This window comes from Sphaerisporangium sp. NPDC049003, assembly GCF_043197795.1.
Taxonomy (GTDB): Bacteria; Actinomycetota; Actinomycetes; order Streptosporangiales; family Streptosporangiaceae; genus Sphaerisporangium.
The window spans coordinates 237,692-293,579 of sequence record NZ_JBICTU010000002.1; the positions used below are offsets into that span (position 1 = coordinate 237,692).

A 55,888-nucleotide genomic window follows, 5' to 3' on the forward strand; every position below is an offset into this window, starting at 1 on the left:
GTTGTCGATCACGGCTTCCGTGCTGTGGACACCCTCCACGGGGGACCTCCTTGGGTCGTCGCCCGCGTCCGTGCTGTGCTCGCACTCGCTCAGGCACGCGCCGGCCGACCGGTATCGTCGCGGTCGGCTCGCTCGTGCCTGGCTCCGTTATGCCGGCTCCCCGTCATGTGCAGCGCCGGTCTTCGATCGAAGCACCCGGGCTGTACGGCGTGATCGCCGTCGACATCCGGAAGCCACTACCGAGGACCGGCCCGCAGGCGTCACGGGAACGCGCGTTTGTGCTGTGCGGACGCGGGGCACTTTCTCGGCTCTTCAGTTGTCGTGCTAGAGGCAAGTTTGCTCAGAAGCGGCCTCGCGCCGCGTCGCGACGCGCCGACCGGATTTCTCCATATCAGGGATGCCTTTGCCCTGATATGAGAGAGGGAGCGGCACGATGCCGCTCCCCTCCACACTATCGGCGCAGACCGAGCCGCTCGATCAGGGTGCGGTAGCGCGCGATGTCCTTGCTGGCGAGGTACTTCAGCAGGCGGCGGCGACGGCCGACCAGCAGCAGCAGCCCACGGCGGCTGTGGTGGTCGTGCTTGTGGGTCTTGAGGTGCTCGGTGAGCTCGCTGATGCGCTTGCTCAGCAGCGCGATCTGCACCTCGGGGGACCCGGTGTCACCGTCTCCGGTTCCGTACTCGCTGATGATCGTCTTCTTGGCGGCGGTGTCGAGCGACACGGCTCTCCTTCAACTGTCTACGGGCACACGTCAGATGATTGCTTACGAACGACCGTGTATGCCTACAGTCGCCGTAACCGGTCGACGGGCAGCGCGCAGCGCGCCGAAACCGAGCCGACACGTCAGGCTACCATCGCCCTGGCATCACCGTGGACAGCCCCGTGAACGGCCCCATGGACGGCGCCGTGCGCCTCGCCCCCGCGCGGCCACCAGGCGATCGGCCGGTTCAGGCCCTCGCGACCGGCCGCCGCCGATCAGCCGCCGATCAGGCGGCGGGCCTCGTCGACGTCGCGGTGCATCTGCTCGATCAGCGCGTCGACGGAGTCGAACTTCAGCGTGTCGCGGAGCCGCACGGCGAAGTCGACGACGACGTGGGCACCGTAGAGATCGAGATCGTCGCGGTCGAGGGCGTAGGCCTCGACCGTGCGCTCGACCCCCTCGAACGTCGGGTTGGTGCCGATGGAGATCGCCGCCGGCCACCGCTTCCCCTCGTACGGCGAGGGGGACTGCGTGCACTCAAGCCAGCCCGCGTAGACGCCGTCGGCCGGGATCGCGGTGAACGCGGGGGACTCGATGTTGGCCGTGGGGAAGCCGAGCAGCGCCCGGCCACGCTGGTGCCCGCGGACGACAACGCCCTCGACGCGGTGGGGACGCCCGAGCGCCTCGGCCGCCGCCGCTACGTCACCCGCCGCCAGGCTCTCTCTGACCAGGCTGGAGGAGATCGCCTCGCCACTGCTGACCAGGGGGACCGCCTCCGCCACGAAGTCGTACTTCTCACCGAGCTGGCGGAGCGTCTCGACGTCGCCCGCCGCCTTGTGGCCGAAGCGGAAGTTCTCCCCGACCACCACGCCCGCGGCGTGCAGCCGGTCGACGAGGACCGCCTGGACGAACTCGTCGGGGGTCATGCGGGAGAAGTCCAGCGTGAACGGCAGGACGCACACCGCGTCAACGCCGAGCGCGCCCAGCAGCTCGGTGCGGTGCCGCGCCGTGGTGAGCCGGGGCGGGTGGCTCCCGGGCCTCACCACCTCGTCGGGGTGGGGGTCGAAGGTGATCACTACAGAGGGAAGTCCCAGGCCGGCCGCCATGGCGACGGCACGTTCGACCATGCGCTGATGGCCTTGGTGCACACCGTCGAACACCCCGATCGTGATGACAGACCTGCCCCAGTCTCCGGGCACGTCGTCGAGTCCGTGCCAGCCCTGCACCTCGACCTCGCTCCTGTGCTGATGGTCACGCTCACCCAAGCCTGCCATGCGGATCGGATTTCACCGCACGGGGACGAGGGTAGCCCAGCGGCACGGGGCGCCGGGCGACGCCCCTGCCACTCCCCCGCCCGGCCGGTGCCCGCATACCGGTGGACTCATGCGAGCTCCCCGAAGCGCGCTTCGCCCGGACGGCGGCGGCGCTTCCCCACCCTATCGCCGCCCCCGCCGAGCCCCGATCTCCGATCTCCGGACGGGCGACCCCCGTACGGCCGCGCGCGCCGCCCGGCCGTACGGGCGGTCACATCGACGCCTTGAGCCCCGAGCCGCAGAGCGGGGCCACGACGGTGCCCTCCCCGAAAGGGGAGCCGCCCGTGCGCAGCCGGCGCACCGCGGCGTACGCGACGGCGCCCGTCGGCTCGACCCAGAGCCCCCGTGCGGCCAGGGCGGCGTGCGCCGCGCCGATCTCGTCGTCCGACACGGTGACGACCGCCCCGCCGGTCTCCCGGACGATCTCCAGCATGCGGGCGCCCCGCGCGGGCGCGGCGATGTTGATGCCCTCGGCCACGGTCTTCCCCGGAGCGACCGGCCCGACGTCGTCGCTCCCGGCGGCGAACGCGGCGGCCACGGGCGCGCACTGCTCCGCCTGCACGGCCACGATGCGCGGGAGACGGTCGACGAGCCCGGCGGCGCGCAGCCCGGCGAACCCGAGGTGGGCGCCGAGGACGAGCGTGCCGTTGCCCGCGGGCAGGACCAGCGTGGCGGGAGCGGTCCCGCCGAGCTGCTCGAAGATCTCCAGGGCGTAGGTCTTGGTGCCTTCGTAGAAGTAGGGGTTGTAGACGTGGCTGGCGTAGAAGGCACCGGTCGCCTCCACCCGCTCGGCCGCCGCCCTGGCCGTGTCCTCGCGCGACCCCTCGACCACCGTGACCGTGGCTCCGTGCCCCCGGATCTGCAGGAGCTTCTTCTCGCTGGTGCCCGACGGCACGAAGATCTCGGCGGCCACGCCCGCGCGGGCCGCGTACGCCGCGACGGCCGTGCCCGCGTTGCCGCTGCTGTCGGCGACCAGCCGGGTGGCGCCGAGTACCCGGGCGAGGGCCACGAGCACGACCGCGCCCCTGTCCTTGAACGAGCCCGTGGGCGAGACGTACTCCAGCTTGAGCCGCACCCCCTCCTCGCCGTGCAGGGATGCCTCGATCAGCGGGGTCATGCCCTCGCCCAGGCTGAGACGGCGGCCCGGCACGGGGATGGCGTCCTCGTAGCGCCACAGGGAATGGTCGCCGGGCCGGGGGCTCCAGCTCAGCGCGGTGGGAGCGAGATCGAGCGTCCCTCCGCAGTCGCACCTCCACCGCTCGGCCGTGGGGGCGTGGGAACGCCCGCAGGAGCACTCGTAGCGCGGGAGGTCAGGCATCATCGCGGGCCTTTCAGGTGACGCGCCGGCACGTCGAGGGAGACCGCACGGCCACGATCAAGAGACGCCCGGTGCTCCGTTTGACGGGAACACCCCATCTTCGCCTGCTCCCGCACCCCGCTCGCAGGCCCGGCCCCCGACGCACCCACTCTCAGACCCGACCCCTGACGCACCCCACTCTCAGACCCGACCCCTGACGCACCCCACTCTCAGACCCGGCCCCTGACGCACGCCGCTGTCAAGCCCAGCCCCTGACGCACCCCCCGACCCCTGAACGCGCGCCGCTCTCAGGCCCGGCCGCGGATGAGATACGCGAGGACCTCCCCGGCGATACCCCCGGGCAGGTCCCCGGAGAGTGGCCTCGCGGCCAGCGCGCCCGCGATGTCCGCCTCCGGTACGCCCTCCGCGGCGAGGCAGGACGCGGCCTGACTTTCCGGCAACGCGTTGAACCAGCGCAGGCCGGCACGGATCCGGGCGGAGGGCTCGACCGCGCCGACCAGCCGGACCCGGGAGATGCCCCCGTCGGGGAACGCGTCGATCCGCACGGCGGTCACCGCCTCGCCGGGCTCGCGCAGGGTGAACACGTGCCGGGTGTCGGGCCGTATCCTCGTGCGCGGCAGCACCGGGAACCACGGCGGCGAGCCCGGCTCGGAGGGCGGAGCGCCGTCCCCGAGCCCACCGTCCCCGAGCCCGCCGTCCCCGAGCCCCCGGTCGCCGAGCCCGCCGTCGCCGAGCCCGAGCGTGCCGTCCCTGAGCCCACCGTCCCCGGGGGCGCGGCCGTACAGCGCGACCTCGGCGGAGGCGTTGTACTTGAAGTGGCTGGTGTCGATCTCCACCTGCCGCAGCCGCCCCGTCGCGGCGAGCCTGATCACCGCGAAGTCGTGACCGTCGTCCCTGCGGCGGCCGGTCTCCCAGCCCTCCCCCATGGTGCGCGCCCGGTCCGGGCGGTTGAGCAGCTCGGCAGAGGTGTAGAAGGCGTCGCTGCTGCCCACCACTAGGCCGCCCTGGTCCTGGCCCGCCAGGTCGAAGGTCAGGCCGTCCCAGTGCCTCGGATCGGGCACGACCTCGCCGTGAACGCGCAGCCGTGCCACTCCCCCGTCCGGATGGATCGACAGCCTGACATGGGTGAACCGGCGGGGATCGGACACGGCGAACACGTTGTGCCCGTCCCCCTTCAGGGGGCTGCGGGGCACGATCTCGATCCATCCCGCGTCCGGGGACGTGAGCTCGTCCACCCCGGGGTATCCCTCCATCCCGCAGGCCTCCACGTGGCAGTACGGGGGGTAGTTGCCGGTGAAGAAGCTGGTGTCCACGTCGACACCGGTGATCACGCCGGGCGCGCCGAGCCTGATGATCGCCCAGTCGTGGCCGGGCTCCCCGCGCCGCCGCCGGGTCTCCCACCCGTCGACGATCTCCCCCCGGTGGTCGTAGCGACCAGGCACGAAGTCCGCGGCGGCCGGGACCAGCAGGTTCTCCTTGAAGCCGAACGACTCGTCGCTGGCGGCGACCACGCCGGCGCCGAGCCATCGGGACGCCAGGTCGACGCCGGCCATGCCCGCCGGGTCGGCTGGGGTCGCGGGATCTTCGGGGTTCATCGGGCCTCCATGCCGAGGTGCCGGGAAAGGGGCCATCCGGTGATGGCCTTGGGGTCCGGCGGTGCGTACGTACAGACCTTGCTGGTGCGCAGGCCGAGTCCGACCAAGGCCTCGGCCAGGCGCACGCCGGCGGCGACGCCGTCGACCACGGGCACGCCGAGCCGCGCGGTGATCGCCTCGTCCAGCCCGGCCATGCCGCCGCAGCCGAGGCAGATCACCTCGGCGTGGTCGTCGCGCACGGCGCGCTCGGCCTCGGCCACGATCGCCTCCATGGCGGCGGTGGGGTCGCGGTCGACGTCCAGGGTGGACAGCCCGCAGGAGCGGACCGAGGCGCACCGGTCGGCGAGGCCCGCGAGCCTCAGCCGGTCCTCGATCGCGCCGACCGAGCGCTGGAGCGTGGTCACCACCGAGTAGCTGCGGCCGATCAGTTGCGCCACGTGGGCCGAGCATTCGGCGATGTCCAGGACGGGGACCTCGACGATCTCCTGCACGCCTTCGCGCCCGTGCTCGCCGAACCCGGCCATCACCACGGCGTCGTACGGCTCGCCGATGGTCATGATCCGGTCCATGACCGCGACCGCCGAAAGGTAGCTCTCCATCGCGCAGTCGATCGCCTCCGCGCCGTACAGCGGCCGCACGGCATGGATCTCGGTGCCCGGCGAGGCCGCCCGCCGCGCCGTCTCGGCGATGGAGGCGGTCATGGACTCCGAGGTGTTGGGGTTGACGACCAGGATCTTCATGAGGCGCCCTCCAGGCGGTGCGCCGTACGGGCCAGCAGCCGTCCGGCGGGATGGAGCGGGTCGATGTCGCGCCCGCGCAGCCAGGTGCGGCGCACCGTCCCGTACAGACGCCGGCCGGTGTACGGGCCGACCGGCTGGCGGTGGCGCAGATCCTCCACACGCACGGTGAATCCCTCGTCGGGGGCGAAGACGCACAGGTCGGCGTCGTATCCGGGGGCGATCATGCCCTTGGCGGCGAGGCCCGCGAGGCGTGCGGGGCGCTCGCTCATCCACCGGACGACCTCGGCCAGGGAGATCCCGCGACGACGGGCTTCGGTCCACACGACCGGCAGCGCGAGCTGTAGCGAGGAGATGCCGCCCCAGGCGGCGCCGAAGTCGCCGGTGTCGCGGTGCTTGAGCTCGGCCGCGCAGGGCGAGTGGTCGGAGACCACCATGTCGAGGGTGCCCCGGACCAGCCCCGACCACAGGGGCTCGCGGTTGGCGGCCTCACGGATCGGCGGGCAGCACGCGAACTCCGTGGCGCCGTCGGAGATCTCCTCGGCGCACAGCGAGAGGTAGTGGGGGCAGGTCTCGGCGGTGATCCGCACGCCGTCGCGGCGGGCGGCCGCGATCAGCGGCAGCGCCTCGGCGCCGGACAGGTGCACGATGTGGGCGCGGGCCCCGGTCAGCCTGGCCGCGCCGATCACCGCCGCGACGGCGGCCCGCTCCACGCGGGCGGGACGCGAGGCGAGGAAGTCCCGGTAGCGCCGCCCGGCCGGCGGCGGGCAGCTCGCCAGCTCGGCCTCGCTCTCGGCGTGTACGAGCAGCACGGCGTCGAGCTCGCGCAGTGCCCGCATCGCCGTGACCAGTCCGTCCTCCGACAGCGGGGGGAAGTCCGGGGCGCCGGAGTCGGCCAGGAAGCACTTGAAGCCGAGGACCCCGGCCCGGTGCAGCGCGGCCAGCTCTCCGGTGCCGCCGGGGATCGCCCCGCCCCAGAAGCCGACGTCGACGTGGCACCGCCCCAAGGCGGCGGCGCGCTTGGCCGCGAGCGCCGCGACGTCGACGGTGGCCGGGACGCTGTCCACCGGCATGTCGACGAGCGTCGTGATCCCGCCCGCCGCCGCGGCGCGGGTGGCGCTGGCGAACCCCTCCCACTCGGTGTGGCCCGGCTCGTTGATGTGGACGTGCGAGTCGACCAGGCCGGGCAGCAGCACCGCGTCCGGCCCCAGCTCGACCACCTCGGCGGCGCCGGGGAAGGCCGTGCCGTGGGGCGCGACGGCGGCGACGCGGCCGCCGCGCACCGAGACCGTGGCCGGGGCCTCGCGGCGGCCGGTGACGGCCCGGCGGGCGTGGATCACCAGGTCCGGCGGCGCTTCCACGCTCAGCCCCGGGGACGGGGGACGGTGGCCTGCGCGAGGGTCCGCTCCAGCAGGGTCAGGGCCTCGCCGACGTCCTCGGCCACGGGCGCGAGCCCCAGGTCGTCCGCGCCGACGACCAGTTCGGCCGCGAACGCCTCCCGCAGCCGCCGCCAGCGGGCGCCGAGCAGCACCAGCCGGGCCGCGCCCGGCTCTGTCTGCAGGGCGGACCAGACCACGGCGGCCTCGCCGAGCGTGCCCACCCCGCCGGGGAGGGCCACCACCGCGTCGGCGGCGAGCAGGTGGCGCAGCCGTCCGGCGTAGTCGTCCGCCCAGCGGAGCTCGGTGCACCACGGGCTCGGGGTGAGCCCGGTCCAGCCCCTCATGGGCAGCCCGACCACCGCCGCCCCGGCCTCGCGCGCGCCCCGGGCGGCGGCCCCCATCAGCCCGCCGTACCCGCCGGTCATCACCCGCCAGCCCCGGCCGCCGAGCGCCGCGCCGAGGGCGAAGGCCTGGTGCCAGGCGGGGTCGGGGGCCTCCAGCCGCGCCGATCCGACGATCGCCACGGTGGGAGCCCCCGGCGCCTCATCCGGCGACGAGCTGGTACCCACGGATCCCCTTCTTGGTGGACAGGCTGATCAGGGCTCCGCGCAGCACGCCCTCGGAGTACTCGCTTCCCGGGTTGATCGAGCGGGAGCGGCCGATGCCGGCCTCGCCCCGGGACTCGTGGATGTGCCCGTGCAGGCCGAGCAGCGGCTGGTAGGTGGTCATCGCGTCGCGTACGGCCTGCGAGCCGACCCCGGTGATCACCGGGCTTCCCGACTTCAGCACCGGGCGGAACTCGGCGTCCAGGGCCATGGCCTGGTCGATCGGGGTGTCCTTGGGCGGCACGTGCAGGTTGAAGATGGCCTTGGAGGTGTCGGGGACCTTGGCCGCCTCGCGGTTGATGCGCTCGGCGAGCTGGTCCTCGGGCAGCTCCCGTGGGGAGTCCCACGGGGTGGGGTTGGAGTAGCCGACCGAGATCATCGTGAAGCCGCCGGGCAGTTCGACCAGCCGCCCCTCGGGGTTGATCAGCATGTCGGAGGAGCCGAGCACGTCGTCGACGAACAGCGGGTCGTCGTTGCCCGGCGCGAGCAGGCACATGATGCCGGTGCCCGCCAGCCGCTCCTCCGCCAGCGACATCCACGCCGACAGCGTCTGGTGCATGTGCTTGCGGAAGGTCTCCTCGACCAGCTCCGGGCGCTCGCGGAACTCGGCGATCTCGTCGGGGGTGGTGTCGTAGGCGTAGAACCCGGCGTCCGCGATGAGCTTGCGCAGCGCGGGCAGCTCCTCGGCCCCGACCTCCCGGTCACGGCCGAACAGGTGGGAGCGGTACCGCCCGCCCGTGCCCTCGACGATGGGCACCAGCATCTTGCCGGTGATGTCCCCACCCATGATCAGCACGTCGGCCCCGTAGAACCTGCCGGCGTTGATGAACTTGCGGAAGCAACGGTCCGAACCGTGGATGTCGGTGGCAAAGAAGATCTTGACGTCACGACTGCGCATCGATCGGCCCTCCAATCTCGTCGGGGAGGTCGTACCAGGGCACGCGGCGGCCCACCGCGTTGCGCGCCCGCCACTTCAGCGACTTCGGGGCGGCGGCGAGCACCTCGCCGAGCCCGCGCGCCCGGTCGCCGACCGCCTCCGCCTCGGCCGGGGCGAGCAGCTCGGCGGCGAGGGCGGGAAGCCGGGCGAGGTTGTCGGTGAAGGTCGTGTACCAGCCCCAGTCCGTGCTCGTGATCCTCACGAGCCGGTCGGAGCTGATGTGGTCGATCCCGGTCCCCCGCGCGTCCGGCGCCGCGACCTCGTGGGTGAGCAGGATCGTCAGCGCGTCCGTCAGGTCCTTGCGGTTGACCTCCACCACCTGCAGCTTGGTGAGCAGCAGGTCGGCGGGCGAGAGCGTCTCCGGGTGCAGGGAGAGCCGGTCGGCGAGGTCCATGCTGTGGCACATCTGGAACCCGCCCACGAACACGTCGAGCTTGCGGTCGTTGGGCTCGTCGGCGAACAGCATCCGCCGGTCGCCGCGCATGTTGTTGAACCGCACGTTGGGGACGTAGCCGAGCTCGGTCATGGCCGACCTGAACGCCCTGCCCTCCTTGGGGAGGATCACCAGGTCGATGTCGCCGTACTCCCGGCCCAGCGTGGCGGGCACGTCGCGGTGCCGGTGCCGCGCGACGGCGAGGCCGCCGATGAGCCGTACGGTGAGGCCGCGCCCGGCGAACGCGGAGGTGAGCCGGGTGGCCTCGGCCTCGATGTCGGCGAGGGGGACGGGAGCGCTCATGCCGGTTCTCCGATCACGACACGGTGGATCGTGTCGTAGTGCTCGGTCTTCGCCGCCTCGCTCGGGAAGTTGTAGCTCTTCTTGCCCAGCGCCTCGGCGAGGTGGAAGCCGATCAGGCTCAGCGGGAGCGCCGCCAGCAGCGGCGAGAACTCCTCGGGTACTCCGGGGGCCAGCGGCAGGTGCAGCGCGGGCCGCTCTGGGGCGAGGTCGCTGACGACGATCGGGAAGGCCCCGATGAAGTCGAGCTCGCTCAGGATCTCCGCCGCCCGGTCGGCTCCGGCTCCCGAGGGGGCGACCATGACCACCGGGGTTCCGGCCGAGCTCACGAAGTACTCCTCGTGAGCCCATTCCTCGATGTTGGTGCTCACCCCGACGACCTGCGGGCCCTCGAACAGCTTGGCCGCGCCGAACTTCGCCGACGACTCGTTGGGCCCCGCCCCGAGGAAGGTGATCCAGCCGTGCCCGGCGAGCGACCGCGCCGCCTCGTCCGCCGGGCCGGCGTTGGCCCGCAGGGTCCGCTCGGCCAGCGCGGGTACGGCCGTGAGCGCGGCGCGCGCGGCGGAGGTGTCCCGGCCGCGGGCCCGCGCCCAGCGCAGGGCCAGGTCGTCCAGGGTGGCGACCATGCCGAGGTAGGTGCTGGTGCCGGGCGAGAAGCCGAGGGTCGGCACCCCGATGGGCAGCACCAGCTCGGCCGCCTCGGCCAGCGCTCCGCTCTGGTTGTTGGTCAGCGCGATGGCCAGGTGCCCGAACCTGCGAGCCTGCACCACCGCCTCGGTGGTGCGCCCCACCCTGCCGGAGAACGACACGCACACGACGGCGCTCCGCTCCGGCAGGTAGCGCACCTGGTAGCGGGCGAAGTCCAGGGCGTGCACGGCCCGAGCGGAGATCCCGGTGTGCCGCTGGAACGCCAGCGCCGTGGCCAGCCCGGCGAAGTAGGAGTCGCCGCAGCCGACCATGAACAGATGCTCGATGCCGCGTTCGGCCAGGATCCGCGCGATGCGCTCCACGTGGCCGTCGGGGTCGTCCAGGTGCTGGGCGATCACGTCCGGGATCATGGCGATCTCCCGGCGCATCACGTCGATGTCGTACGCGGGCTCCTCGGCGGACGCGGCGGACGCCCCCGGCGCGGGCGGGGCGACGTCCCCGGTGGGCAGGGCCGCGAACCGCCGCCGGGCGGTCTCCGGGTCGAGACCGGCGAGGGCCAGCGAGCCGAACTCCCCGATCGCCCACGCCGCGCTGGCCGCGCCGCGCCGTACGGCCTCCGGCAACGGCAGGCCGGCGGCCAGCGCGGCGGCCAGCGCACCGCAGAAGGTGTCCCCGGCACCGGTGGTGTCGACGGCGTTCGCCGGGTAGGCCCCGACCCGCTCGGGCGCCGCCATGCCCTCCGCGTCGATCAGGGCGCCCTCGGCCCCGAGTTTCACCACCACCGCCGGGACGCCGCGCCGCCGGAGCAGCGCCGCCGCCCGGGGCGGGTCGTCGTAACCGGCCAGCGCGGCCAGTTCCTCCCTGCTGGGGACGAACACGTCGGCCCGCGTGGCCAGCCGCAGGACGGCCTCGGGATCGCCGGCCCAGTCCTCGTGGGTGTCCAGCGTGATCAGCGCGCCTGGGGCACGGCTCCTGATGTGGTCGACCAGTTCGGCCGCCGCGGGCAGGGGCATGGCCGCGATGTGGACCACGGGCGCCGGGTCGTCCCCGAGCCACCCGTCCGGGAGGTCCTCCGGCCGCACCGCGACCTCGCGTGATCGTTCCCTCGGGGTCCGGTACAGCCAGTGCCGCCGCCCGTCGTCCTCGTAGACCACCCAGTTGCGGACCGTGGGACCTTCGACGGTCCGCACCCCGGTGGTGTCCACCTCCAGCCGGTCGAGCGTGTCGAGGATCCCGGCGGGGAGGTCGTCGCCACGCCTGGTGACGATCCCGGCCGCCGGGTTCCACAGCCGCGCCGCCAGCACCGCGTACACGGCGTTGCCACCGGGGCTGGCCATACGCACCGTGCCGTCGGACCGTACGACGTCGTCGATGGTCAGGTTGCCGATGACGAGCACGCGCCGCGGGTTCGCGGTACTGGTCGGACGCATCTGTACTGCTCCTTCGTGATCTCTGGTGGGCGGGGGCGGGGCCGGTCACTCCGGCGGGATCTCCCGGTAGACCAGGCTGAGGTCGACGCCCCTGCTGCGGTTGATCAGGCGGGCCGCGACGTACCAGACCACTCCGGTCGCGACGACGCCGAACATGAACCAGAGCGAGAGCTGCCGGGTCACCGCGAACATGGAGTTGATCGTGTCGTCGGCGATGAACGTGATCATCAGCGCGCCGAGGGAGAGCACGCCGCCCGCGCCGGCCAGCGCGACCGCCGGGATGCCGAACACCCGCTTGCCGCCCGCCGACTCCCAGACGTTGCGCAGCCGGTACGGGAAGACAACCCCGGCCAGAGACACGATGATGAATGCCAGGATCTGCGCGAGCAGGGCGCCGAGCAGGCTGGCGTCCGACCAGTTGACCAGGGCGATCAGGGCGAGCTCGCCGGTGATGACGCAGAGCACGATGGCCTTCACCGGGGTGTGGAACCGCTCGCTGACGTCGCCGAGCTTCTGCGGCACCGTGCGGTCGAGGGACCAGGCGAGCATGTACCGGGTCGCCTGCATCGTCGACAGCGGGGTGCCCATCACCGCCCAGATCACGAAGCCGACGCCGATGAGGAGCAGCAGGAAGACGTTGTGCGTCAGCAGCGCGGCCAGGAAGTTGAAGCCGGGCGGCAGCCCCGCGGGCAGGCCGAGGGTGTCGGGAGCGGCCCCGGCCAGGTAGCCCAGGCTGCCGAGCCACTCGGGGCTCACATTGCTGGTGAGCACGACCGTGAGCAGGGCGAGCACCAGGCCGTTGATCAGCACGCCGCCGACCATGGCGCGGTACTGGGTCTTGGACGCCCGCTTGATCTCGCCGCCGATCTGCGCGGAGCCCTGGGCGTAACCGACCACGAAGAACACCCAGGGCAGCATCAGCAGAGTGTCGACGAAGCTGAACGGCGCGCCGTTGCCGGTGTAGCCGGCCTTCTCGGCCGCCGGGATGATCTGGTCGAAGCTCAGCCCGTGGTTCCTGCCGGCGAACTCGTTCCAGCCGGCGGAGATGTGCCCGCCGTTGAAGAGCAGCAGCGCGAAGGACACCAGGAGGCTGACGCCCGCGATGGCGAACAGGAACTTCTGCCACCGCCAGTACCGCTGGCCGCCCAGCACGATGAGCACGCCGAAGCCGACCGTGATGATCGTGCCGAGGCCGAGGACCCACCACTGGGTGGTGATGCCGAGCAGGTCGTGCTTGGCCAGGAGCGCGTTGCCCATGTCGAGCCAGACCGCCTGGCCGGTGACCGACGTCAGCGTCGCGAGCGCGGCGGGCACCGCGAAGGTGAGCGCGAAGTAGGCGTTGAACCCGATCCAGAAGAAGATCATCCACAGGCCCTGACTCCAGGAGAGCAGGAATCCGAGGATGGGATGCAGCGTGCGGCTGACGAACACGTAGTCGCCGCCCGATCGCGGCATCGCGGCGGAGAACTCGGCGTACACCCTGAGCAGCGTGAACGCCATCAGCAGGGTGCCGATGACCACCGCGAGCAGCATGTTGCCCCCGGAGAACGCCGTCTGCGCCTGAAGGAAGAGGAAGACGCCGCCGACCGCGACGTTCATCCCGAAAGTGTTCATCACGAAGGCGTCGAAGAACGACACCTCGCGGATCAGTCCGGTGGCGTTCCGGACGAAGACGCCGGCCTGCCTGTCGGAGGAGGACGCCGGTATTTGACTCGATGTGGCCACGGCAATGGCCCCTCTCTGTGGAGCGGTGGAGCTATGGAGCTAGGGAGCCGCGGAGCCGGCCGGCCGTGGGACCGCCGATCCGCGCGGCTATGCCGTCGGGGATGTCGTGGGGGGTGTTCGACCAGGCTGGAAGCCCACACCGTGCTGGGGATGGCTCTCGATCTCGAACCTGAACCGGTCGGCCTGGTAGAGGACCTGCGAGAACTCCACAGGGACGCCGTGCTGGTCGTGGGTCACGGCCTCCACCCGGAGCAGCGCCTCGCCCACCGGGACCTGGAGGTGACCGGCGTGCTCGGGAAGCGCCCTGACCACCTCGATGACGTTCCGCGCGGAGGTCATCACCGTCCCGTACCGCTCATGCAGCAGTTCGTAGAGCGACCCGGTCAGGTCCGCGTCGCCGAGGCCGGGGAACAGCGAGACCGGCAACGACGCCGTGAGCAGCACCACCGGTTCGCCCGACAGGAACGCCACCCGTCGCAGGCGGAAGACCTCCGCGCCGGTCGGGAGCCTGAGCGCCGTGGCGACCGGCTCGGGCGCGGGGACCGTCTCCGCCGCCAGCACCCGCATCGCGGCGGGCAGCCCCGTCGCGTTGAGCGTGGCCGTGAAGCTGGACAGCAGCTGGATCTCGGCGCCGACCTTGGCCTCGCGGACGTAGGTGCCACGCCCTCGCGTCCTGGTCAGGTAGCCGTCCTTGGCGAGCGCCAGGATCGCCTGCCGCACGGGGGCCAGGCTGACCCCGAGACGTGCCGCGTACTCCTTCTCCTGCACGAGTTTCTGACCGGGGGCGAGGCGTCCGGACACGATCTGGTCGAGCAGCAGCCGGTAGATCTGCTCGTGGTAGGGGACGGGAGATCCGCGATCGATCTCCACCGGCGGTTCGGGGGATGGAGAGTCCGGTGACTCAGACGACCTCATACCGAGGAACGTAAAGATTATAAGTTTCTAATCTATTACTGGAATGTTGCGTTTCGGCAGCGAGCCCCGCAAGCCCCCCGCTCTGACGTGCGACAACACCATCGCATCCCGGTAACGGCGGACAACAAAGGGCAAGTAAAAAGCCGGCCCCCCGCGCGCGAGGGGCCGGCTGAGCGCCGAGGGACGTCCCGTCTAGGGGACGAAGACGGCGAGGGGCTTGGCGGTCCTGCCGTGCTCCTCGACCAGGGCGAGGAGCGTGCCGTCGGGGGCGAATACGCCGATGGGACCGGACCCGAGGCCCGCCGAGGGCAGGCGCCCGCCGTGGGCGACCAGGGCGGCCTGCTCCTCCGACACGTCCATGCGCGGGAAGGCCGCCGCCACGGCGTCGGCGATCGGCAGGATCACACAGTCCTCCGCGAGCTGCTCGATCGTGCGGGCCGCCGACAGGTCGTACGGCCCGACGCGGGTGCGGCGCAGCCGGGTCAGATGGCCGCCGACGCCCAGCGCCGTCCCGAGGTCGCGGGCCAGCGAGCGGATGTACGTGCCGCTGGAGCAGCTCACCGACGCGTCCACCTCGACCACGTCCCCGTGGCGGCGGATGCCGGTGATCTCGAACGCGTGGACGGTGACAGGACGCGCCTGGAGCTGGACCTCCTCGCCCGCCCTGGCCCGCTTGTACGCGCGCTCACCGTTCACCTTGATGGCGCTGACCTGGGGTGGGACCTGCTGGATCGGACCGGTGAGGGCGGCCACGCCCGCCCGTACGGCCTCGTCGGTCACGTGGGCGGCGGAGGTCTCCGTGAGGGTCTCGCCCTCGGCGTCGTCGGTGTTGGTGGTCATCCCGAGGCGGATCGTGGCGTCATAGCCCTTCTCCGTGAGCGCCAGGTGCCCGAGCAGCCGGGTGGCCTTCTCGACGCCGATCACCAGCACCCCGGTGGCCATGGGGTCCAGGGTGCCCGCGTGGCCGACCCTGCGCGTGCCGGCCAGGCGCCGCATCTTGCCGACGACGTCGTGGGAGGTCCAGTCGGCGGGCTTGTCCACGATGACCAACCCGCTCGGCGGCGCCGGCCGCTTCGCGCGAACGGTGCCGTCGGTCCTGCTGCCCGCCGTGGTCATCGGGAACATCCTCGGAAAGTCATCGGCGCGGTCGCCGGTCGGACAGGTCAGGTGGAGGGGCCGATGAGCGAGCGGAACCTCGCCATGGTCTCCTCGGGCGAGTCGTGCGAGGTGAAGCCCGCCGCGCGCACGTGGCCGCCGCCGCCCAGGGCCGTGCAGGCGCGGCCGACGTCCACCTGGCCCTTGGAGCGCGTGGAGACCTGCCAGGCCCCGTCGTCGTCCTCCTTGAGGACCACGGCGACATCGGGCTCGTCGGTGCGGCGGATCACGTCGATGATGCCCTCGCACTCGTCGTACGGCAGGCAGTAGGCGGCCCGGTCGGCCGAGGTCACGAAGGTCCACACCAGGCCGAGCCCACCGGCGGCCCGCTCGTCCAGCGTGACCCGGTCGAGGGCCGCCGCCAGGACCTTGAGATAGGCGAACGGGGAACGATCCCACAGCTCGCGGGCGATCTCGTCGGTGCGCAGGCCCGTCGCGACCAGCCGCGCCGCCATCTCGTGCACCGCGGGCGTGGTGGAGGAGTGCCTGAACGACCCGGTGTCGGTGACCAGGCCGGTGTAGAGGCAGGTCGCGATGTCGCGGTCGACGCCGAGGCCGAGCCGTGCCATCAGCTCCTCCACCAGCATGGAGGTGGAGGCGGCCGAGGAGTCGACGAGCTGGACGGTGCCGAACCCGGTGTTGGAGGGGTGGTGGTCCACCACGATCAGCTCACGGGCCTTGCCGGCGTTCGGGGCGAGCAGGCCGAGGCGGTCGACCGTGGGGGCGTCGAAGCTGATCATCAGCTCCGGCTCGGCCGGGTACGCCGCCGGCTCGGCCAGCAGCTCCTGGCCGGGCAGGAAGCGCAGCAGGCGGGGCACCGCGAACCTGCGGTCACCGAAGGACGCCGCCACCCGCTTGCCGGCCCGGCGGAGCGCCATGCCGAACCCGAGCATCGAGCCGAGCGCGTCGCCGTCGGGGGCCACGTGGCAGACCAGCGCGACCTCGCCCGCGTCCCGCACCAGCTCGACGGCACGCCGCCAGTCGGCCTCCCGCACCGCGTGCGCGGGAGGCCGCTCAGGAGGTCGTACGTCCGGCATCACGGTGCGGAACGCCCCGCGCGGTCGGACGGCTCGGCGCCGAGCTCCGCTCGCAGGTCGTCATCGCCCTCGTCGTCTTCGTCGCCGGGCCTGCGGTACGGGTCGGCCTCGCCGGCGTGGACGGCGCCCTCGGCCTTCTTGGCGATCTCCTCGTCGCGGGCCTTGGCCTCGGCGAGCAGCTCGTCGAGGTGCCGGGCACTGTCGGGAAGGGGGTCGTGGCTGAAGGTCAGTGTCGGCGTGTGCCGTACGCCGGTCTGGCGTCCCACCTCCGAACGGATGACCCCCTTGGCGCTCTCAAGGGCGGCGGCGGTGTCGGCCCGCTCGGCCTCGGAGCCGAAGACGGTGTAGAAGACCGTCGCCTCACGGAGGTCACCGGTGATCTTCGTGTCGGTCACCGTCACGAAACCGAGGCGTGGATCCTTGATCCGGCGCTCCAGCATCTCGGCGACAATCTGCTGAATGCGGTCCGCAAGTTTACGGGCGCGTGCTGCGTCCACGATCGCGCTCCCCCTCTTTGTTCGCTTTACTCGCTTAACGGCCCACGGGATGGGTGGCTTCCCGAGGGCCCTAGTCCTCGTCCTCGGTGATCAGCCGCCGCCGGGCGGACAGCAGCTCGATCTCGGGGTGAAAGGCGATCAACCGCTCGCAGGCCTCAAGCACCTCACCGCAGTTCGCGGCCGTGGCGGACACCACGGCGACGCCGATCTCGCTACGGCGGTGGAGGTCGAGATGGCCGGTCTCGGCCACCGCGACCGCCGGGAACCGGCGGCGCACCTCGGCGATGAGAGGACGCACCACAGAGCGCTTCTGCTTCAGCGAACGAACGTCGCCCAGCAGGATGTCCAGAGTCAGAGCACCTATGTACATGGCTGTCGCCGCGATCCGCCGACCGAGGAAGACGGGGGTGTCCGTGGGAAGGACCCACGGACACCCGCCGTCATGCTTCCTTCACTGTCAGGCGCGCGGCTTCTCCCGCATCTCGAACGTCTCGATGACGTCGTCGATCTTGATGTCGTTGTACCCGACACCGATACCGCACTCGAAGCCCTCGCGGACCTCGGTCGCGTCGTCCTTGAAGCGGCGCAGCGACGAAACGGTGAGGTTGTCGGCCACGACGACACCGTCGCGGATGATCCGGGCCTTGCTGTTGCGGGTGATCGTGCCCGAGCGGACCAGACAGCCCGCCACGTTGCCGATCTTCGGAACCTTGAAGACGTCCCGGACCTCGGCGGTGCCGGTCTGGGCCTCCTCGAACTCCGGCTTCAGCATGCCCTTGAGGGCCGCCTCGATCTCCTCGATCGCCTGGTAGATGACCGAGTAGTAGCGGATGTCGACGCCCTCGCGCTCGGCCAGGTCGCGCGCCCGGACCTCGGGACGCACGTTGAAGCCGATGATGACGGCGTTGTCGTCCGCGATGGCCAGGTTGACGTCATACTCGGTGATCGCGCCGACGGCACGGTGGAGCACCCGGAGGCGCACCTCCTCGCCGACGTCGATCTTGAGCAGAGCGTCTTCCAGGGCCTCGACGGAACCGGAGACGTCACCCTTGATGATGAGCTTGAGCTCGTCGACCTTGCCCTTCTCCATGTCGCTGAAGAGCTCTTCGAGCGTGCGCCTGCGGCTGGACCTCGCCATGTCGGCGATGCGCTGCCGGGCCGCCCGCTGCTGGGCGATCTGGCGGGCCATGCGGTCGTCGGTGACGACGATGAAGTTGTCACCGGCGTTCGGGACGGCCGTGAGGCCGAGCACCAGCACCGGACGCGACGGGTCGGCCTCGGTGACCTGCTCGCCGCTGTCGTCCAGCATCGCCCGGACGCGGCCGAAGGCCTCGCCACAGACGATCGAGTCGCCGACCCGCAGGGTGCCGCGCTGCACGAGCACGGTCGCCACGGGGCCGCGGCCCTTGTCGAGGTGGGCCTCGATGGCGATGCCCTGGGCGTCCATCGTCGGGTTGGCACGGAGGTCGAGCTCCGCGTCGGCCGTCAGCAGGATCGCCTCAAGCAGGTCGTCGATGCCGAGCCCCTGCTTGGCGGAGATGTCGACGAACATCGTCGAGCCGCCGTACTCCTCGGCCACCAGACCGTACTCGGTGAGCTGGGCCCGCACCTTCGTCGGGTCCGCGCCCTCCTTGTCGATCTTGTTGACCGCGACCACGACGGGGACGCTCGCCGCGTGGGCGTGGTTGAGCGCCTCGATGGTCTGCGGCTTCACGCCGTCGTCGGCGGCGACCACCAGCACGGCGATGTCGGTCGCCTGGGCACCACGGGCTCGCATGGCGGTGAACGCCTCGTGACCCGGGGTGTCGATGAAGGTGATCTTGCGTTCCTGGCCCTCGTGCTCGGTCGCGACCTGGTAGGCGCCGATGTGCTGGGTGATGCCACCGGCCTCACGGGCCACCACGTTGGTGTTGCGGATGGCGTCCAGCAGCTTGGTCTTACCGTGGTCGACGTGACCCATGACCGTCACGACCGGCGGGCGCGCCGCGAGGTCGCTCTCGTCGCCCTCGTCCTCGCCGAACTCGATGTCGAAGGCCTCGAGAAGCTCGCGGTCCTCCTCCTCCGGGCTGACGACCTGGATGGCGTAGTTGAGCTCGGCGCCGAGAAGCTGCAGGGTCTCCTCGTTCACCGACTGGGTGGCGGTCACCATCTCGCCGAGGTGCAGCATGATCTGCACCAGCGACGCGGGGTTCGCACCGATCTTGTCGGCGAAGTCGGACAGCGAGGCTCCGCGCGGGAGGCGCAGGGTCTGGCCCGTGCCGCGAGGAACCTGCACGCCGCCGATCGAGGGGGCCTGCATGTTGTCGAACTCTTGACGCCTCTGGCGCTTGGACTTGCGGCCACGGGTCGGACGGCCGCCGGGACGCCCGAAGGCACCCGCCGTGCCGCCGCGGCCACGGCCACCGCCGCCACCGGGACGACCGGCGAAACCACCGCCGCCACCGCCACCCGCACCTGCGCCGGCACCGCCGCCGGGACGGCCACCGGTGCCCGTGCGGGGACCGCTGAAGCCGCCGCCGCCACCGGGACGACCGGCGCCACCGCCGCCGCCACCGGGACGACCGCCACCGCCGCCACCGCCGGGACGGCCACCGCCGCCACCGGGACGACCGCCGCCGCCACCGCCGCCACCCTGACCGGGACCGGACGGGCGCGAGGGCATCATCATCGGGTTGGGACGCGGACCACCGGGACGGGGGCCTCCCGCACCGGGGCCGGGACGCGGGCCCGCCGAACCGGGACCCGGACGCGGACCGGCCGCTCCGGGAGGACCGGAACGGGCGCCCGGAGGACGCGGCATCGCGCCGTCGCGGGGACCGCCGCCCTCACGGCGGGGCTCGCGCGGACCGGCGCCTTCACGGCGCGGCTCGCGGGGACCGCCTTCACGAGGCGCGCCGTCACGGGTGGGAGGAGCCCCACCGTCACGTGGCGGACGCGCCGGGCGCTGGCCCATGCCGCTCGCGTTGGAGGAGAAGGGGTTGTTACCCGGACGCGGGCCGCGCGGACCCGGCTTCGGGCCTCCGGGACGAGGAGCGCCGCCGGACGCCGGAGCGCCGGAACGCGGACCCGCCGGAGCACCACCCGGCGCGCCGCCGCCGGGGGCGGAGGGCGCCGCGGGGCGCTGGGCCGGACCGGGCCGGGGACCCGGCCTCGCGCCGGGACCTGGCCGCGAGCCCGGCGCCGACTGGCGCGAGGCGTCGGAACGGGGCGCCTCGGACCGGGGCGCGTCCTGACGAGGGGCGTCGGTGCGAGGAGCCTCGAACCGGGGCGCCTCCGAACGCGGGACCTCGGGACGCGCGGCCGGGCGAGCCGCCTCGGGACGGGCCACCTCAGGGGCGGCCTCGGCGCGAGCGGCCTCGGGACGCGGCGCCGCCGGGCGGGGAGCCTCCTGCGGAGGCTGGCTGACATGGGGCATCGGAACGGGCGGACGGGGCGCGACGTTCGCGGGACCCGGTCGCGGACCCGGCCTCGGGCCGGGGCCCGGCCGCGGAGCCTGCTGACCAGGTGCCGGCGCACCGTTGCCGGCCGGGCTCTGCGCCGGCCGGGGAGACGCCTTCGACGGCGCCCTGGACGACCTGTCGCCGCCCCTGGAATCGGACGGCCCCTTGAGGGCCTCCGTGAGCTTGCGGACCACCGGCGCTTCTATCGTTGAAGACGCCGATCGAACGAACTCGCCCATTTCTTGGAGCTTGGCCATCACGACCTTGCTCTCGACTCCGAACTCCTTGGCGAGCTCGTAGACTCGGACCTTCGCCACTGCACTCCCTAACTCGGCCCGGGAGGCTGTGCCGCCGGACCGTCGCTACCTAGACGTACTCATCGCCGCATGCTCATCAGGCGCTCATCGCTATCTGACCCGCCCATCGACTCGGCGTCCTACATGACAGTTGGTAACCATTCACCCGGTCCTACTCGACGTCAAGCCCCGCGAGAGAAGCTCGCAGGCACGCCATGTCGAGCGGTCCCGCGACGCGAAACGAGCGCGGAAACACCCGGCGACGTTCGGCGAGCTCCAGGCAGCTCAGTGCCGGATGCACATAAGCACCCCGGCCCTGCAGCCGTCCTCGCTGGTCGGGAACGATCTCGCCCTCGACCACCACCAGGCGGAGCAGCTCGGACTTTACCGTGCGAACCCGGCAGCCCACACACGTTCTCAGCGGGGCCGCCCGGCCACCGTATTCAAGCTTACCTTGTGGAGGCATCGGCAGGACCGACCGCATCCCCCGTCGCCGTCGCCTGGGTATCGGGACGGATGTCGATGCGCCACCCGGTGAGGCGAGCGGCGAGGCGGGCGTTCTGCCCCTCTTTGCCGATCGCGAGCGAAAGCTGGTAGTCAGGCACGGTCACCCGCGCCACGCGACCCTCCAGATCGATGACCTCCACATGGGAAACCCGCGCGGGAGACAGGGCATTCCCGACGAAATCGGCTGGGTCGTCGGACCAGTCGATAATGTCGATCTTCTCGCCGTGCAGCTCGGTCATCACGTTGCGCACCCGCGACCCCATCGGGCCGATGCAGGCTCCCTTGGCGTTGACGCCGCCCCTGCGGGACCGCACCGCGATCTTGGTGCGGTGACCGGCCTCGCGGGCGATCGCGGCGATCTCCACCGTGCCGTCGGCGATCTCGGGGACCTCCAGGGCGAAGAGCTTCTTCACCAGGTTCGGGTGGGTGCGGGACAGCGTGACCGACGGCCCCTTGTGCCCCTTCTTCACCTGGACGACGTAGCAGCGCAGCCGCTCGCCGTGGATGTACTCCTCACCGGGGACCTGCTCGTTGTGCGGCAGGATCGCCTCGATCTTGCCGAGGTCGACCAGCACCACCCGAGGGTCCTTGCCCTGCTGGATGACGCCGGCGACCAGCTCACCCTCGCGGCTGGCGAACTCGCCGAAGTTGATCTCGTCTTCCGCGTCCCTCAGCTGCTGAAGGATCACCTGCTTCGCCGTGGTCGCGGCGATGCGGCTGAAGTTGCCAGGGGTGTCGTCGTACTCCCTGATCACCTGGCCCTCGTCGTCGAGCTCCGCGGCGTAGATCATCACGTGCCCGGAGGCTCGGTCGAGCTCCGCGCGCGCCTTGGAGGAGGCCCCCTCGGTGCGGAAGTACGCGATCAGCAACGCATCCTCGATGGCCTTGACGACCAGGTCGAAGGAGATGTCCTTCTCCCGCTCCAGGCTGCGCAGGACGCTCATGTCAATGTCCACAAGGCTCCCCCCTAGCCCTCGTCGCCGTCGTCGGCGTCTTCTTCATGGTCAAGCACGTCTTCGTCTTCGTCGTCGAGCCGGCGGAACTCCACCTGCACCCGGCCCTTGCTCAGCTCTTCCCACGCCAGCAGGCGTGGCTCGGGCGCGTCCGAGAGCTCGACACCGGCGTCGCCGACGGCCAGGACGCGGCCCTCCAGCGAGCTGCCGTCGCGCAGGTCGGCCTTCACCAGGCGCCCCTTGGCGCGCCGCCAGTGCCGGGGCTCGGTCAGCGGGCGGTCGACCCCGGGGGAGGTCACCTCCAGGACGTACGGGCTGCCGCCCATGACGTCGCTGTCGTCGAGCGCCTGCGACACCACCTGGCTGATGTCGGCGACCTTGTCGAGGCTCACCCCGTCGTCGCCGTCCACGATGACGCGCAGGAGCCTCCGCTTGCCGGCGGGAGTGACCGTGACATCCTCAAGGTCGAGACCCTCCGCCGCGGCGACGGGCTCCAGAAGCTTTATCAGGCGGTCACGTCGAGCGTCGGCGCCCATGCTGACCTCCCAGTTGAATTATCGGCCATCTCGCGAGAGGGCCGAAGGCGTACCTCGCCCAACGGTTCACCAGCCTATCGACACCGGGGCACGGAAAGAGCGTCACTCGGTTACCCACCCGGCGACGCGCCGTACGATGCTATGTGCCAAGCCAGGAAAAGCCGTCATCCACGGGAGGCCACACCGTGCGTCAGCAGGCCCTGACCCGGCGCGCGGTGCTGCGTGGCACCGCCGCCGGTGCGGTCGCCGTGGCCGTCGCCGGTTGCTCGGCGCGGGAGACCCCGCCGCCGGCGCCCAAGCCGCCCGACCCCGAGACCGTGCTGCTCACCGGCGTCATCGCCGACAAGGAGCGCATGGTCGCGCTCTACCGGCAGGCCGTGCTCTCGGGCGGCAAGATGGCCGCCGTGCTCGGGCCCTTCCAGCAGCGCCACGAGGTCCACCTGGCGGAGCTGCGGCGCCGCCTGCCCCCGAGCCCCGCGCCCGCCTCGCCGACCCCCTCGGCGGCGGCCGGCTCCCCGCCCGCCGCCGCCAGGGTCTCGGTCGGCCGGTTGCGCGAGCTGGAGCGCAAGGCGGCGGCCGCCCGGCCCCGCCAGATCGCGAACGTCTCCCCGGCCCTGGCGCAACTCCTCGCCTGCATCGGCGCCTGCGAGGCCGCGCACGCGGTGGCACTGGCGAGGGCGACATGACCGACGCGCTCCAGGGGCTCAACAAGGTGCTCGACGCCGAGCACGCCGCCGTGTACGCCTACGGCGTCGTGGGCGCCCGCACCAGCGGCGGCCAGCGGTCGTCGGCGTCCGCCGGCTTCAACGCCCACCGGGCCAGGCGCGACCAGATCCGCCAGCTGATCACGGCCAGGGGCGGCACGCCGTCGGAGTCCGGCGCGGCGTACGAGCTGCCCTTCCCTGTCGCCGCGGCCGCCGACGCGGCCCGGCTCGCAGCGCTGGTGGAAGACCGCGTCACCGCCGCCTACCTTGAGCTGACCGCCGTGGAGGACACCGCGCTGCGGCGACTCGCCGCCATGGCCATGCAGGAGTGCGCGGTCAGGGGGTACGGCTGGCGCCCGGCGATCGCCGCCCTGCCCGGCTGGCCCGCCCCCGCCGCCGGCCCCTCCCCGAAGGGCAGGCCGGGCACCTCGCCGCCGGTTTCCCTTGACCAGTAGGCGATTTCGTCGACACACCGGCGTTTGCGGGTGGTGTCCCGGGTAGTTGCTCGTCCATCGGAAGAGCACGGAGGGACACATGGGCTGGAGTTACCGTAAGTCGATCAAGATGGGGCCGTTCAGGCTCAACCTTTCGCGGAGCGGTGTCGGACACAGCTACGGCGGACGTGGCTTCCGTGTCACGAAGGGCGCCGACGGGCGGCGCACCATCACCGTCAACCTGCCGGGCGGCTTCCACTGGCGCAAGACGATGGGCAGGGCGCGCGACTAGACGAGTTCGCGTACGACGCCGAGAGCGCGTGCCGTACGGCCTGAGCCTGGAACGGCACGTGAAAGGGGGGCTCGCCACCCCGGGCCGAGAGGCGGCGAGCCCCCCTCACCATGCGTGGGGGACGCGGAGGGTCAGGGGCGGCCGGGCAGCGGGTCGGCGCTCACCGCGGCGAGCACGCTCTCGGTGGCCTCGGCGAGCGGGACCTCCTCCTTGACACCGGTCCTGCGGTCGCGCAGCTCCACGACGCCCTGGGCGAGCCCCCGGCCGACGATCAGGATCGTCGGGACGCCCAGCAGCTCGGCGTCCTTGAACTTCACGCCCGGCGACACCCCGGCGCGGTCGTCGACGAGGACGCGCAGGCCCTTGGCCTCCAGCTCCTCCGCGAGCTTCAGCGCCACTTCGACCTGGTTGTCCTTGCCGGTGCCGACCACGTGCACGTCGGCGGGCGCCACCTCCCGGGGCCAGACCAGGCCCAGCTCGTCGTACTTCTGCTCCGCGATCACGGCCACGGCGCGCGAGACGCCCACGCCGTACGAGCCCATGGTGATGCGGATGGGCTTGCCGTCGGGGCCGAGCGCGTCGAGGCCGGCCGCGTCGGCGTACTTGCGGCCGAGCTGGAAGATGTGGCCGATCTCGATGCCACGGTCGATGGACAGGGGGTGGGCGCACCGGGGGCAGACGTCGCCCGCGCGCACCTCGGCGGCCTCGATGGTGCCGTCGGGCTCGAAGTCGCGGCCCACGACGACGTTCGCCGCGTGCTTGCCCTGCTCGTTGGCTCCGGTGACCCAGGCGGAGCCCGCCACGACGCGGGGGTCCACGAGGTAGCGGATGCCCAGCTCCTTGAGGACCTGGGGGCCGATGTAGCCGCGGACCAGGCCGGGGTGCTTGGCGAAGTCGCCCGCCTCGAAGATCTCGGGAACGCCCGGGGCGAGCGCGGCCTCCAGGCGCTTGAAGTCGACCTCACGGTCGCCGGGCACGCCGACGATCACCGTCTCCGACTCGCTGGAGCCGGGCGTGCGCACCTTGACCACGACGTTCTTGAGGGTGTCGGCGGCGGTCACCCCGAGCCCGTACCGCTCGTTGACCAGGGAGACCAGGGAGTCGATGGTCGGGGTGCCGGGGGTGTCGAGCACCTTGAGCGCGGGGTGCTCCCCGGTCACGGCCGGGAGGGCGGGCGTGACGACGGCCTCGGCGTTGGCGGCGTAACCGCAGTTGCGGCAGGCCACGAAGGTGTCCTCACCGGTGGCGCAGGGGGCGAGGAACTCCTCGGAGGCCGAGCCCCCCATGGCGCCCGACATGGCGAAGACGATCTTGTAATCGATGCCGAGCCGGTCGAACAGCTTGATGTAGGCCTCGCGGTGCAACTCGTACGAGCGCTTGAGGCCGTCGTCGTCGAGGTCGAAGGAGTAGGAGTCCTTCATGATGAACTCGCGGCCACGCAGGATTCCGGCCCGGGGACGCGCCTCGTCGCGGTACTTCGTCTGGACTTGGTAGAGGATTACCGGATAGTCCTTATAGGAGGAGTACTCCCCCTTGACCATGTCGGTGAACATCTCCTCGTGGGTGGGCCCGAGCAGGTAGTCGGCGCCCTTGCGGTCCTTCAGCCGGAACAGCGTGTCGCCGTACTCGGTCCAGCGGCCGGTGGCCTCGTAGTAGTCGCGGGGCAGCAGCGCGGGGAACAGGACCTCCTGGCCGCCTATGGCGTTCATCTCCTCGCGCACGACGCGGGCGACGTTCTCCATGACGATCTTGCCGAGGGGCAGCCATGAGTAGATGCCCGGGGCGACGCGGCGGACATAGCCGGCGCGGACGAGCAGCTTGTGGCTCGGCACTTCCGCGTCCGCCGGATCCTCACGCAGGGTGCGCAGGAACAGGGTGGACATACGCAGCGGCACGGCTACTCCTCGGTCGCGGGGATTGACAGGTATACAGGCTATCGAGTCTCGCGCGGGCGTCGCCCGATTTACGTCCGCGACCCCTGCCCGGCGCCCCCTTGGCCAAGCAATCGCTTGTTAAGCTACCAGCATGGATCCCACCCAGGAGCAGCACGAGCTGCGCGTCACGGTGCGCGACTTCCTGCGCGACGCGTGCCCGCCCGCCCCGGCCTTCACCGGCTCCCCAGAAACGGGCGCCGGGGACGCGCGGGAGCTGTGGAGGAGGTTCGCGGGCGAGCTGGGGGTGGCCGGGCTCACCGTCCCGGAGGAGTACGGCGGGGCGGGATGCGGCATGGCGGAGGTGGCCGTCGTCTGCGAGGAGCTCGGCCGGTCCCTGTCGCCGCTCCCCTACCTGTCGACCGCCGTGCTCGCGGCGGAGGCGGTCAAGGCGAGCGGGGACCGGGAGGCGATGCGCCGCCTGCTGCCGCGGATCGCCGGCGGGTCGGCGACCGCGACGGTCGTGCTGCCGGGCGAGGCCCGCCTGCGGCTCAACGGGCAGCGCCTGCACGGCTCGGTCCCGTACGCGCTCGACGGGGAGGTCGTCCTGGCCTACGTGGGCGGCTCGCTCGTCGAGGCGCGGCCGACGGCGCGCAGGCCGCATGCGACCCTCGACCGCACGCGCCCGCTCGCCGAGCTGGTCTTCGACGGCGCCCCGGCACGGCGGCTCGGGGACGCACGCCCCGCCGCGCGGGTGCGCGACCTCGGCGTGGCCGCGCTCGCCGCCGAGCAGGCGGGCGGAGCGGCGCGCTGCCTGGCCGCCGCCGTGGCCCACGCCAAGAAGCGTCACCAGTTCGGCCGTCCGATCGGCTCCTTCCAGGCGGTCAAGCACAAGCTGGCCGACATGCTGCTCGCGGTGGAGTCGGCGCGGTCCGCCGCGTACGCCGCCGCACGCGCGACCGAGGAGGAGCTGCCCGTGCGCGCGGCCATCGCCGGGTCGTACTGCACCGAGGCCTATCTGGCGGCGGCGGGCGAGAACATCCAGATCCACGGCGGCCTCGGCGTCACCTGGGAGCACGACGCCCATCTGTCCTTCAAGCGCGCCACCTGCGACGCCCAGCTCTTCGGCCCGCCCCAGGCCCACCGCGCGCGCCTCGCCGCGTCGCTCTTCCCTTCGTCGCCGGCAGCCGCGCGCCGGATCGCGACCCGGGTTCCCGCGCCCGCCACGACGCCCCTCGAAGAGGGCACTGCTTGTTGCGGCTCGTCGCGGCTGGTAATCTCGCCAAGCGAGCGCTTGGTTGAATTGGGTTGGGTCGAGTGGTGGAACGGAGGCGCGGATGACGTCCCTACGGATCAGCCTGGGATACGAACTGGAGGTCCGCGGGCGCACCCGCGAGGTGGAACGGCGGACGTTCGAGAACGTGATCGACCAGGTCGTGCTCGGGGACCGCCTGGGATACGACACCGCGTGGTTCGTGGAGCACCACTTCACCCGGGGCTTCTCCCACTCCTCCGCCCCCGATCTGGTGCTCGCGGCCATCTCCCAGCGCACCGAGCGGATCCATCTCGGCCTCGGGGTGGTGCTGCTGCCCTTCCAGTCCCCCATCCGCACGGCGGAGCGGGTCGCCACCTTGGACGTCCTCAGCAACGGGCGCGTCGAGTTCGGCACGGGCCGAGGCGCGTCGCCGCTCGAATACCAGGCCTTCCAGCGGCCGTTCGAGCAGTCCCGCAAGATCTGGGAGGACTGCCTGGAGGCGGTGCTCGCGATCTGGAACGCCGACGGCGAGCCGATCACCCGCTCCAACGAGTTCTTCGAGATCCCCGACGTCGCGGTCTACCCCCGGCCCACCCAGGTGCCGCATCCCCCGGTCTGGGTCGCGTCGACCTCCCTGGAGGGCTACCTCGCGGCGGCCAAGCACGGGTACCACCTGCTCGGCATGACCATGCTCAAGGGCATCGACGACGTGGCATCGGACATCGCGCGGTACAAGGAATGCCTCGCCGACCACGGCTTCGACCCCGCCACCCGCAGGATCGCGCTGATGATCCCGTGGCACGTCGCGCCGACGCGCGAGGAGGCCATCGCGACCGCCGCCGACCCGGTCCTGTGGTACATCCGGCGGCAGGTCAACCTGGTGACGCCGCCCGACTACTACGACGCCCGGCACGCCACCCACAAGGTCCTCGGGCAGCTCGCCGCCGGGCTGCCGCCCGACGAGGCGATGGCGACGCTGCGCGAGCACCTGATGGTCGTCGTGGACGACGTGGAGGGCTCCCGCAAGGCCGTCGCGAGGATCGCCGAGGCGGGGGCCACCGACCTGATCCTCCAGGCGCAGGTGGGCGGCCTCGCCCACGACCGCGTACGCGACTCGATCGAGCTGTTCATGGGGGAGGTCATGCGTTGACGACGACCCGCTGGCTGACCAGGGACGACCTGGGGACGGCCGCCCGTACGGCCACCGGCCTGCTCCAGGTGGCGCCCGACGCGTCGAGCGCGTGGCCGCTGGACCCCGGTGACACGGCCGCCGGCGGCCTCACGGCGCGGGCGCTGCGGGCGGCGGGGGTCGGCGACCGCGACCGGATCGTCGTGGCGCTGGCCGAGCCCGCCGGAGCGCTGTGGGCCGCCGCCGGCGCCGAGGTCGCGGCGGCTTCCGCCTCGGCCGGGCCGCGCGGCCGGATGCGGTTGCACCACGCGCTGAGGTCGCTCGGGGCCACCACGCTGGTGACCACCCCCACCGGGGCGATGGACTTCCTCGCCCGGCTGCACCTGGAGTTCCTGCTCGACCCTCTGGACCTCGGGCTGCGGCACCTGGTGCTCACCGGCGAGATCGCCTCCCGGGGCACCCTCGGCCACCTGGCCGGCGAGTTCGAGGCGTCCGTGACCGAGGTCTACGCCAACCCCTACAGCGGCGGCGCGCTGGCCTGGCGCGACTCGGACACCGCTCCGCTCACCCCCCTGGCCGGCGGGCTGCTCGGCCTCGCCTCGCTGGACAAGGACTCGCCCTTCGAGGGGTCGGGCGGCCTGGCCGAGCTGGTCCTCACGCCGACCGGCCATCCCGCGCTCGGAGGCGCGGTCGTGCGCACCGGGCAGGTCGCCCGGGTCGGCGACGCGGCCGAGATCCCCGCGCCGTCCCACACGGTCGGCGACCACGTGCTGGTCAGGGGCGTGTGGCTGTCGCTTCCCCGCATCGAGAAGGCCCTGTCCAGGATCGACGGCGTGAGGTCCTGGGAGCTCGCGATCTCCCGCCGGGGCACCCTCGACGCGGCGACGCTGAAGGTGATTTTCGGCCGCGCGAGCCTGGTGGGGAACCCGATGTGGCGGTCCCGCGTCGAGCAGTCGCTTTCGGCGCTCACTCCGATCAAACTGGGCGTGGAAGTCTCCGGCGACGTGGCCGGGACGGCCCGTCCGGGCACGGTCGCCGACGCCCGTGGCCACCATCTCGGCAGGGACCGCACCGCCATAGCCCACTGACGGGCGGTCAGTCAGGCTCACGAACCGGGAGGCGCGACCATGGTTCCAGACGGCGAGAACACCGTGCCAGGCTGGGGGACGATCCCGCGCATGCTGCGCGATAGGGCGGCCCGCCACCCGGACCTCACGGTGATCGTCGACGGTGACGTACGGCTGTCGCTCGCCGAGCTGCGCGCACGCGCCGCGGTCGTCGCCAAGGGACTCATCGCGCTCGGCGTCGAACTCGGCGACCGGGTCGCCATCTGGGGGCACAACGACGCGCACTGGGCGGTCGGCGCGTACGGCATCTGGGACGCCGGGGCGGTCATCGTGCCGCTTTCCTCGCGCTACAAGGGCATCGAGGCGGCCGAGGTGCTCCGCAGGACGGGCGCCGGCGTGCTCATCATGGGCGACAACCTCGACGGCGCTCCCGCGTTCGCCGACCTGCTGGCCTCGGCGGCCGGGCCGCCCAAGCAGGCAGGGCGCGGGGAGCCCGGCGAGGACGCGGAGCCCGGCGCCGGGCGGCCCTTCGCCGGGCTGCCCGAGCTGCTCCACGCGATCACCCCCGAGGGGGCGGGCCGTCCCGGCATGCTGCGGCCCTCCCGCGTGCTCGCCGCAGGAGCATGGATCTCCGACGACACCGCCGAGGAGCGGGCGCTCGCCGTACGGCCGGACGACCTGTGCGAGATCATGTCCACCTCGGGCACCACGGGCACGCCGAAGGGGGTGATGCTCGACCACGGCCAGATCGTGCGCGGCTACTGGGACTGGGCCGAGATCGTCACGCTCCGCGAGGGCGACCGCTACCCGGTGATCGCGCCGTTCGCGCACGGCTTCGGCCTGAACGCGGGCCTGCTCGCCGGGGTGATGCGGGGCGCCACCCTCATTCCGGTCAAGGTGTTCACCCCGGCCGTGCTCCGGGACCTCGTCCAGGACGGGCGGATCACCGTCCTGGCCGGGGCGCCCACGCTGTTCCACCGCCTCCAGGACGAGGTGGACATCACCGGGCACTCCGTCCGCGTGGCGATCTGCGGCGCCGCCGCCGTGCCGGCCGAGCTGATCCGCCGGCTGCTCCGGGAGGCGGGCCTCGAACGCGTGATCAACGCCTACGGGCTGATGGAGGGCACGGTCGTGTCGATGACCCGGACGGGCGACCCGGTCGAGGTGATCGCCTCCTCCACCGGCCGGCCGGTGCCGGGCATCGAGGTCAAGATCGTGGACGACGACGGCAAGCAGGTGGCGGCGGGCGAGCGCGGGGAGATCCTCCAGCGCGGTTACGGCGTGATGCGCGGCTACTGGGGCGAACCGGCCAAGACGGCCGAGGCGATCGAGGACGGCTGGCTGCGCACGGGCGACATAGGCACGATGGACGCGGGCGGGAACGTCTCGGTGGTCGACCGCAAGAAGGAGCTGTTCATCGTCAACGGCTTCAACGTCTCGCCGGCCGAGGTCGAGAGCCTGCTGCTGCACCGCGGCGACCTGGCCCAGGCCGCCGTCGTCGGCGTGCCGGACGGGCGCACGGGCGAGGCGGGCCTCGCGTACGTGGTCCCGCGTCCGGGCAGCGCGATCGACCCCGCCGAGATCATAGGCTGGGCACGAGGGAACATGTCGAACTACAAGGTGCCCCGCCAGGTGATCGTCGTGGACGATCTTCCCGTCAACGCGAACGGCAAGGTCGACAAGCGGCGGCTCCGCGCCCGGGCGCCCGAGGAGGGCCGGGGGTAGCGGAACCGGATTATCTCGATGGCCTCCGGCGCGCGAGTCTGGCCCGGAGGACCGCGTTCCGCGACAATCGGCTCCATGAGGATGTGGGGCCGTCGAGCCCCGCTAAGGAGGCCACATGTCGCTTCGCGTGGCGATCGTGGGATCGGGTCCCGCCGGGATCTACACGGCCGAGGCCCTGACCAAGCAGGCCGGAGAGCCCGTCGAGATCGACGTGCTCGACCGCCTGCCCACTCCGTACGGCCTGGTCAGATACGGCGTCGCGCCTGATCACACCTCCATCAAGTCGATCGCCGGCTACCTGAGGCGGGTGCTGGAGCTGCCCTCGGTGCGCTTCCTCGGCGGCGTCGAGCTCGGATCCGACGTCTCCGCCGCCGACCTGGCCGCCAGTTACGACGCGGTCGTCTACTGCACGGGCGCGATGGTCGACCGGCATCTCGGCATCCCCGGCGAGGACCTTCCCGGCAGTGTGGCGGCGACCGACTTCGTCAACTGGTACTGCGGCCACCCTGACATGCCGCCCGACGCCTTCTCCCTCGACAGCACCGAGGTGGCCGTGATCGGCGTCGGCAACGTCGCCGTCGACGTGGTCAGGATCCTGGCCAAGACCGCCGACGAGCTGCGCTCCACCGACGTCCCGCAGGAGGTGCTCGACCGCCTGGCGAAGAGCCAGGTGACGCGCGTCCACATGATCGGCAGGCGCGGCCCCGAGCACGCCAAGTTCACCCTCAAGGAGCTCAGGGAGCTGGGCGAGCTACCGAACTGCGACGTCCTGGTCCGGCCCGAGGAGGGCGGCGCCAACGACGTGAGCGAGCTGTCGCGGCAGGTCCGCGGCAACGTCGAGGTCCTGCGGTCCTGGTGCGCCCATACGGCCACGGGACGCCCGCGCCGGCTCGACGTGCGCTTCTGGCTGCGGCCGGTCGAGATCCTCGGGTCCTCCCGGGTCGAGGCGCTCCGGCTGGAGCGCACGACGCTGGCCGGCGGCCGGGTCGCCGGCACGGGGGAGTTCGAGACCATCCCGGCCGGCATGGTGCTGCGGTCGGTGGGCTACCAGAGCGTCCCCCTGCCGGACGTGCCCTTCGACGCCGCGACGATGACCGTGCCGAACGTCGCCGGGCGGGTGTCCGAGGGGCAGTACGTCGCGGGATGGCTCAAGCGCGGGCCGACCGGCGTCATCGGCACCAACAAGTCCGACGCGGCCGAGACCGTGCGCACGCTGCTCGCCGACCTGGCCGCGCGCCCCGGGCGCGCCGCCCCTGTGTCCCGGCTGGACGACCTGCTGGCCGCGCGCGGGGTGAGCCCCGTGACGTACGCCCAGTGGCTCGCCATCGAGGCGGCGGAGGCCTCGCTCGCCACGTCCCTCGGCCGGGGAGAGCACGTCAAGCTCGTCGGCCGCCCCGCGATGCTCGCCGCCTGCGGCCGTCGGCTCTCCGGCTGACACCCAGGCGGTCGCGGCCGTACGGCAGGCGGTCGCGGCCGTACGGCAGGCGGGGACGTTTGCGCGGCGTGCGGCGCGGAAGGAGTATCCGAGACGGCGGCTCCCTGCCACGGCGCGGACCGCTGACCGGACCGGGGGGACCGCTCGATGACCACTCAGACGTATCCGCACGCCCGCCGGGCCGCCGCGAAGGCCCGGCCATGAGCGCCACGGTCGCCGAGCAGTTCGTCAAGGTGCTCCGGCAGGGCGGTGTGCAGCGCGTCTACGGCGTCGTCGGCGACAGCCTCAACCCGATCGTGGACGCGATCCGCCGCGCCGACGGCATCGACTGGGTACACGTGCGCAACGAGGAGGCCGGAGCGTTCGCCGCCGCGGCCGAGGCCCAGCTCACCGGGAGGATCGCGGTCTGCGCGGGCAGCCAGGGGCCCGGCAACACCCACCTGATCCAGGGCCTGTACGACGCCCACCGCACGGGTGCGCCCGTGGTGGCCCTGGCCTCGCACCTGCCCTCGCCCGAGATCGGCACCGGCTTCTTCCAGGAGACCCATCCCGAACGGGTGTTCGCCGACTGCAGCCACTACTGCGAGATGATCACCAGTCCGGAGCAGATGCCGAGGGTGCTGCGCATCGCCATGCAGTACGCCGAGGGGCTGGGCGGGGTGTCTGTGGTGGTGCTCCCCGGCGACGTCGCCGCGCTGCCCACCGCGCGCCCGACGGGCACGAGCACGCTGGTCACCGAGAGGGGCGTCGTCGCGCCGCCGCCCTCCCAGGTGCGGGCGCTGGCCTACGCCCTGAACGCCGCGCAGCGGGTCGCCCTGTTCTGCGGCGCGGGCTGCCGGGACGCCCACGAGGAGGTCATGGCCCTGGCCGCCAGAGTCTGGGCCCCCATCGGGCACAGCCTGCGCGGCAAGGAGTGGATCCAGTACGACAACCGCTTCGACGTCGGCATGAACGGCCTGCTCGGCTATGGCGCCTGCTACGACGCGCTGAACGACGCCGACCTGGTGGTGCTGCTGGGCACGGACTTCCCCTACGACAACTTCCTGCCCCAGGGGCACACCGTCCAGGTCGACCACGACCCCACCAAGCTGGGCCGCCGCACGCCCCTCGACGTCGCCGTACACGGGGACGTCGGCGAGACGCTGCGCACCGTGCTCCCCCTGGTGCGCCAGAAGACCGACCGGAGCTTCCTCGACCGCATGCTGCGCGATCACGCGCGCGACCTCGAACGCGTCGTCGACGCCTACACCAAGGACGTCGACCACCACGTGCCGATCCACCCCGAGTACGCCACGGCCGTCCTGGACGACCTGGCGGCCGACGACGCGGTGTTCACCGTGGACACCGGCATGTGCAACGTGTGGGCCGCGCGCTACCTCACGCCGAACGGCAGGCGGCGGGTGATCGGCTCCTTCCTCCACGGCAGCATGGCGAACGCGCTGCCCCACGCCATCGGCGCGCAGTTCGCCTACCCGGACCGCCAGGTGATCTCGATGTCGGGGGACGGCGGCCTCGGGATGCTGCTGGGCGAGCTGCTCACCGTGCGCCTGCACGACCTGCCCGTGAAGATCGTCGTGTACGACAACTCGTCGCTCGGCATGGTCAAGCTGGAGATGCTGGTGGACGGGTTCCCCGACTACGGGACCGACCACGCGCCCGTGGACTACGCGGCGATAGCGGCGGCGGCCGGGATCCCGTCGCTGCGCGTCGAGAAGCCCTCGGAGGTCCGCGACGGGCTCGCGCACGCCCTGTCGGCCCCGGGTCCGTACCTGGTCGACCTGGTCACCGATCCCAACGTGCTCGCCGTGCCGCCGCGCGTCACGCCCGCCCAGATCAAGGGCTTCGCGCTCGCGGCGGGCAAGATCGTCGTCAGCGGCGGCGTGGGCAAGATGGTCGAGATGGCCCGCGCGAACCTGCGCAGCATCCCGCGTCCCTAGTCCCCCAGCGCCAGGGACGCCCGGTGGAGGGCGGTCGAGAGGGTCTTGATCGTGGCGGGCTCGTCCATCACGCCGCCGCCCGCGTCCCGCCGCGCCTCCCAGGCCCGTACGCGCTCCGCGTGGGCGTCCCGGCCGGCCAGATGGAAGGCGTAGACGGTGGCGTACCTGCTGACCAGGTGCGAGGGGTGCATGTCCCAGCCCTGGTAGAACCCGTGGCGCAGGGAGTGGCGGACCATCCCGGCGTGGGCGCGCCACAGCGCGTGCACGTCGCCCGTCGAGTCCGAGGCGGGCGAGGCGGCCAGCGAGCCGTCCGACAGCTCGACCCCCGTGCCCGCCAGCGCGGTGCGCATGACCTCGCGGGCGTGGTCGCACACCGGATGGTCCAGGCGCTGCTCGGCCGGCGGGAGCCCGCAGGCGGCGGTGTAGTCGAACACCCCGAAGTGCGCCGCAGCCAGCCGCCCGCGCAGCGAGGGCACGAGATCGGGCGAGCGCAGGAGGAACATCACCGTCTGCGGCGCCTCCACCTGCATCTCGAACCGCAGCGTCCCGGGCGGCAGCCGGAGCCCCTCCTCCAGGAGGGGAAGACGGTCGGCGAACTGCCCGAGGTAGGCCTCCATCAGCACCTTCGGGAAGGTGACCGTGAAGCCGTCGGGAAGGGAGCCCACCCGCTCGACCACCCCGGTCAGGAACCCGTCCAGCGTGCGGAGGGCACGCGCGGGGTCGCCGTCGGCGAACGACTTGACCCGGATGCCCCAGCGCCGCGGCAGCGTGCCCGAGGACCGCATCGCGGCGACCGCCTCGGCCGCGGCCTCGGCGTGGGCGTCCTCCTCCGCGCCGGGGCGCACGCCGTACCCGTCCTCGAAGTCGATTCTCAGGTCCTCGACGGGCTCGGCGGCCAGCTTGCGCGCCACCCGGCGGCGCACGTCCGAGGCCAGGCCGCCGGGCAGGGGCCCGAACACCGACGACAGCTCGGCGTCGCCCGGCAGGTGGCTCTCCATGAGCCCCAGGGCCGCCGCTCCCCACGACCGGACCGTTTCCCGGTCGAACCGGTCGGCGGGCACGTACACGGTGTGCACGGGCTGCCAGGCGCCCGTGGGGCCGGGGTAGCGTTCCGCCTGCTCGCCGAGCGCCGCGCCCGCGCCGGGGACGTCATGGTCTCCAAGGGTGAGGCGCACGTCAGATCGTGTCCACCAGGTCGCGCCACCGCCGGACCAGCCGGGGGTCGACGGGGTCGGACCACGACGCCCGTACGGCGCCGCCGACGTGGAAGGCGCGCACGCCGTAGTCGAGTAACGGGGGGACGAGATGCGGCTTGAGCCCGCCTCCGGCGAGGATCAGGGGCGCGTCGCCCGCCTCGGCCCGTGACCGCAGGACCGGCAGCCCCGCCGCGATGCCGGAGACCTCGCCGGAGGTGAGCACGGTCGCGAGGTTCGGCAACAGCCGTACGGCCCGCCAGCCCGCCTGCACGTCGGCGGCGTTGTCCACGGCGCGGTGGAAGGTCCAGGGCAGGGGGGTGACGGCGTGGATGAGCGCCTTGGTGGCCGCCAGGTCGACCGCACCCTGCTCGTCGAGGAAGCCGAAGACGAACCCCGCCGCTCCGGCGTCCGCCAGGGTGCGGGCGTCCCGCTCCAGGCCTTCGAGCTCCTCGGGTGTCACGGTGAAGCCCCCGTTGGAGCGGAGCATCACCATCTGGGGTAGCGCGGACTGCTCGGCGATCGCCGCGACGGTCTCCGGGGCGGGGGTCAGCCCGCCGACGGACATGTCGGCCACGATCTCCAGGCGGTCCGCGCCGCCCTCCTCTGCGGCCACGGCGTCGCGCACGTCCAGCGCGATCACCTCTAGCAGCGATCCGGTCATGGGTCCTGAGGCTATCGGACCCTCCTGTCCCGAGTTGGACCGCTACCACCCACAGGCCCTCACCTGTCCGGGGTTGGACGGCTACTTCATGATCTCTCCCCGACGGCAAGAGCGTCCGCTATGCCTGTCATCACCTGGAATGCGCGTGCGAAGGCTTCCGCCGGCGCGCACGCGGAAGCGAAGGAGACCCAAGGTCGGCGGCCCTCTGGAACAGCGCGCCCGAGGCGCGGTGCGGGAGGTCCACCGTCCGGACATGCCGGAAACCCACCTTCTGGTAGTAGCCCTGGAGCCCCGGGTTGTCCTTGGAGCAGTCGAGCCTCAGCCACCGGCGCCCGGCCGCCGCCACGCGCAGGGCCGCCCAGTCGAGCAGGGTCTCACCGAGGCCCTGCCCGGAGAAGGCACGCCCGACGGCCAGCTTGTGGACGTACAGGCCGCTCTCCGGGTGGTCGCCGCGCCTCCAGAACTCGGGGTCGGCGTGGTCGTCGAGGGCCAGGGTCGCCGCGGGGGCGGAAAGCGTTTCCCGCCCTCCGCGGGTCTCCTCGTCGTCCAGCACCCACAGGGTGCCCTCGGCGATCAGCGGCTCGATGCGGGCGGCGGGGAAGCCCGCGGCCGGCCACTGCCGGATGCCCCGGCCGTGGAGCCAGCCCGCCGTCTCCGCCAGGAGCGCGAGGACGCCTGGGAGATCGTCGGGGGTGGCGTTGCGGAGGGTGAGCGAGGCTCCGAGGTGGAGGGTGTCGGGGTGCATGAGTCATCCTTTCGTCGCCTTCGGTAGCGCCCTGAACACGGAGCGTGCTCGACGGGGGGCGCGCGGCTTTATCAGTGAAGGCCGGTGTGAACGGCGTTCGCCGCCGGGCCGGCGGGCGTGGTCGGCCGCGGTGGCGGCCCCGGCCCGCGCCGAAAGGCGAGACGTCGCGATCGCCGCCACTTCGGCGGCGCGCGAGGTCAGCTCAGTTCGAGCTCGTACCTGATCAGATGCTTGTCGGCGGGCAGGACCGACACGGCGACTCGGACCGGGGTGTCGTCACGGTCATAACCAACTCGGACATATACGACAACAGGGGTACCAGGTTCGAGTTGCAGCCGGGAGGATTCCTCAGGAGTCGGCATGCGTGCGGATATGTCATCCACAACCCGGACCTGCCGGTGGCCGAGCTCCTCCAGCACGCGGTTGGCTCCGCGCGTGATGTCCGACGGACGGGCGATCTCGGAGTCGCTGACGAGCGCGTGCGGGAAGTAGGAGTCGTTGGTGTTGTACGGCTGGTCGTCCACGTAGCGGAGACGTCGCCGCACCACGGCCACGGAGTGCTCGTCGAGCTCCAGCCTGGCCGCGATCTCCTCGGGAGGCTCCACGATGGAGACCTCGATCTCCTGCCCCGGCTTGCGGCCCTCCTTGGTGACGGCCTCGGCGAAGGCTTCCCGGCGCATCACCCCCGGGGAGGCGCCCAGCTCGTCCTGCGGGCGCATGAGCAGCGCCCTGCGGTCGCGGACGAAGCTGCCGCGGCGGCGCATCCGGGTGATCAGGCCCTCGTTCTCAAGCTCGGCCAGAGCGAGCCGTACCGTGTTTCGGCTGACCTCATGGCTGTCCATGAGGTCCATCTCCGTCGGCAGCTGGGCTCCGGGCCCGAGCTCGCCGGAGTAGATGGCCCTGCGCAGCTCGCCGGCCACCTGCTGGTACAGCGTCGACCGTGCCAAATCTCACCTACGGTTGCGTCCTTTTGTACCTACGAATCTAGACGATCTCGATCTGACAGCAAACAACCCCTTGACCCAAGCGTCTCCACACCGCATTATCCAAACGTTGGTACAAATCCATCAAAGGGTCGGCGAGGGAGTGAGGGCCAGTGCTGGCGGTAAGAGCGGGCACGCCGTATCTGCCTTGGCACGATCCCCGCGAGGCGACGCGTCTACTGCGCTACGCGCTGCATCGAGAGGGGTTCACCCACACGTATCAGAGCAGCGGAAAAGGGATGTCCGTGCTCTCGGTGACCACGGAGCTGACGGTCTGGTGCAGGAAGGGTTCGTTCGTCTGGAACGAGGACGGCCTCACCGTCACCCACCCCGCGGCCGATCCCGTCGGCGCGGCTCAGCTCCTCAAGCGCCATCTCAGAAGGCCGGGAGACGAAGCGCCCCACGACTGGGACGACCAGTCCGGCGACCGGCCCCCCACAGACTCCGTGCGATGAACGACGGCCAGGACCCCAACCCTCGCCGGGGTCCTGGCCGCCGCGCCGGAGCGGAGCGTGTCCTGGCGGGTCCCCCACGCCCGCCAGGACACGCTTCCGTCACCACCTCACAGCGGCTGCCAGTTGATCAGTGAGAGCCGCTCGTCGACGTAGGTGTAGGACGCCCGCACGAGTTGGTCCGCCACCGGCTCCACGTACTGGTGCCAGTTGCCGACCATCACGCAGCCGGGGGCGTCGGCGAGGCGCACCATGACGACCGTGTACGGCGTGGGGGCGTCGGGCAGGAACGGCTGGTGGTTGACGATCCAGCTCATGATCCGCCCGGTGGGGCTGACCTCCCGCCAGCTCCACCGCCTGCCGCGGCAGCGGGGGCAGTACGCGCGGGCCGGGAAGCGGAGCGTGCCACAGCCCTCGCAGGCCTGGATCACGAACTCGTGCCTGGCGACGCGCTCCCACCACTCGGCGGAGTCCCGGTCGGGGACGGGCTTGATCATGTCATCCCTTCCGCAGGACCAGCGCGGAGGTCGCGGGCAGGATGTAGCCGGGCTGGGCCGTGGACAGCGCCACCTCGGCTCCCGGCACCTGGCGGTCCCCCGCGTCGCCCCTGAGCTGCGAGACGGCCTCGGCGATGTGGTTCATCCCGTGCACGTAGCCTTCCGACAGGAACCCGCCGTGGGTGTTCACCGGGAGGGATCCGTCGAGCGCGGTCGCCCCGGAGGCGACGAACGGCCCGCCCTCCCCCTTGGCGCAGAAGCCGTAGTCCTCAAGCTGGACGATCACCGAGTAGGTGAAGCAGTCGTACAGCTCGGCGACGTCGATGTCCTTCGGGCCCGCGCCCGCCATCCCGTACAGGCGGGGCGCCAGTTCGGCCGCACTGGTGGTCGTGGGGTCGGCGGGGGTCGCGCCGCCCGACAGGAAGGAGTCCCCGCCTCCCCAGGCCGCGGCCGATATCAGGACCGGCCGCCGGCGCAGGTCCCTGGCGCGCTCGGCCGTGGTGACGACGACGGCGCATGCCCCGTCGGTCTCCAGGCAGCAGTCCAGGAGGCGGAACGGTTCGGCGATCCAGCGGCTGGCGAGGTAGTCGTCCATGGTGATGGGCGTGCGCATCAGGGCACGCGCGTTCTTGGCCGCGTTCGCCCTCTGCGTGACGGCCAACTGCCCGAAATGCTCAGCTTTCGTGGCATATTTCAGCATGTGAGCGCGGGCGTACATCGCGTATTGCTGCGGCGGGGCGGTGTACCCGTAGGGCACCTGGTACTGCGTCTCCGGGCTGACCGGCGCCGCCCGGCCCGTACCGCCCATGCGGAACTCCGACCGGGCGTTGATGGCGCGGTAGCAGACCACGGTCTCCGCGACGCCCGCCGCCACGGCGAGGGCCGCCTGGCCGACCACGCCGTGGGAGACGCTGCCCCCGCCGAACTGGTCGAGGTACCACGCGGGCGCGTCGATGCCGAGCGCCGGCCCGACGACCGACGGCGCGGCGGAGTCGCCGACGCGGTGGGTGGCGATGCCGTCGACGTCGTCGGCGGTGAGCCCCGCGTCGTCCAGCGCGGCGAGGACGGCCTCACAGGCCAGCGTCAGCGTGCTGACCCAGGAGTTCTTGGAGAACGCGGTGTATCCGACCCCCGCGATGGCGGTACGGTCGCGCAGCCCGCTCATCGCCCGGCCTCTCGGGCAGGGCGCGTGGCCCGCCCGCCCGGTCCCGCTGGGGGCTGGGCCGTCGTGAGCACGCCGCCTCCCGGCCGTCCGCTGTTGAGCAAGCGCTTGTACGGCTTCGAGGCTAGGTGCGCCTCACCGAAGCTGTCAACGATCTCCGCATGGGACCGCCTTGACTTCAACCACGGTTGAGGTTGCACTCTGATCACGCCACCGCCGTGAGCGAGACCGAGGCGGGCGAGGTCGAGGAGGCCAACTGACATGCGGGAAGACGCGACCGGCTTGACATCGCGGCATCACCTCTCCTATCTTCCAAGCAAGCGCTTGGTAAAGTAAGGGATACGATGGAGGAGACCGCCCCCCTCACGTCCTCCCCGTCGAGCACTTCCTGGGGGAGCCAGGCGCCACCCAAGGAGGCGAGTACGACGATGAGCACCCACGCGGCCCGGCTGATCGCGCCGCACGGCGCCGCCGCGGTCCACGGGCACCCCTCCACGGTGCGCGACGGCGCGTCCGTTCCTCCTCCCCCCTTGCCGCCTCTCCCGCCCGTCCGTCCCGGCTCCCCGCAGTCCTCCACGACCCGTTCCTCCACGACCCGTTCCTCCACGACGCAGTCCCCCACCACGAACGGACGGCGCGCCTCCGCCGCGAACGGGCAGTCCGCCTCCTTGACCGGCGGGCAGCATTTCAGGAACGTGCTGGGCCGGTTCGCGACCGGTGTGGTCGCGATCACGGCGCTCGACCCGGTGAGCGGTGAGCCGTGCGGGCTCGTGGCCAACTCCTTCACCTCTGTTTCGCTCGACCCCCCGCTGGTGGCCTTCTGCGTCGCGCACACCAGCACGACCTGGCCAAGGCTGAGGTCGGCGGAGCGACTCTGCGTGAACGTCCTCGCCGAACACCACGAACAGGTCAGCAGGCAGCTCGCCGCCAGGGGCGGGGACAAGTTCGCCGGCCTCGCCTGGACCACCTCCCCCGGCGGGAGCCCCGTCCTCGACGGCGCGCTCGCCTGGATCGACTGCTCGGTGGAGACGGAGCACCTCGCGGGGGACCACCTGATCGTCGTGGCCCGCGTCCACGACCTGGACACGCACGAGGACCGCGGGCCCCTGGTGTTCTTCCGCGGAGGCTACGGCCGGTTCGACGCATGAGCGACGGCTTCCGCGAGGAGGTCCGTTCCTGGCTGGAGGAGAACCTGACCGGCGAGTTCGCCGGCGCCCGGGGGCTCGGCGGGCCCGGCCGGGAGCACGAGGGTCACGAGCTTCGCATGGCCTGGGAGCGCCACCTCGGCGCAGCCCGGTGGACCTGCCTCGGCTGGCCGGAGGAGTACGGCGGGCGCGACGCGCCCCTCGACCAGCAGGTGATCTTCCACGAGGAGTACGCCAGGGCGAACGCGCCCGCCCGGGTGGGTCACATCGGCGAGGGCCTGATCGGGCCGACGATCCTCGACTTCGGCACCGAGGAGCAGAAGCGCCGGTTCCTGCCGCCCATCCAGTCGGGCCAGGAGCTTTGGTGCCAGGGGTACTCCGAACCGGACGCCGGTTCCGACCTGGCGGGCGTGCGCACCCGCGCCACCCTGGAGGGCGGCGAATGGGTCATCACCGGTCAGAAAGTATGGACGTCCCTCGCGCACGTGGCCGGCTGGTGCTTCGTCCTGGCCAGGACCGAGCCGGGCTCGCGGCGGCACCGCGGCCTGTCGTACCTGCTGGTGCCCATGGACCAGCCCGGCGTCGAGGTCCGTCCCATCGTCCAGATGACGGGCACGAGCGAGTTCAGCGAGGTCTTCTTCGACGGCGCCCGTACGGCCGCCGCCGACATCCTGGGCGCGCCCGGGGAGGGCTGGCGGGTCGCCATGGCCACGCTGGGGTACGAGCGCGGCGCCTCCACGCTCGGCCAGCAGATCGGCTTCAGGCGCGAACTGGACACGGTGATCGAGACGGCCGAGCGCACCGGCGCGGCGGAGGACCCGGTGCTGCGCGACCGGCTCGTCCGGTCGTGGCTGGAGCTGGAGATCATGCGGTTCAACGCCCTGCGCACGATGACGTCCCTGTCGGCGGGCGAGCCGGGGCCTGAGGTCTCGATCGCCAAGCTCTACTGGTCGGAGTGGCACCGCAGGCTGGGCGAGCTGGCGCAGGCCGTGCAGGGACGGGAAGGCCTGGTGGCGGGTGGCGAGCCGTACGACCTCAACGACCTCCAGCGGCTCTACCTGTTCAGCCGCGCCGACACGATCTATGCCGGTTCGAGCGAGATCCAGCGCGACATCATCGCCGAACGTACGCTCGGCCTGCCGAAGGACCGCTGACCCGGGCAGGCGCCATCCCGACAGGAGCTCGCCATGACCCCCGCCTACCCACCCGCGCACGGCCTGCTCGACGGGAAGGTCACGCTGGTGACGGCCGCCGCCGGGGCCGGCATCGGGTACGCCACGGCCAGGCGGTGCGCGGAGGAGGGGGCCACGATCGTCATCTCCGACCGGCACGAGCGCCGGCTCGCCGAGGCCGCCGCGTCGCTGACCGGGCTGACCGGGGTGCGGCCGCTCGCCGTGCCGTGCGACGTCACCTCGGAGGCGCAGGTCCTCGCGTTGTTCGACGCGGCCATGGACGCGCACGGGCGGATCGACGTCGTGGTCAACAACGCCGGCCTCGGCGGCACGGCCGACCTGGTGGACATGACGGACGAGCAGTGGGACATGGTGGTCGGCGTCACCCTCACCGGCACGATGCGCTGCACCCGTGCCGCGCTCAGGCACATGATCCCCCAGGGCCGGGGCGTGATCGTCAACAACGCCTCGGTCATCGGGTGGCGGGCGCAGAAGGGCCAGTCGCACTACGCCGCCGCCAAGGCCGGGGTGATGGCCCTGACCCGCTGCGCGGCGCTTGAGGCCGCCGGGCACGGCATACGGATCAACGCGGTGGCGCCGTCGCTGGCCATGCACCCGTTCCTCGCCAAGGTGACCAGCGACGACCTGCTCGCCGAACTGACCGCGAAAGAGGCGTTCGGAAGGCCGGCCGAACCGTGGGAGGTCGCCAACGTCATCGTCTTCCTGGCCGGGGACTACTCCTCGTACATGACCGGCGAGATCATCTCGGTCTCCAGCCAGCACCCCTGACACCAGACCCACCCCACGAACCCGCCGGCACGCACGGCGGCGACATGTGAGGCCGCTCGGCTCGCGCGTCGGTGGCGGGGCGCGAGCCGGGCAGGGTTCACAGGAGGTCGTCGTTCAGGGGAGCGCGTCGTTCAGGGGAGGTCGTCGTTCAGAGGAGGGCGTCGTTCAGAGGAGGGCGCGGAGGGCGGTGGTGAAGCGGGTAGCGGCTCCGGGGGCGTAGGCGAGGTAGAAGTAGGGCTCGGTGAGTTCAAGCTCGATCAGTGCGGGGCTTCCGTCGGGAAGGCGGACCAGGTCCACGCGGGCGTACAGGATGTCCTCGGGGATGGAGCCCAGCACCCGTCCCGCGAGATCGAGCTGGTCGGGGGCGGGGTCGCGGAGGTCCGCGCCGACGTGGTTCGCGCGGGGGGCCTCGGTGCCGTTGGCCAGCATGGCGTTGCGGCGTATGGCGTGGCTGAACCTGCCGCCGAAGAAGATCAGCGAGGTCTCGCCCTCGCTCTCCACCATGTCGAGGTACGGCTGCACCATGGCGACCTTGCCACCCGCGACGATCCGCCCGGCGTGCGCCGCCGCCTCGTCGACGCCGGCCGTACGGATGGTGTCGCGCGCCCCCGCCGAGACGGCCGGCTTGACGACGTAGTCGTCCCACGCGGGAAGGTCCGCCTCGTCGTCCGCGCCCACCCAGTGGGTCGGCACGATCGGGATCCCGAGCCGTTCGAGGTCACGCAGGTAGGTCTTGTCGGTGTTGCGCTCCAGCACGGCGGCCGGGTTCAGCAGCCGGGTCGCGCTCTCGGTCTTGTGCGCCCAGTCCACGAACTCCTGGCGGCGGTCGATGTAGTTCCACGTCGAGCGGACCACGGCGGCGTCGAAGGCGGCCCAGTCGGCGTCCGGGTCGTCCCAGCGCACCGCCGCGCCGTCGACACCCGCCTGCTTCCAGGCGGCGAGCAGCACCTCCCGGTCGTCGTCCGGACCGTCGTAGGTGACATAGGCGATCTTCACGGCACTCCATCCCATACTCGACAAGTCAGTACCGTGAGCATCGTACGGACATGGCGGACATCGCGTCCTGACACCTTCGCCCGGAACCGCATGAGGGTCCGAGCAGGGCTACGGGCGGGCCACAAGCTGGCGACCAGTCAGTCCCAAGTTCTCCCCAAACGGCCTAGTGGACCGTAGATGGTAAGCACCCCACGCGGTTGCGGGCCCGTCGGCGTGATCGGAGCGCTCTACCAGGCCCCACATGAGGAGAGACAATGACTTCGCACGACACGGGACTCAGAACCGGCGGCTACGGCACGCAGGCCGGCATGGAGTCAGGGCAGGCCAAGGAACTCCGCGGCGCGGTGCGCGGCCGGGTGTCCGTACCCGGGGACGAGGGCTTCGAGACCGCGAAGCAGGCGTGGAACCTCACGGTCGACCAGCCGGTCAGCGCCGTCGTGGAGGTCGAGAACGCGGCCGACGCGGCCGAGGTGGTCCGCTTCGCCGTGCGGAACGGCTTCGGCGTCGCCGTCCAGCCGAGCGGCCACGGGGCCTCGGACGGCCTCGACGGGGAGATCCTGGTCCGTACGGGCCGGTTGGACGGCGTGCAGGTGTGGCCGGAGCGGAGGCTCGCCCGGGTGGAGGCGGGCGCCTCGTGGGGCGCGGTGCTCGCGGAGGCGGGCAAGCACGGGCTCACCGGCCTCGCCGGCAGCTCACCCGTGGTCAGCGCCACCGGGTACACCCTCGGCGGCGGCCTGAGCTGGTTCAGCAGGCGGCACGGGTTCGCGGCCAACAGCGTGCGCGCGTTCGACGTCATCGATGCCCACGGTGTGGCACGGCGGGTCACCGACGAGTCCGACGCCGAGCTGTTCTGGGCCCTGCGGGGCGGCGGCGGCGACTTCGCCCTGGTCACCGCCATGGAGTTCGAGCTGTTCCCCGCGCCGGAGCTGTACGGCGGGCGCGTCATCTGGCCGGCCGAGCGGGCGGCCGACGTCCTCGCCGCCTTCCGCGACGTCACCGCGGAGGCGCCCGAGGAGCTGAGCGTGTGGTTCGCGCTCATGCAGTTCCCGCCCTTCCCCGAGCTGCCCGAACCGCTGCGCGGCCTGTCGGCGGTCGTGGTCGACGTGACGTTCCTGGGTGACGGCGCCGAGGCTCGCGCGCTGCTGCAGCGGTTCGACCGCATCCCGGGCGTGATCGTCGACACGCGGGGCGAGGTCGCGCCGCGCGACCTGGGCGGCATCTGCGCCGAGCCGACCTCCCCCTCCCCCTCGATGATGCGCGCCGAGCTCTTCGGCCGGTTCGACGACACCACCGCCGCGGCGTTCCTCTCGGCCACGGCGCCGGGCGCCGGGATGCCGCTGACGTCCGTGCAGATCCGCCACCTCGGCGGCGCGCTGTCGCGACTCGCACCGGACGCGGGGGCGTGCGGGTACGTCCGCGAGCCGTACCTGGTCAGCGCGCTCGGGATCACGCCGACGCCGGAGGCCGTCCGGGCGGTCAGGGCCCGGCAGAACGAGCTGCGCCTGGCGCTGGCCCGGCACACCACCGGCATCAAGCCCTTCAACTTCCTCGCGCACGAGGAGAACAGCGCCTCCGCGTACCCGGGTGACGTGCTGGCGAGGCTGCGCGGCGCCAAGCGCCACCACGACCCGCTCGGAGTGTTCCGGAGCAACCACCCGGTGCTCGCCTGAAGGGACATTTGTCCAGAAATTCGTGGAAAGGCCGCACAGCGGGTAAGAAGGTCATGACTGGGGGAAGTCATGAAAAGGATCACGACAGTCGTCGTGCTCGCCACGATGACGATGTTCGGTACGACCGCGATGTTCAGTACGGTCGCGGCCGGGGGGCCGCCGGTCCAAGAAGAGAAGAAGTCCGTCAGCAAGGATCAATACCGGATACTCACCCGTCAGTGCCGATATGCCGACACGGCCAAGACGCGGGAGGAATGCCGGGCGCAGGTCAAGGAGAAGTACCAGATCGGCCCGCGACCCGCCACCGACCTCGACTGCCGCACCTACTCCAGCATCACCGTGTGCGGTGTGCTGGTGCTCAGCGACCGTCAACAGCAGTGCGTGAGAGAGTCCGTCGAAAGCGGCCTGACCTACCGCCGGTCCGAAGTGGAGTGCTACGCCTTCTCCTGAAGGCCGGTTACCCGGTCAGCCCGCTCGTCCCGGAGATACGCCCGTGGACCGGAGCCCCACTCCCGGGGCTCCCGCCCCATCCGCCGAAAAGACCTCACCACCCAAAGACCTCACCACCCAAAGTCCTCACCACCGAAAGGCCCGTGAACAAGGCGCGGTTCATCCCTGTGCCGTGCCGTACACCGAGTCGGGGCTCGGGGCGTCGGCCATGAGCTTGCCGACGGCCTCGCCGATCTCGTGTACGTCCCACCGGGCGCCCTTGTCCACGCCGGGACCGTGGCGCCACCCGGTGGCGATGGAGATCATGCCGCCCTCGACCTCGAACACCCTCCCGGTCACCTCCGACGACTCGGCCGAGCCGAGCCAGACCACCAGAGGTGCCACGTTGCCGGGGTGCATGACGTCGAAGCCCGAGTCCGGGCGGGCCATCATCCCGGCGAAGACCTCCTCGGTCATCCGCGTGCGCGCGGCCGGGGCGATGGCGTTGACGGTCACGCCGTAGCGTCCGAGCTCGGCGGCGGCCGTGTGGGTGAGCGCGACGATCCCGGCCTTGGCCGCGGCGTAGTTGCCCTGGCCGACGCTGCCCAGCAGCCCGGCGCCCGAGGAGGTGTTGACCACCCGGGCGTCCACGGGCTCGCCCGCCTTCGAGCGCTCCCGCCAGTACGTGGCCGCGTGCCGCAGCGGCAGGAAGTGACCCTTGAGGTGGACGCGGATGACGTCGTCCCATTCCTCCTCGGTCATCGAGACGAGCATGCGGTCGCGGACGAACCCCGCGTTGTTCACGAGCACGTCGAGGCCGCCGAAGGCGCTCAGCGCGGTCTTCACCAGGCGCCCGGCGCCGTCCCAGTCGGCGACGTCGTCGCAGTTGGCGACCGCCTGGCCGCCGAGGTCCCTGATCTCCTCCACGACGGCCTGTGCCGGACCGCCGGAGCGTCCCGCCCCCTGGAGTCCGGTGCCCAGGTCGTTCACGACGACCTTCGCTCCCTGCCGGGCGAACTCCAGTGCGTGCTCCCGTCCGATGCCACGCCCGGCGCCGGTCACCACGACGACGCGCCCCGCACAGATACCGCTCATTCACCATTCCTTTGCCGCGATGATCACGTAAGTTTCCCCAGAAAAAGGGATATATGCCCAGATCAGGAAAGCTGTCGCCAAGCCGGGATCTCGCCCCCTCCGTGGACATGGACCCGCGCGCCCGTCACGAAGCCCGGTGAGCCCAGCCACAGGCAGGCCTCGGCCACGTCCTGCGGCCTGGCCATGCGACCCGCGGGGACGGTCGCGGCCACCTGCTCGAAGGATCCGCCGAAGTGGCCCGCCGCGTTCTCGGTCTCGGCGAGGCCGACCACGACCGTGTTGACCCGGACGGCGGGCGCCCACTCCGCCGCCAGGCACTCGGCCAGGTGGTGGAGCCCGGCCTTGGCCGCGCCGTACGCGGAGGTGCCGGGCGAGGGCCGGTCGCCGCTCACGCTCCCGATCATCACGATCGAGCCCGCGGACGCGGACAGCGGGGGATACGCGCGCTGGGACACCAGCAGCGGCGCCGTCAGGTTGAGTTCGATGATCTTGGCGTGGAGGCGCGGCGACGTGCCGGCGAGCGGCGCGGCAGGTGAGCCGCCGGCGTTGTTGACGACCACGTCCAGCCGCCCGTACCCCTGCTCGATCCCGGCGAACAGGCGGTCGACGTCGCCGGGGTCCCGGACGTCCGCGGCGAGGTAGCGCGCCTGGCGGAACGGCCCCGTGCCCCCGCGCAGCAGGCCCTCCGGCTCCCTGGGCAGCCGGTCGGGCGGCTTGCGGGCGCAGACCACCACCTCGGCGCCGGCTCCGAGGAAGGCCGAGGCGATGCCGGCCCCGATGCCCCTGCTGCCCCCGGTCACCAGCACGACCCTGCCGGTGTAGTCGTAGCTCACCATCCGCACCACCGCCCCTGATATGGCCGTCGTGCTACGGTACCAAGCAAGCGTTAGGTGCCAAAGGGTCGGTGAGGGGCGATGGGAATCACAGTGAACGGCGGCCCGATCACGGAGGTCGTGGTCGACGTCCCCCCGGTCAACGCGCTGCCCGTCCAGGGCTGGTTCGACCTGGCGGACGCCGTGCTCGCGGCGGGACGCGACCCGGGGACGCGGGTCGTCGTGCTCCGCGCGGAGGGAACGGGCTTCAACGCCGGCGTGGACATCAAGGAGATGCGGCGTACGTCCGGGTACGAGGCTCTGGTCGGCGCCAACCGCGGCTGCTACGCGGCCTTCGCGGCCGTCTACGAGTGCGAGGTCCCGGTGCTCGCCGCCGTACACGGCTTCTGCCTGGGCGGCGGCATCGGCCTGGTGGGCAACGCCGACATCGTCGTGGCCAGCGAGGACGCCTACTTCGGGCTGCCAGAGGTGGACAGGGGGGCGCTCGGAGCGGCGACCCACCTGGCGAGGCTCGTACCTCAGCACCTCATGAGGGCCATGGTGTACACCTGCCGCAACATCACGGCCGCCGAGCTGCGCCAGCACGGCTCGGTGCTGGAGATCGTGCCGCGCGACAAGCTGAGGGACGCCGCCTTCGAGGTCGCCGGCCAGATCGCGGGCAAGGACCCGTATGTCATCCGCCGGGCCAAGGAGTCGCTGAACGGCATCGACCCCGTCGACGTGAAGCGCGGATACCGGTTCGAGCAGGGCTTCACCTTCGAGCTCAACCTGATGGGCGCGGGCGACCGTCACCGCGCCGCCTTCACCGACCGCGCCCGGGAGGACCTCGGATGAGGGACAAGACGATGTCGGCCGACGAGATCGCCGGGTCCCTGGAGAGCGGCATGACGATCGGGATCGGCGGCTGGGGGTCCCGGCGCAAGCCGATGGCCCTGGTCCGCGCGATCTGCCGCTCCGCGCTCCGTGACCTCACGGTGGTGTCGTACGGAGGGGCCGACGTGGGCCTGCTGTGCGCGTACGGCAAGGTGCGCAGGGTCGTGGCCCCGTTCGTCACCCTCGACTCGATCCCCCTGGAACCGCACTTCCGGGTCGCGCGGCAGACGGGTGCGGTGGAGTTCACCGAGTACGACGAGGGCATGTTCATGTTCGGCCTGCTCGCGGCGGCCCACCGGCTGCCGTTCCTGCCCACCCGGGCGGGCCTCGGGTCGGACGTCATGCGCGTCAACCCGGGCCTTCGTACGGTCCGCTCGCCCTACGAGGACGGCGAGGAGCTGGTCGCGGTGCCCGCCCTGACGATGGACGCGGCGCTGGTGCACCTCAACCGCGCGGACCGGCGGGGCAACGCGCAGTACCTCGGCCCCGACCCCTACTTCGGCGATGGCCTACGGCGCGGCCGGGGTCGCCATGGGAACGAGGTTCCTGCTCACCTCGGACTCGACCGTGGGCGACGAGGTGAAGAAGCTCTACCTCGGCATGTCGGACACGCTGGTGACCACCCGGGTGGACGGCGTGCCCCATCGGGTGCTGAGGATGCCGTTCGTGGAGTCGCTCGAAAGCGCCGGACGGCTCAGGGGCCTGGCCCGGGCCATCGCCAACGGCGCGCGCTTCAAGAAGATCTCCGGGCTGACCTGGGCCGAGACGCTCCGTGAGGGGCGCCGCATGCGCCACGGGCGCGACCTCACCTGGGCCCAGGTGATCCAGGCCGCCAACACCCCGATGCTGCTCAAGGCCGCCATGGTGGACGGCAGGGCCGACCTCGGCGTGATGGCGTCGGGCCAGGTCGTCGGCGTGATCGACGATCTTCCCAGCTGCGAGGAACTGATCACCCGCATCATGGCCGAGGCCAGGACCACCCTGTCCGCACTCGCCGCTTTTCCCGGGACGGACGGCTTCCAGGAGCACTAGCGCCCAGGGCCGGGCGTCGCTCAGCTCCCGTACAGGACCTCGCGCGGCCGGGGAGCGAACCCCTCGGGTCCTCGGCGGGGTGGCGAAGGACGGTCACACGACCGTGAGGCCGCGGGCGGCGAGGAGTGCGGCGGCCTGGGCGTGGTTGATGACGGCGCCCTTGAGGTAGCGCAGCTCGCTGTCGTCGGGCTCGCCGAGGTCGGCGCCGCGCAGGTCGGCCTTGGCGAACTTCGCGTCCACGAGCCGCGCGCGGATCAGGCGGCAGTCGGTGAGCGCGGCCTTGGTGAAGTCGCAGGCCGAAAGATTGGCCTCGTCGAACCGGACGCCGTCGATCGCCTGGTCGCGAAAGCCGCAGCCCGACAGGTCGGCGAGGGTGAGGTTGCTGCCGGCGAGGGTGTAGCCCGTGCCGCGGCAGCCCGACAGCTTCGCGCCGATCATGCGACAGCCGGTGAAGGAGACGTCGGTGAGCAGCGTGTCCACGAAGTCGGCCCGGGAGAGGTCGACGTCGGCGAAGACGGCGTCGGTCAGCTCGGCGCCCCCGAAGCGCACGCCCGCTCCGCCGCCTCCGGTGAACCGCGCCCCGTCGAGGTCGGCCCTGCGGAAGTCGGCGCGGTCGAGCACGCACCCCTCGAAGACGGCCTCGATCAGGCTCGCCTCGCTGAGGTCGGCTCCGGTCAGGTCACAGTCGCGGAAGACCAGCGGCCCCGGCTGGAGCGCGTCTGTCAGCGCGGCCCCTGAAAGGTCGAGACCGTCGAACTCCTGCTGCTCTGCGACCAGCCGCGCGATGTCCATGCCCGCGATTCAACCAGCCGCCCCCGACAGAAACGCACCGACCCCACCAGCCGCCGGAGACCGGTCAGATCTGGGCGTCCAGGAGGCCGGTGAGGGTCTCGGCCGCCGCCTGGCCGCACACGCGGGCGGCGCCGTGCGTGGCGATGTGGACGGCGCCGAGGTCGGTACGGCCGGGCAGGCCCATCTCGACCACGATGCCGTCGGGCCGAGCGGCCAGCAGCCTGTCGAGCGCCGCCATCTGCCAGGCGTGGCGGTGCGCGTCCCGGACAACCACCACCAGCGGCCGGTCGGCCGCCGGCACGAGCACGGCCTCGTCGAGCGAGGTCGCGGCGCTCTCCTGGTCGAGGCGCGCGACCGTGGTGCCGGGCAGGAGCTTGCTGAGCGGCTCCCCCACCCCCCACGGCATGTCCTTGTCGATCGCGAGGTTCATCTGGGGGGACAGCTCGGCCACGTGCGGAGCGGTCACCAGCGGGAGCACGGCGGCCCGCCCAGTGACGCGAGCGGTGACGCGGATGGCCCGGCGCGCGGCGGCGAGGCCCGTCTTCCCCCGCGCGGCCGAGACGGAGGAGGGTTCGGCGGAGGGGCGTGAGCACGTCCAGGCGGTGAGGCCGGCGACGCGGCGGGCGGCGTCCGCGAGCCGTTCCTCCGGCAGCAGTCCTTCGGCCACCGCGTCGGCGATCGACCCACGGATCGCCGCCACCACCGCGTCGTCGGAGTTCTCCCCGCCCACGCAGATCAGGTCGGCTCCGGCGGCGACGGCCCGCGCGCTCGCCCCGCCGATGCCGTACCGCTCCGCGACCGCGGCCATCTCGATGGCGTCGGTGATGGTCACGCCGTCGAAGCCCAGCTCATCTCTGAGCAGGCCGGTGAGGACGCGGGGGCTGAGCGTGGCGGGGAGCTCGGAGTCGTACGCGCCGACCAGCAGGTGGCCGGTCATGATCATGCGCACTCCCTCGGCGACGGCCGCGCGGAACGGGAGCAGTTCCACCTCGTGAAGCCGCTCCCGCGTCGCCGCCACCCCGGGCAGGCCGTGGTGGGAGTCGACCGCGGTGTCCCCGTGGCCGGGGAAGTGCTTGGCGCAGGCGGCGACCACCGCCGCCTGGAGCCCCCGTACCCAGGCGGCGGTGTGCCGCGCCACCAGCGCCGGATCCGCCCCGAACGACCGCAGGCCGATGACCGGGTTGCCCGGGTTGGAGTTGACGTCGGCGGCGGGAGCGAAGTTGACGTTGATCCCTGCGGCGGCGAGGTCGGCGCCGAGCCCCCTGGCGATCTCCTCGGTGAGGTCGACGTCGTCCACGACCCCGAGCGCGTAGTTACCCGGGCGCGAACTTCCGGTGTGGGCCTCCAGCCGGGTGACGTCGCCGGTCTCCTCGTCGATGCCGATGACGGCGTCCGGCCGCTCTGCGCGCAGGGCGGCGGTCAGCTCGGCGAGCTGCGAGGGGGTCCCGATGTTCCTGGAGAAGAGCACGACGCCGGCCAGTCCCTCGCCGAGGCGGCGGCGCAGCCAGTCGGGCGGAGTCCTGCCTTCGAAGCCGGGGAGGAGGACCGAATCTGCCAGACGCAGTAGCTCGGGGCTGCGCTTCATGCACTCTCCTCGCCTGGCGGCCCGTCGGCGGAACACGCCGGAGGCTCGCAGGACCGTATGGCTCGCGGCACCCGGAGGTGGCGCTCTCCCACGGGTGCCGTCTGGGACAATCCGACAATCTAATAGGAAACTTTCCTATATTCCATACCTCACGACCATGGGATGTCGCCTTTTTAGAGCGCTCTCCCGACCTGATTCGACCATACGCGCAGTAGGCCGGGCCGTCCTCGGCGACGGCCCGCCCCGCCCGGAGTTCCCGCGATTCAGAGGCGCTCGATGACGGTGACGTTCGCCTGACCGCCGCCCTCACACATCGTCTGCAGGCCGTAACGGCCGCCGGTGCGTTCGAGCTCGTGGAGCAGCGAGGTCATCAGCCGGGCCCCCGTGGCCCCGAGGGGATGGCCGAGGGCGATGGCCCCGCCGCTGGGGTTGACCCGCGCCGGATCGGCCCCGGTCTCGCGCAGCCAGGCCAGCACGACCGGGGCGAACGCCTCGTCGATCTCGACGACGTCCATGTCGCCGATCTTCATCCCGGCCTTCCTGAGCGCGTGAGCGGTGGCGGGGATCGGCGCGGAGAGCATCATGATCGGGTCGGCGCCGCGCGCCGACATGTGGCGGATACGGGCGCGCGGGGTCAGCCCGTGCGCCCGTACGGCCTCCTCGGAGGCGATGAGCAGCGCGGCGGCGCCGTCGGAGATCTGGGAGGACACCGCGGCGGTCAGCCTGCCGCCCTCCACCAGCGTCTTCAGTGCGGCCATCTTGGCGAGCGTGGTGTCGGCGCGCGGGCCCTCGTCGGCGAGCACGCCCGCGAAGGGGACGATCTCGCGTTCGAACCGGCCCTCCTCGATCGCGCCCAGCGCCCTCTGGTGGGACTCGAAGGCGAACTCCTCCATGTCCCGCCGCGAGATGTCCCACCTCTCGGCGATCATCTCGGCGCCGCGGAACTGGGACACCTCCTGCGCGCCGTACCGCGCGTGCCAGCCCTTGGAGCCCGTGAACGGGGTGGCGAAGCCGAGCGCCTGCCCCGCGGCCATCGCCTGGGCGATCGGGACCATGCTCATGTTCTGGACGCCTCCCGCGACGACCAGATCGGCGTTCCCGCTCTGGACGGCCTGCGCGGCGAAGTGGACGGCCTGCTGGGAGGACCCGCACTGCCGGTCGACGGTCACGCCGGGGACCTCCTCGGGCATGCCCGCCGCGAGCCAGCAGGTGCGGGCGATGTCCCCCGCCTGCGGGCCGACGGTGTCCACGCGCCCGAAGACGACGTCGTCGACCGCGGCGGGGTCCGCGCCGGTACGATCCATGAGCGCGCGGATGACATGGGCGCCGAGGTCGGCGGGGTGGGCCGAGGCCAGGCCGCCGTTCCTCCGGCCGACCGGGGTGCGCACGGCGCCGACGATGTATGCCTCGCTCATGGCAGGCCGTCCTTCCGGTCGTTCGCCCTCAAGGTGCGCAAGCCGTAACAAATCAGTCATCCCCGAGGGTAGCAAGCGCTTGGTAGACAGGGGAACATAGGGTGAGCAGGCGACTCACCGCAGGCGTTAGGTGAACAAGCGATTGCACGGAGGCCCATAATGGAGGGCGTGAACACGCGAAAGAACTCCGGCGGCGCGTCGGCGGTCGCGGGGGCGACCGGAGGAGCTCCCCCCCGGGGCGGCTCGGCGGCGGCCAAGCGCCAGGGCACCACACGGCGGGCCGCCTCGTCCGGTCCGGCCTCCGAGCGCCGCGACCACCTCGTGAAGCTCGCCGCCGAGCTCTTCGCACGCAAGGGTTTCCAGGCGACGACCGTGCGCGAGATCGCCGTCGAGGCGGGCATCCTGTCCGGAAGCCTCTACCACCACTTCGACTCCAAAGAGACGATCGTCGACGAGGTCCTGTCCACGTTCCTCAAGGACCTTATCGGGCGCTACAGGTCCGCTCTCGATCAGGACGGCGACCCGCGCACGATCCTGTCCGAGATGGTCCGCATCGGCTTCAGCACGCTGGAGCCGCACCGCGCCGCCATCACCGTGATGCAGAACGACTGGAACTACCTGCGTTCCCTGCCCGGCGACCGCTTCGACTACCTCATCAAGGCCGAGGACGAGGTCGAGCGCATGTGGGTGGAGCAGATCAAGCGCGGCCAGGCCGAGGGCCAGTTCCGCGCCGACGTCGACCCCAAGCTCACCTATCGCATGATCCGCGACACCATCTGGGTCGCCGTGCGCTGGTTCCGTCCCGGCGGCCGGCTCAACACCGCCGGCCTCGCCGAGCACTACGTCACCGTCCTGTTCGACGGTCTCGCCACAGGGGAACGGACCAGCCACAAAGCATGACCCCGCTCCACAAAGCCATACGGGTGGCGCTCACCGAGGTGGCCGACGCCGCCAAGGCACCCGTGATGCAGGCGTACATGAAGTCCACGATGCCCTTCCTCGGCGTCCAGGCCGTGCCCCGGCGGGCGGCGGTGAGGAGGGTGCTCTCCGAGCACCGCATCGACAGCGCGCCCGAGTGGCGCAGGACCGTCCTCGCGATGTGGCGCGACGCCGAGTACCGCGAGGAGCGGTACGCCGCGATGGAGCTATCGGCGTTCCGCTACTACAAGGGCTTTCAGACGCTCTACACGGTGCCGATGTACGAGGAGATGATCGTCACCGGCGCCTGGTGGGACTACGTCGACGACCTGGCGGTCAACCGCGTCGGGTCGCTGCTGCGGGCCTACCCCGACACGATGCGCCCGCTCATGCTCGAATGGGCCGGCGTCGACGACCTGTGGCGGCGGCGCACCGCGATCCTGTGCCAGAACTCCTTCAAGGACCGCACCGACGTGGGCCTGCTGTACGCCTGCATCGAGCCGAGTCTCGCCGACACCGACTTCTTCGCACGCAAGGCCATCGGCTGGGCTCTGCGCGAGTACGCCAAGACCGATCCCCGCGAGGTCGTCCGCTATGTCAACCACAAGGGCCTGAACGGCCTCAGCCGGCGCGAGGCCCTGAAGAACCTCCCGCTCACCTAGCGCCGGCGGGCGGGACGTGGCGTCACCCGGCCCTCCGCAGCAGGGCCGCGCTCCCGTAACCGCCGCCGAACCCGGTCACCAGGGCCGTCTCGTGCGCTCCGCCGCGCAGTTCCCGCACGGCCTGCGCCACGTTGTTGAGCCCGTGGACATAACCCTCCGACAGCAGCCCCCCGTGCGGGTTGACCGACCTGTGCCCCCGCTTGAGCAGGTACGTCCCGAGGTCCTCCCTCGCGACGAAGCCGAAGTCCTCCAGTTGCCTCGGCACCAGCCAGGAGTAGGCGTCGTAGAGGAGCGCCACGTCGACGTCGCGCGCCGACAGGCCCGTGGCCTCCCACAGCATGGGGGCGACGTAGGCGGAGAAGACGGCCGTGACGTCGGGCGCCCGGTCCATGGCCGAGCAGCCGGGGCCGCCGCCGCGGACGACCGCCTGGATCCGCGGCGCCTCGGGCGCGAGCCGCACGTCCCGCACGACCAGCGCGCA

At 72.0% G+C, this 55,888-nt stretch carries 53 protein-coding genes and 2 pseudogenes (2 of these 55 cut by a window edge); 20 read left to right on the forward strand and 35 right to left on the reverse strand.

Features of this window, described 5'->3' with window-relative positions; all coding sequences use genetic code 11:
• From ACGFIV_RS02990 to rimP, 21 genes are all read right to left on the reverse strand, one after another.
• Positions 1-39 carry the 5' end (the start) of a polyribonucleotide nucleotidyltransferase gene (locus ACGFIV_RS02990; RefSeq protein WP_358549856.1) on the reverse strand. The gene continues 2,286 nt to the left of window position 1, outside the view, so the window shows 39 of its 2,325 coding nt (coding positions 1-39); the start codon lies at positions 37-39; its stop codon lies beyond the left edge, outside the window.
• 412 nt (positions 40-451) lie between these two features.
• Entirely contained in the window at positions 452-721 is a 270-nt protein-coding gene (gene rpsO / locus ACGFIV_RS02995) for a 30S ribosomal protein S15 (RefSeq protein WP_358549860.1), read from the reverse strand.
• Positions 722-975: 254 nt separating this feature from the next.
• A complete protein-coding gene (locus ACGFIV_RS03000) occupies positions 976-1,926 on the reverse strand; it encodes a bifunctional riboflavin kinase/FAD synthetase (protein ID WP_358549890.1) in 951 nt (316 codons plus the stop codon).
• A 298-nt stretch (positions 1,927-2,224) separates the two neighbouring features.
• Complete coding sequence (locus ACGFIV_RS03005; protein ID WP_392831414.1) at positions 2,225-3,331, reverse strand: pyridoxal-phosphate dependent enzyme; 1,107 nt, start codon at positions 3,329-3,331, stop codon at positions 2,225-2,227.
• 287 nt (positions 3,332-3,618) lie between these two features.
• Positions 3,619-4,926 carry an allantoicase gene (gene alc / locus ACGFIV_RS03010; protein WP_392831416.1) on the reverse strand — a complete coding sequence of 436 codons (1,308 nt, stop codon included), beginning with the start codon at positions 4,924-4,926 and terminating at the stop codon, positions 3,619-3,621.
• Complete coding sequence (locus ACGFIV_RS03015; protein WP_392831419.1) at positions 4,923-5,666, reverse strand: aspartate/glutamate racemase family protein; 744 nt, start codon at positions 5,664-5,666, stop codon at positions 4,923-4,925. The genes alc and ACGFIV_RS03015 overlap by 4 nt, the downstream gene beginning before the upstream one ends.
• Positions 5,663-7,030, reverse strand: coding sequence for an allantoinase AllB (allB, locus tag ACGFIV_RS03020; protein ID WP_392831601.1), 1,368 nt, complete (start codon positions 7,028-7,030; stop codon positions 5,663-5,665). The genes ACGFIV_RS03015 and allB overlap by 4 nt, the downstream gene beginning before the upstream one ends.
• On the reverse strand, positions 7,027-7,611 hold the full coding sequence (locus tag ACGFIV_RS03025) for an LOG family protein (protein WP_358549870.1): 585 nt from the start codon (positions 7,609-7,611) through the stop codon (positions 7,027-7,029). Before ACGFIV_RS03025 ends, allB begins: the two co-directional genes overlap by 4 nt.
• Positions 7,586-8,545 carry a hypothetical protein gene (locus tag ACGFIV_RS03030; RefSeq protein WP_392831422.1) on the reverse strand — a complete coding sequence of 320 codons (960 nt, stop codon included), beginning with the start codon at positions 8,543-8,545 and terminating at the stop codon, positions 7,586-7,588. Before ACGFIV_RS03030 ends, ACGFIV_RS03025 begins: the two co-directional genes overlap by 26 nt.
• Positions 8,532-9,320, reverse strand: a complete 789-nt coding sequence (locus ACGFIV_RS03035) for a hypothetical protein (RefSeq protein WP_392831424.1) — start codon at positions 9,318-9,320, stop codon at positions 8,532-8,534. Before ACGFIV_RS03035 ends, ACGFIV_RS03030 begins: the two co-directional genes overlap by 14 nt.
• Positions 9,317-11,395, reverse strand: a complete 2,079-nt coding sequence (locus tag ACGFIV_RS03040; protein ID WP_392831427.1) for a PfkB family carbohydrate kinase — start codon at positions 11,393-11,395, stop codon at positions 9,317-9,319. Before ACGFIV_RS03040 ends, ACGFIV_RS03035 begins: the two co-directional genes overlap by 4 nt.
• A 45-nt stretch (positions 11,396-11,440) precedes the next feature.
• A complete protein-coding gene (locus ACGFIV_RS03045; RefSeq protein WP_392831429.1) occupies positions 11,441-13,120 on the reverse strand; it encodes an APC family permease in 1,680 nt (559 codons plus the stop codon).
• An 87-nt stretch (positions 13,121-13,207) separates the two neighbouring features.
• Positions 13,208-14,035, reverse strand: a complete 828-nt coding sequence (locus tag ACGFIV_RS03050) for a GntR family transcriptional regulator (RefSeq protein ID WP_358549880.1) — start codon at positions 14,033-14,035, stop codon at positions 13,208-13,210.
• Positions 14,036-14,227: 192 nt separating this feature from the next.
• Positions 14,228-15,151, reverse strand: a complete 924-nt coding sequence (truB, locus tag ACGFIV_RS03055) for a tRNA pseudouridine(55) synthase TruB (RefSeq protein WP_358549882.1) — start codon at positions 15,149-15,151, stop codon at positions 14,228-14,230.
• Between the two features lie 47 nt (positions 15,152-15,198).
• Positions 15,199-16,227: a bifunctional oligoribonuclease/PAP phosphatase NrnA gene (locus tag ACGFIV_RS03060; RefSeq protein ID WP_392831433.1), complete on the reverse strand. Its 1,029-nt coding sequence runs from the start codon at positions 16,225-16,227 to the stop codon at positions 15,199-15,201.
• Positions 16,227-16,727: a 30S ribosome-binding factor RbfA gene (rbfA, locus tag ACGFIV_RS03065; RefSeq protein ID WP_358549892.1), complete on the reverse strand. Its 501-nt coding sequence runs from the start codon at positions 16,725-16,727 to the stop codon at positions 16,227-16,229. The genes ACGFIV_RS03060 and rbfA overlap by 1 nt, the downstream gene beginning before the upstream one ends.
• Before the next feature lie 67 nt (positions 16,728-16,794).
• Positions 16,795-17,094: a DUF503 domain-containing protein gene (locus ACGFIV_RS03070; protein ID WP_358549886.1), complete on the reverse strand. Its 300-nt coding sequence runs from the start codon at positions 17,092-17,094 to the stop codon at positions 16,795-16,797.
• Positions 17,095-17,181: 87 nt separating this feature from the next.
• Positions 17,182-20,481, reverse strand: a complete 3,300-nt coding sequence (gene infB / locus ACGFIV_RS03075; protein ID WP_392831436.1) for a translation initiation factor IF-2 — start codon at positions 20,479-20,481, stop codon at positions 17,182-17,184.
• A 151-nt stretch (positions 20,482-20,632) separates the two neighbouring features.
• A complete protein-coding gene (locus tag ACGFIV_RS03080; RefSeq protein ID WP_392831439.1) occupies positions 20,633-20,944 on the reverse strand; it encodes a YlxR family protein in 312 nt (103 codons plus the stop codon).
• Complete coding sequence (gene nusA / locus ACGFIV_RS03085) at positions 20,910-21,911, reverse strand: transcription termination factor NusA (protein WP_358560362.1); 1,002 nt, start codon at positions 21,909-21,911, stop codon at positions 20,910-20,912. The genes ACGFIV_RS03080 and nusA overlap by 35 nt, the downstream gene beginning before the upstream one ends.
• Before the next feature lie 23 nt (positions 21,912-21,934).
• Positions 21,935-22,456 carry a ribosome maturation factor RimP gene (gene rimP / locus ACGFIV_RS03090; protein WP_358560364.1) on the reverse strand — a complete coding sequence of 174 codons (522 nt, stop codon included), beginning with the start codon at positions 22,454-22,456 and terminating at the stop codon, positions 21,935-21,937.
• Positions 22,457-22,641: 185 nt separating this feature from the next.
• On the opposite strand from rimP, the gene ACGFIV_RS03095 reads away from it, so the two are divergent.
• From ACGFIV_RS03095 to ACGFIV_RS03105, 3 genes are all read left to right on the forward strand, one after another.
• Positions 22,642-23,142: a twin-arginine translocation signal domain-containing protein gene (locus ACGFIV_RS03095; RefSeq protein WP_358560366.1), complete on the forward strand. Its 501-nt coding sequence runs from the start codon at positions 22,642-22,644 to the stop codon at positions 23,140-23,142.
• Positions 23,139-23,615, forward strand: coding sequence for a ferritin-like domain-containing protein (locus ACGFIV_RS03100; protein WP_358560368.1), 477 nt, complete (start codon positions 23,139-23,141; stop codon positions 23,613-23,615). Before ACGFIV_RS03095 ends, ACGFIV_RS03100 begins: the two co-directional genes overlap by 4 nt.
• 79 nt (positions 23,616-23,694) lie before the next feature.
• Positions 23,695-23,886 carry a DUF4236 domain-containing protein gene (locus tag ACGFIV_RS03105; protein WP_392831445.1) on the forward strand — a complete coding sequence of 64 codons (192 nt, stop codon included), beginning with the start codon at positions 23,695-23,697 and terminating at the stop codon, positions 23,884-23,886.
• 131 nt (positions 23,887-24,017) lie between these two features.
• Here the strand turns inward: ACGFIV_RS03105 and ACGFIV_RS03110 are convergent, their stop codons facing one another.
• A complete protein-coding gene (locus ACGFIV_RS03110) occupies positions 24,018-25,781 on the reverse strand; it encodes a proline--tRNA ligase (protein WP_392831448.1) in 1,764 nt (587 codons plus the stop codon).
• A gap of 130 nt (positions 25,782-25,911) precedes the next feature.
• Here ACGFIV_RS03110 and ACGFIV_RS03115 point away from each other — a divergent pair.
• The 6 genes and pseudogenes from ACGFIV_RS03115 to ACGFIV_RS03140 all read left to right on the forward strand — a co-directional run.
• Positions 25,912-26,865: pseudogene (locus ACGFIV_RS03115) on the forward strand (acyl-CoA dehydrogenase family protein); the annotation flags it as partial.
• 229 nt (positions 26,866-27,094) lie between these two features.
• On the forward strand, positions 27,095-28,162 hold the full coding sequence (locus tag ACGFIV_RS03120) for an LLM class flavin-dependent oxidoreductase (RefSeq protein ID WP_392831451.1): 1,068 nt from the start codon (positions 27,095-27,097) through the stop codon (positions 28,160-28,162).
• Positions 28,159-29,229, forward strand: a complete 1,071-nt coding sequence (locus ACGFIV_RS03125) for a hypothetical protein (protein ID WP_392831605.1) — start codon at positions 28,159-28,161, stop codon at positions 29,227-29,229. The genes ACGFIV_RS03120 and ACGFIV_RS03125 overlap by 4 nt, the downstream gene beginning before the upstream one ends.
• A gap of 39 nt (positions 29,230-29,268) precedes the next feature.
• A complete protein-coding gene (locus ACGFIV_RS03130; protein ID WP_392831453.1) occupies positions 29,269-30,933 on the forward strand; it encodes an AMP-binding protein in 1,665 nt (554 codons plus the stop codon).
• A gap of 115 nt (positions 30,934-31,048) precedes the next feature.
• Positions 31,049-32,368 (forward strand): FAD-dependent oxidoreductase, encoded by a 1,320-nt coding sequence (locus tag ACGFIV_RS03135; protein WP_392831456.1) that lies wholly within the window; start codon positions 31,049-31,051, stop codon positions 32,366-32,368.
• Between the two features lie 200 nt (positions 32,369-32,568).
• Positions 32,569-34,305, forward strand: coding sequence for a pyruvate dehydrogenase (locus ACGFIV_RS03140; RefSeq protein ID WP_358554364.1), 1,737 nt, complete (start codon positions 32,569-32,571; stop codon positions 34,303-34,305).
• Here ACGFIV_RS03140 and ACGFIV_RS03145 read toward each other — a convergent pair.
• The 4 genes from ACGFIV_RS03145 to ACGFIV_RS03160 form a co-directional block, all read right to left on the reverse strand.
• Positions 34,302-35,480: a DUF6986 family protein gene (locus tag ACGFIV_RS03145; protein ID WP_392831459.1), complete on the reverse strand. Its 1,179-nt coding sequence runs from the start codon at positions 35,478-35,480 to the stop codon at positions 34,302-34,304. The genes ACGFIV_RS03140 and ACGFIV_RS03145 overlap by 4 nt on opposite strands.
• A gap of 1 nt (position 35,481) precedes the next feature.
• On the reverse strand, positions 35,482-36,162 hold the full coding sequence (locus tag ACGFIV_RS03150; protein ID WP_358554359.1) for a copper homeostasis protein CutC: 681 nt from the start codon (positions 36,160-36,162) through the stop codon (positions 35,482-35,484).
• A gap of 130 nt (positions 36,163-36,292) precedes the next feature.
• On the reverse strand, positions 36,293-36,907 hold the full coding sequence (locus ACGFIV_RS03155) for a GNAT family N-acetyltransferase (RefSeq protein WP_358554356.1): 615 nt from the start codon (positions 36,905-36,907) through the stop codon (positions 36,293-36,295).
• A 197-nt stretch (positions 36,908-37,104) separates the two neighbouring features.
• Positions 37,105-37,854, reverse strand: a complete 750-nt coding sequence (locus ACGFIV_RS03160) for a GntR family transcriptional regulator (RefSeq protein WP_358554353.1) — start codon at positions 37,852-37,854, stop codon at positions 37,105-37,107.
• 275 nt (positions 37,855-38,129) lie between these two features.
• Between ACGFIV_RS03160 and ACGFIV_RS03165 the strand changes: the two genes are divergently transcribed.
• Positions 38,130-38,345: a hypothetical protein gene (locus ACGFIV_RS03165; protein ID WP_358554350.1), complete on the forward strand. Its 216-nt coding sequence runs from the start codon at positions 38,130-38,132 to the stop codon at positions 38,343-38,345.
• A 107-nt stretch (positions 38,346-38,452) separates the two neighbouring features.
• On the opposite strand, the gene ACGFIV_RS03170 is transcribed toward ACGFIV_RS03165, so the two are convergent.
• Together ACGFIV_RS03170 and ACGFIV_RS03175 are read right to left on the reverse strand one after the other, a co-directional pair.
• Complete coding sequence (locus ACGFIV_RS03170; RefSeq protein ID WP_358554347.1) at positions 38,453-38,839, reverse strand: zinc ribbon domain-containing protein; 387 nt, start codon at positions 38,837-38,839, stop codon at positions 38,453-38,455.
• Position 38,840: 1 nt separating this feature from the next.
• Positions 38,841-40,004, reverse strand: coding sequence for an acetyl-CoA acetyltransferase (locus ACGFIV_RS03175; RefSeq protein ID WP_358554344.1), 1,164 nt, complete (start codon positions 40,002-40,004; stop codon positions 38,841-38,843).
• A gap of 425 nt (positions 40,005-40,429) precedes the next feature.
• On the opposite strand from ACGFIV_RS03175, the gene ACGFIV_RS03180 reads away from it, so the two are divergent.
• The 3 genes from ACGFIV_RS03180 to ACGFIV_RS03190 are packed head-to-tail and all read left to right on the forward strand — an operon-like array spanning position 40,430 to position 43,107.
• The gene (locus ACGFIV_RS03180; RefSeq protein ID WP_358554341.1) at positions 40,430-41,149 is read left to right on the forward strand and encodes a flavin reductase family protein; all 720 of its coding nucleotides are present in this window, start codon (positions 40,430-40,432) and stop codon (positions 41,147-41,149) included.
• Positions 41,146-42,300: an acyl-CoA dehydrogenase family protein gene (locus ACGFIV_RS03185; RefSeq protein ID WP_358554338.1), complete on the forward strand. Its 1,155-nt coding sequence runs from the start codon at positions 41,146-41,148 to the stop codon at positions 42,298-42,300. The genes ACGFIV_RS03180 and ACGFIV_RS03185 overlap by 4 nt, the downstream gene beginning before the upstream one ends.
• A 33-nt stretch (positions 42,301-42,333) precedes the next feature.
• Positions 42,334-43,107: an SDR family oxidoreductase gene (locus ACGFIV_RS03190; RefSeq protein WP_358554335.1), complete on the forward strand. Its 774-nt coding sequence runs from the start codon at positions 42,334-42,336 to the stop codon at positions 43,105-43,107.
• Between the two features lie 165 nt (positions 43,108-43,272).
• Here ACGFIV_RS03190 and ACGFIV_RS03195 read toward each other — a convergent pair whose 3' ends face one another.
• Positions 43,273-44,103, reverse strand: a complete 831-nt coding sequence (locus ACGFIV_RS03195; protein ID WP_358554332.1) for a hypothetical protein — start codon at positions 44,101-44,103, stop codon at positions 43,273-43,275.
• 254 nt (positions 44,104-44,357) lie between these two features.
• Here ACGFIV_RS03195 and ACGFIV_RS03200 point away from each other — a divergent pair, with 254 nt between their 5' ends.
• Positions 44,358-45,773 (forward strand): FAD-binding oxidoreductase, encoded by a 1,416-nt coding sequence (locus ACGFIV_RS03200; protein WP_358554329.1) that lies wholly within the window; start codon positions 44,358-44,360, stop codon positions 45,771-45,773.
• Positions 45,774-45,842: 69 nt separating this feature from the next.
• Positions 45,843-46,223 (forward strand): hypothetical protein, encoded by a 381-nt coding sequence (locus ACGFIV_RS03205; protein WP_358554326.1) that lies wholly within the window; start codon positions 45,843-45,845, stop codon positions 46,221-46,223.
• A 159-nt stretch (positions 46,224-46,382) separates the two neighbouring features.
• On the opposite strand, the gene ACGFIV_RS03210 is transcribed toward ACGFIV_RS03205, so the two are convergent.
• Both ACGFIV_RS03210 and ACGFIV_RS03215 read right to left on the reverse strand, forming a co-directional pair.
• Positions 46,383-47,297: an SDR family oxidoreductase gene (locus ACGFIV_RS03210; RefSeq protein WP_392831470.1), complete on the reverse strand. Its 915-nt coding sequence runs from the start codon at positions 47,295-47,297 to the stop codon at positions 46,383-46,385.
• A 62-nt stretch (positions 47,298-47,359) separates the two neighbouring features.
• Positions 47,360-48,133, reverse strand: a complete 774-nt coding sequence (locus ACGFIV_RS03215; protein WP_358554367.1) for an SDR family oxidoreductase — start codon at positions 48,131-48,133, stop codon at positions 47,360-47,362.
• Positions 48,134-48,211: 78 nt separating this feature from the next.
• On the opposite strand from ACGFIV_RS03215, the gene ACGFIV_RS03220 reads away from it, so the two are divergent.
• From ACGFIV_RS03220 to ACGFIV_RS03230, 3 genes and pseudogenes are all read left to right on the forward strand, one after another.
• Complete coding sequence (locus tag ACGFIV_RS03220) at positions 48,212-48,964, forward strand: enoyl-CoA hydratase family protein (RefSeq protein WP_358554323.1); 753 nt, start codon at positions 48,212-48,214, stop codon at positions 48,962-48,964.
• An 11-nt stretch (positions 48,965-48,975) separates the two neighbouring features.
• Positions 48,976-49,509, forward strand: a pseudogene (locus ACGFIV_RS03225) (CoA transferase subunit A); the annotation flags it as partial.
• On the forward strand, positions 49,508-50,035 hold the full coding sequence (locus ACGFIV_RS03230) for a nitronate monooxygenase (protein ID WP_358554320.1): 528 nt from the start codon (positions 49,508-49,510) through the stop codon (positions 50,033-50,035). The pseudogene ACGFIV_RS03225 and the gene ACGFIV_RS03230, both read left to right, overlap by 2 nt.
• A 93-nt stretch (positions 50,036-50,128) precedes the next feature.
• Here the strand turns inward: ACGFIV_RS03230 and ACGFIV_RS03235 are convergent, their stop codons facing one another.
• The 3 genes from ACGFIV_RS03235 to ACGFIV_RS03245 all read right to left on the reverse strand — a co-directional run bounded on the left by ACGFIV_RS03235 (position 50,129) and on the right by ACGFIV_RS03245 (position 53,827).
• Positions 50,129-50,827: a pentapeptide repeat-containing protein gene (locus tag ACGFIV_RS03235; protein ID WP_392831473.1), complete on the reverse strand. Its 699-nt coding sequence runs from the start codon at positions 50,825-50,827 to the stop codon at positions 50,129-50,131.
• A gap of 64 nt (positions 50,828-50,891) precedes the next feature.
• Positions 50,892-52,412 (reverse strand): glycoside hydrolase family 3 N-terminal domain-containing protein, encoded by a 1,521-nt coding sequence (locus tag ACGFIV_RS03240; protein WP_358554314.1) that lies wholly within the window; start codon positions 52,410-52,412, stop codon positions 50,892-50,894.
• A 263-nt stretch (positions 52,413-52,675) separates the two neighbouring features.
• Complete coding sequence (locus ACGFIV_RS03245) at positions 52,676-53,827, reverse strand: acetyl-CoA C-acetyltransferase (RefSeq protein WP_358554311.1); 1,152 nt, start codon at positions 53,825-53,827, stop codon at positions 52,676-52,678.
• Between the two features lie 168 nt (positions 53,828-53,995).
• Here ACGFIV_RS03245 and ACGFIV_RS03250 point away from each other — a divergent pair, with 168 nt between their 5' ends.
• A complete protein-coding gene (locus tag ACGFIV_RS03250; RefSeq protein WP_358554308.1) occupies positions 53,996-54,727 on the forward strand; it encodes a TetR/AcrR family transcriptional regulator in 732 nt (243 codons plus the stop codon).
• The gene (locus tag ACGFIV_RS03255; protein ID WP_358554305.1) at positions 54,724-55,407 is read left to right on the forward strand and encodes a DNA alkylation repair protein; all 684 of its coding nucleotides are present in this window, start codon (positions 54,724-54,726) and stop codon (positions 55,405-55,407) included. The genes ACGFIV_RS03250 and ACGFIV_RS03255 overlap by 4 nt, the downstream gene beginning before the upstream one ends.
• A 22-nt stretch (positions 55,408-55,429) precedes the next feature.
• Here the strand turns inward: ACGFIV_RS03255 and ACGFIV_RS03260 are convergent, their stop codons facing one another.
• Positions 55,430-55,888, reverse strand: the 3' end of a protein-coding gene (locus tag ACGFIV_RS03260; RefSeq protein WP_392831478.1) for an acetyl-CoA acetyltransferase. It continues 636 nt past the right edge of the window; the window shows 459 of its 1,095 coding nt (coding positions 637-1,095); the start codon falls outside the window, past its right edge; its stop codon occupies positions 55,430-55,432.

Excerpts from the sequence above, each read along its gene's own strand:
- ACGFIV_RS03220 (WP_358554323.1), top strand. The coding sequence starts at position 48,212 with ATGGGAATCACAGTGAACGGCGGCCCGATCACGGAGGTCGTGGTCGAC.
- nusA (WP_358560362.1), bottom strand. The coding sequence starts at position 21,911 with ATGAGCGTCCTGCGCAGCCTGGAGCGGGAGAAGGACATCTCCTTCGAC.
- rimP (WP_358560364.1), bottom strand. The coding sequence starts at position 22,456 with ATGGGCGCCGACGCTCGACGTGACCGCCTGATAAAGCTTCTGGAGCCC.
- ACGFIV_RS03230 (WP_358554320.1), top strand. The coding sequence starts at position 49,508 with ATGGCCTACGGCGCGGCCGGGGTCGCCATGGGAACGAGGTTCCTGCTC.
- ACGFIV_RS03210 (WP_392831470.1), bottom strand. The coding sequence starts at position 47,297 with ATGAGCGGTATCTGTGCGGGGCGCGTCGTCGTGGTGACCGGCGCCGGG.
- ACGFIV_RS03120 (WP_392831451.1), top strand. The coding sequence starts at position 27,095 with ATGACGTCCCTACGGATCAGCCTGGGATACGAACTGGAGGTCCGCGGG.
- ACGFIV_RS03050 (WP_358549880.1), bottom strand. The coding sequence starts at position 14,035 with ATGAGGTCGTCTGAGTCACCGGACTCTCCATCCCCCGAACCGCCGGTG.
- ACGFIV_RS03190 (WP_358554335.1), top strand. The coding sequence starts at position 42,334 with ATGACCCCCGCCTACCCACCCGCGCACGGCCTGCTCGACGGGAAGGTC.
- ACGFIV_RS03140 (WP_358554364.1), top strand. The coding sequence starts at position 32,569 with ATGAGCGCCACGGTCGCCGAGCAGTTCGTCAAGGTGCTCCGGCAGGGC.
- ACGFIV_RS03015 (WP_392831419.1), bottom strand. The coding sequence starts at position 5,666 with ATGAAGATCCTGGTCGTCAACCCCAACACCTCGGAGTCCATGACCGCC.
- ACGFIV_RS03030 (WP_392831422.1), bottom strand. The coding sequence starts at position 8,545 with ATGCGCAGTCGTGACGTCAAGATCTTCTTTGCCACCGACATCCACGGT.
- ACGFIV_RS03105 (WP_392831445.1), top strand. The coding sequence starts at position 23,695 with ATGGGCTGGAGTTACCGTAAGTCGATCAAGATGGGGCCGTTCAGGCTC.
- ACGFIV_RS03175 (WP_358554344.1), bottom strand. The coding sequence starts at position 40,004 with ATGAGCGGGCTGCGCGACCGTACCGCCATCGCGGGGGTCGGATACACC.
- ACGFIV_RS03235 (WP_392831473.1), bottom strand. The coding sequence starts at position 50,827 with ATGGACATCGCGCGGCTGGTCGCAGAGCAGCAGGAGTTCGACGGTCTC.
- ACGFIV_RS03240 (WP_358554314.1), bottom strand. The coding sequence starts at position 52,412 with ATGAAGCGCAGCCCCGAGCTACTGCGTCTGGCAGATTCGGTCCTCCTC.
- ACGFIV_RS03060 (WP_392831433.1), bottom strand. The coding sequence starts at position 16,227 with ATGCCGGACGTACGACCTCCTGAGCGGCCTCCCGCGCACGCGGTGCGG.
- ACGFIV_RS03070 (WP_358549886.1), bottom strand. The coding sequence starts at position 17,094 with ATGTACATAGGTGCTCTGACTCTGGACATCCTGCTGGGCGACGTTCGT.
- ACGFIV_RS03040 (WP_392831427.1), bottom strand. The coding sequence starts at position 11,395 with ATGCGTCCGACCAGTACCGCGAACCCGCGGCGCGTGCTCGTCATCGGC.
- ACGFIV_RS03255 (WP_358554305.1), top strand. The coding sequence starts at position 54,724 with ATGACCCCGCTCCACAAAGCCATACGGGTGGCGCTCACCGAGGTGGCC.
- ACGFIV_RS03180 (WP_358554341.1), top strand. The coding sequence starts at position 40,430 with ATGAGCACCCACGCGGCCCGGCTGATCGCGCCGCACGGCGCCGCCGCG.
- ACGFIV_RS03165 (WP_358554350.1), top strand. The coding sequence starts at position 38,130 with ATGTCCGTGCTCTCGGTGACCACGGAGCTGACGGTCTGGTGCAGGAAG.
- ACGFIV_RS03135 (WP_392831456.1), top strand. The coding sequence starts at position 31,049 with ATGTCGCTTCGCGTGGCGATCGTGGGATCGGGTCCCGCCGGGATCTAC.
- ACGFIV_RS03080 (WP_392831439.1), bottom strand. The coding sequence starts at position 20,944 with ATGCGGTCGGTCCTGCCGATGCCTCCACAAGGTAAGCTTGAATACGGT.
- ACGFIV_RS03100 (WP_358560368.1), top strand. The coding sequence starts at position 23,139 with ATGACCGACGCGCTCCAGGGGCTCAACAAGGTGCTCGACGCCGAGCAC.
- ACGFIV_RS03200 (WP_358554329.1), top strand. The coding sequence starts at position 44,358 with ATGACTTCGCACGACACGGGACTCAGAACCGGCGGCTACGGCACGCAG.
- ACGFIV_RS03170 (WP_358554347.1), bottom strand. The coding sequence starts at position 38,839 with ATGATCAAGCCCGTCCCCGACCGGGACTCCGCCGAGTGGTGGGAGCGC.
- ACGFIV_RS03005 (WP_392831414.1), bottom strand. The coding sequence starts at position 3,331 with ATGCCTGACCTCCCGCGCTACGAGTGCTCCTGCGGGCGTTCCCACGCC.
- truB (WP_358549882.1), bottom strand. The coding sequence starts at position 15,151 with ATGACCACGGCGGGCAGCAGGACCGACGGCACCGTTCGCGCGAAGCGG.
- ACGFIV_RS03150 (WP_358554359.1), bottom strand. The coding sequence starts at position 36,162 with ATGACCGGATCGCTGCTAGAGGTGATCGCGCTGGACGTGCGCGACGCC.
- ACGFIV_RS03035 (WP_392831424.1), bottom strand. The coding sequence starts at position 9,320 with ATGAGCGCTCCCGTCCCCCTCGCCGACATCGAGGCCGAGGCCACCCGG.
- ACGFIV_RS03205 (WP_358554326.1), top strand. The coding sequence starts at position 45,843 with ATGAAAAGGATCACGACAGTCGTCGTGCTCGCCACGATGACGATGTTC.
- ACGFIV_RS03155 (WP_358554356.1), bottom strand. The coding sequence starts at position 36,907 with ATGCACCCCGACACCCTCCACCTCGGAGCCTCGCTCACCCTCCGCAAC.
- ACGFIV_RS03245 (WP_358554311.1), bottom strand. The coding sequence starts at position 53,827 with ATGAGCGAGGCATACATCGTCGGCGCCGTGCGCACCCCGGTCGGCCGG.
- ACGFIV_RS03185 (WP_358554338.1), top strand. The coding sequence starts at position 41,146 with ATGAGCGACGGCTTCCGCGAGGAGGTCCGTTCCTGGCTGGAGGAGAAC.
- ACGFIV_RS03215 (WP_358554367.1), bottom strand. The coding sequence starts at position 48,133 with ATGGTGAGCTACGACTACACCGGCAGGGTCGTGCTGGTGACCGGGGGC.
- alc (WP_392831416.1), bottom strand. The coding sequence starts at position 4,926 with ATGAACCCCGAAGATCCCGCGACCCCAGCCGACCCGGCGGGCATGGCC.
- ACGFIV_RS03130 (WP_392831453.1), top strand. The coding sequence starts at position 29,269 with ATGGTTCCAGACGGCGAGAACACCGTGCCAGGCTGGGGGACGATCCCG.